The organism is Streptococcus sp. 9.1, from assembly GCF_016648815.1.
Classification (GTDB): domain Bacteria; phylum Bacillota; class Bacilli; order Lactobacillales; family Streptococcaceae; genus Streptococcus; species Streptococcus salivarius_E.
In genome coordinates this window covers 269,581-327,251 of record NZ_JACLQS010000001.1, presented here as the reverse complement: position 1 = coordinate 327,251, position 57,671 = coordinate 269,581, and the positions used below count along the sequence as shown (strand labels likewise).

58 protein-coding genes and 1 pseudogene (1 of these 59 running past the window's edge) are annotated in these 57,671 nt (G+C 41.4%); 50 read left to right on the top strand and 9 right to left on the bottom strand.

Features of this window, described 5'->3' with window-relative positions; all coding sequences use genetic code 11:
• The first annotated feature begins 22 nt into the window (after positions 1–22).
• The 23 genes from H7T93_RS01530 to H7T93_RS01420 all read left to right on the top strand — a co-directional run bounded on the left by H7T93_RS01530 (position 23) and on the right by H7T93_RS01420 (position 21,157).
• On the top strand, positions 23–703 hold the full coding sequence (locus H7T93_RS01530; protein WP_002890385.1) for an amino acid ABC transporter permease: 681 nt from the start codon (positions 23–25) through the stop codon (positions 701–703).
• Entirely contained in the window at positions 703–1,437 is a 735-nt protein-coding gene (locus H7T93_RS01525) for an amino acid ABC transporter ATP-binding protein (protein WP_037602114.1), read from the top strand. Before H7T93_RS01530 ends, H7T93_RS01525 begins: the two co-directional genes overlap by 1 nt.
• A gap of 171 nt (positions 1,438–1,608) precedes the next feature.
• Positions 1,609–2,085, top strand: coding sequence for a ferrous iron transport protein A (locus H7T93_RS01520; RefSeq protein ID WP_064523218.1), 477 nt, complete (start codon positions 1,609–1,611; stop codon positions 2,083–2,085).
• Positions 2,082–4,220 (top strand): ferrous iron transport protein B, encoded by a 2,139-nt coding sequence (gene feoB, locus H7T93_RS01515; RefSeq protein ID WP_175057471.1) that lies wholly within the window; start codon positions 2,082–2,084, stop codon positions 4,218–4,220. The genes H7T93_RS01520 and feoB overlap by 4 nt, the downstream gene beginning before the upstream one ends.
• A gap of 17 nt (positions 4,221–4,237) precedes the next feature.
• Positions 4,238–4,378, top strand: coding sequence for a FeoB-associated Cys-rich membrane protein (locus tag H7T93_RS01510; RefSeq protein WP_175057472.1), 141 nt, complete (start codon positions 4,238–4,240; stop codon positions 4,376–4,378).
• A gap of 149 nt (positions 4,379–4,527) precedes the next feature.
• Positions 4,528–5,304, top strand: coding sequence for an alpha/beta fold hydrolase (locus H7T93_RS01505; protein ID WP_175057473.1), 777 nt, complete (start codon positions 4,528–4,530; stop codon positions 5,302–5,304).
• Between the two features lie 147 nt (positions 5,305–5,451).
• Positions 5,452–6,306 carry a bifunctional methylenetetrahydrofolate dehydrogenase/methenyltetrahydrofolate cyclohydrolase gene (locus H7T93_RS01500; protein ID WP_175057474.1) on the top strand — a complete coding sequence of 285 codons (855 nt, stop codon included), beginning with the start codon at positions 5,452–5,454 and terminating at the stop codon, positions 6,304–6,306.
• 3 nt (positions 6,307–6,309) lie between these two features.
• Positions 6,310–7,146, top strand: a complete 837-nt coding sequence (locus H7T93_RS01495) for an NAD(P)H-hydrate dehydratase (RefSeq protein WP_175057475.1) — start codon at positions 6,310–6,312, stop codon at positions 7,144–7,146.
• A gap of 121 nt (positions 7,147–7,267) precedes the next feature.
• A complete protein-coding gene (pbp2b, locus tag H7T93_RS01490; protein WP_037604008.1) occupies positions 7,268–9,382 on the top strand; it encodes a penicillin-binding protein PBP2B in 2,115 nt (704 codons plus the stop codon).
• A 140-nt stretch (positions 9,383–9,522) separates the two neighbouring features.
• The gene (recR, locus tag H7T93_RS01485; protein WP_002889030.1) at positions 9,523–10,119 is read left to right on the top strand and encodes a recombination mediator RecR; all 597 of its coding nucleotides are present in this window, start codon (positions 9,523–9,525) and stop codon (positions 10,117–10,119) included.
• Positions 10,120–10,222: 103 nt separating this feature from the next.
• The gene (gene licT, locus H7T93_RS01480) at positions 10,223–11,062 is read left to right on the top strand and encodes a BglG family transcription antiterminator LicT (protein ID WP_175057884.1); all 840 of its coding nucleotides are present in this window, start codon (positions 10,223–10,225) and stop codon (positions 11,060–11,062) included.
• A 217-nt stretch (positions 11,063–11,279) separates the two neighbouring features.
• On the top strand, positions 11,280–11,777 hold the full coding sequence (ybeY, locus tag H7T93_RS01475) for an rRNA maturation RNase YbeY (RefSeq protein WP_002886021.1): 498 nt from the start codon (positions 11,280–11,282) through the stop codon (positions 11,775–11,777).
• The gene (locus H7T93_RS01470) at positions 11,758–12,162 is read left to right on the top strand and encodes a diacylglycerol kinase family protein (RefSeq protein ID WP_002890438.1); all 405 of its coding nucleotides are present in this window, start codon (positions 11,758–11,760) and stop codon (positions 12,160–12,162) included. Before ybeY ends, H7T93_RS01470 begins: the two co-directional genes overlap by 20 nt.
• Positions 12,163–12,184: 22 nt before the next feature.
• Entirely contained in the window at positions 12,185–13,084 is a 900-nt protein-coding gene (gene era, locus H7T93_RS01465; protein ID WP_175057476.1) for a GTPase Era, read from the top strand.
• A gap of 44 nt (positions 13,085–13,128) precedes the next feature.
• Complete coding sequence (gene mutM, locus H7T93_RS01460; protein WP_175057477.1) at positions 13,129–13,950, top strand: DNA-formamidopyrimidine glycosylase; 822 nt, start codon at positions 13,129–13,131, stop codon at positions 13,948–13,950.
• Entirely contained in the window at positions 13,947–14,540 is a 594-nt protein-coding gene (coaE, locus tag H7T93_RS01455) for a dephospho-CoA kinase (protein ID WP_175057478.1), read from the top strand. The genes mutM and coaE overlap by 4 nt, the downstream gene beginning before the upstream one ends.
• 50 nt (positions 14,541–14,590) lie before the next feature.
• Positions 14,591–15,814: a multidrug efflux MFS transporter gene (locus H7T93_RS01450; protein WP_175057479.1), complete on the top strand. Its 1,224-nt coding sequence runs from the start codon at positions 14,591–14,593 to the stop codon at positions 15,812–15,814.
• Complete coding sequence (gene rpmG / locus H7T93_RS01445; protein WP_002890443.1) at positions 15,804–15,950, top strand: 50S ribosomal protein L33; 147 nt, start codon at positions 15,804–15,806, stop codon at positions 15,948–15,950. Before H7T93_RS01450 ends, rpmG begins: the two co-directional genes overlap by 11 nt.
• A 45-nt stretch (positions 15,951–15,995) precedes the next feature.
• A complete protein-coding gene (gene secG / locus H7T93_RS01440; protein WP_002886135.1) occupies positions 15,996–16,232 on the top strand; it encodes a preprotein translocase subunit SecG in 237 nt (78 codons plus the stop codon).
• 62 nt (positions 16,233–16,294) lie between these two features.
• Positions 16,295–18,748, top strand: coding sequence for a ribonuclease R (gene rnr, locus H7T93_RS01435; RefSeq protein ID WP_022496009.1), 2,454 nt, complete (start codon positions 16,295–16,297; stop codon positions 18,746–18,748).
• Between the two features lie 21 nt (positions 18,749–18,769).
• The gene (gene smpB, locus H7T93_RS01430; RefSeq protein ID WP_002885905.1) at positions 18,770–19,234 is read left to right on the top strand and encodes an SsrA-binding protein SmpB; all 465 of its coding nucleotides are present in this window, start codon (positions 18,770–18,772) and stop codon (positions 19,232–19,234) included.
• A 146-nt stretch (positions 19,235–19,380) separates the two neighbouring features.
• Complete coding sequence (locus H7T93_RS01425; RefSeq protein ID WP_004182928.1) at positions 19,381–20,787, top strand: Cof-type HAD-IIB family hydrolase; 1,407 nt, start codon at positions 19,381–19,383, stop codon at positions 20,785–20,787.
• 1 nt (position 20,788) lies between these two features.
• Positions 20,789–21,157: a S1 RNA-binding domain-containing protein gene (locus H7T93_RS01420; RefSeq protein ID WP_002886108.1), complete on the top strand. Its 369-nt coding sequence runs from the start codon at positions 20,789–20,791 to the stop codon at positions 21,155–21,157.
• Between the two features lie 99 nt (positions 21,158–21,256).
• Here the strand turns inward: H7T93_RS01420 and H7T93_RS01415 are convergent, their stop codons facing one another.
• Positions 21,257–22,339, bottom strand: coding sequence for a M24 family metallopeptidase (locus H7T93_RS01415; protein WP_201041594.1), 1,083 nt, complete (start codon positions 22,337–22,339; stop codon positions 21,257–21,259).
• Between the two features lie 313 nt (positions 22,340–22,652).
• Between H7T93_RS01415 and ccpA the strand changes: the two genes are divergently transcribed.
• Genes ccpA through H7T93_RS01400 form a run of 3 tightly spaced genes read left to right on the top strand, consistent with a single transcriptional unit; the run spans position 22,653 to position 25,909 of the window.
• On the top strand, positions 22,653–23,654 hold the full coding sequence (ccpA, locus tag H7T93_RS01410; protein ID WP_002886078.1) for a catabolite control protein A: 1,002 nt from the start codon (positions 22,653–22,655) through the stop codon (positions 23,652–23,654).
• 59 nt (positions 23,655–23,713) lie between these two features.
• Positions 23,714–24,781, top strand: coding sequence for an MmcQ/YjbR family DNA-binding protein (locus H7T93_RS01405; RefSeq protein ID WP_002886051.1), 1,068 nt, complete (start codon positions 23,714–23,716; stop codon positions 24,779–24,781).
• 12 nt (positions 24,782–24,793) lie between these two features.
• Entirely contained in the window at positions 24,794–25,909 is a 1,116-nt protein-coding gene (locus tag H7T93_RS01400) for a glycerate kinase (RefSeq protein WP_175057481.1), read from the top strand.
• Positions 25,910–25,939: 30 nt separating this feature from the next.
• On the opposite strand, the gene H7T93_RS01395 is transcribed toward H7T93_RS01400, so the two are convergent.
• Positions 25,940–26,395, bottom strand: coding sequence for a YueI family protein (locus tag H7T93_RS01395; RefSeq protein WP_175057482.1), 456 nt, complete (start codon positions 26,393–26,395; stop codon positions 25,940–25,942).
• 205 nt (positions 26,396–26,600) lie between these two features.
• On the opposite strand from H7T93_RS01395, the gene eno reads away from it, so the two are divergent.
• Positions 26,601–27,905: a surface-displayed alpha-enolase gene (eno, locus tag H7T93_RS01390; RefSeq protein WP_002886048.1), complete on the top strand. Its 1,305-nt coding sequence runs from the start codon at positions 26,601–26,603 to the stop codon at positions 27,903–27,905.
• A 149-nt stretch (positions 27,906–28,054) separates the two neighbouring features.
• Here the strand turns inward: eno and H7T93_RS01385 are convergent, their stop codons facing one another.
• Entirely contained in the window at positions 28,055–28,240 is a 186-nt protein-coding gene (locus H7T93_RS01385) for a hypothetical protein (RefSeq protein WP_002890454.1), read from the bottom strand.
• Positions 28,241–28,410: 170 nt separating this feature from the next.
• On the bottom strand, positions 28,411–30,591 hold the full coding sequence (locus H7T93_RS01380; protein WP_070476485.1) for an LTA synthase family protein: 2,181 nt from the start codon (positions 30,589–30,591) through the stop codon (positions 28,411–28,413).
• A gap of 161 nt (positions 30,592–30,752) precedes the next feature.
• Between H7T93_RS01380 and H7T93_RS01375 the strand changes: the two genes are divergently transcribed.
• From H7T93_RS01375 to H7T93_RS01320, 12 genes are all read left to right on the top strand, one after another.
• Complete coding sequence (locus H7T93_RS01375; protein WP_175057483.1) at positions 30,753–31,916, top strand: class I SAM-dependent rRNA methyltransferase; 1,164 nt, start codon at positions 30,753–30,755, stop codon at positions 31,914–31,916.
• Complete coding sequence (gene aroD / locus H7T93_RS01370) at positions 31,913–32,590, top strand: type I 3-dehydroquinate dehydratase (RefSeq protein WP_049528987.1); 678 nt, start codon at positions 31,913–31,915, stop codon at positions 32,588–32,590. The genes H7T93_RS01375 and aroD overlap by 4 nt, the downstream gene beginning before the upstream one ends.
• Complete coding sequence (locus H7T93_RS01365) at positions 32,580–33,437, top strand: shikimate dehydrogenase (protein WP_014634144.1); 858 nt, start codon at positions 32,580–32,582, stop codon at positions 33,435–33,437. The genes aroD and H7T93_RS01365 overlap by 11 nt, the downstream gene beginning before the upstream one ends.
• A 12-nt stretch (positions 33,438–33,449) precedes the next feature.
• Entirely contained in the window at positions 33,450–34,517 is a 1,068-nt protein-coding gene (gene aroB / locus H7T93_RS01360) for a 3-dehydroquinate synthase (protein ID WP_003094132.1), read from the top strand.
• The gene (gene aroC / locus H7T93_RS01355) at positions 34,518–35,684 is read left to right on the top strand and encodes a chorismate synthase (RefSeq protein WP_179968698.1); all 1,167 of its coding nucleotides are present in this window, start codon (positions 34,518–34,520) and stop codon (positions 35,682–35,684) included.
• Positions 35,685–35,713: 29 nt separating this feature from the next.
• Positions 35,714–36,820: a prephenate dehydrogenase gene (locus tag H7T93_RS01350; RefSeq protein ID WP_048790542.1), complete on the top strand. Its 1,107-nt coding sequence runs from the start codon at positions 35,714–35,716 to the stop codon at positions 36,818–36,820.
• A gap of 9 nt (positions 36,821–36,829) precedes the next feature.
• On the top strand, positions 36,830–37,168 hold the full coding sequence (locus tag H7T93_RS01345) for a YlbF/YmcA family competence regulator (RefSeq protein WP_002890462.1): 339 nt from the start codon (positions 36,830–36,832) through the stop codon (positions 37,166–37,168).
• A gap of 89 nt (positions 37,169–37,257) precedes the next feature.
• Positions 37,258–38,208, top strand: coding sequence for an L-lactate dehydrogenase (locus tag H7T93_RS01340; RefSeq protein ID WP_037597594.1), 951 nt, complete (start codon positions 37,258–37,260; stop codon positions 38,206–38,208).
• Positions 38,209–38,288: 80 nt separating this feature from the next.
• Complete coding sequence (gene aroA, locus H7T93_RS01335) at positions 38,289–39,572, top strand: 3-phosphoshikimate 1-carboxyvinyltransferase (RefSeq protein WP_195950500.1); 1,284 nt, start codon at positions 38,289–38,291, stop codon at positions 39,570–39,572.
• Positions 39,565–40,056 (top strand): shikimate kinase, encoded by a 492-nt coding sequence (locus H7T93_RS01330; RefSeq protein ID WP_049546194.1) that lies wholly within the window; start codon positions 39,565–39,567, stop codon positions 40,054–40,056. The genes aroA and H7T93_RS01330 overlap by 8 nt, the downstream gene beginning before the upstream one ends.
• Positions 40,047–40,871: a prephenate dehydratase gene (gene pheA, locus H7T93_RS01325; RefSeq protein ID WP_195950498.1), complete on the top strand. Its 825-nt coding sequence runs from the start codon at positions 40,047–40,049 to the stop codon at positions 40,869–40,871. The genes H7T93_RS01330 and pheA overlap by 10 nt, the downstream gene beginning before the upstream one ends.
• 11 nt (positions 40,872–40,882) lie before the next feature.
• Complete coding sequence (locus tag H7T93_RS01320) at positions 40,883–42,304, top strand: LCP family protein (RefSeq protein ID WP_155123858.1); 1,422 nt, start codon at positions 40,883–40,885, stop codon at positions 42,302–42,304.
• A gap of 14 nt (positions 42,305–42,318) precedes the next feature.
• On the opposite strand, the gene H7T93_RS01315 is transcribed toward H7T93_RS01320, so the two are convergent.
• The 3 genes from H7T93_RS01315 to H7T93_RS01305 are packed head-to-tail and all read right to left on the bottom strand — an operon-like array spanning position 42,319 to position 44,926.
• Positions 42,319–43,257 (bottom strand): ethanolamine utilization protein EutJ, encoded by a 939-nt coding sequence (locus H7T93_RS01315; RefSeq protein WP_060934173.1) that lies wholly within the window; start codon positions 43,255–43,257, stop codon positions 42,319–42,321.
• A 16-nt stretch (positions 43,258–43,273) separates the two neighbouring features.
• Positions 43,274–44,338, bottom strand: coding sequence for an acyl-CoA dehydrogenase family protein (locus H7T93_RS01310; protein ID WP_195950496.1), 1,065 nt, complete (start codon positions 44,336–44,338; stop codon positions 43,274–43,276).
• A gap of 39 nt (positions 44,339–44,377) precedes the next feature.
• Positions 44,378–44,926, bottom strand: a complete 549-nt coding sequence (locus tag H7T93_RS01305) for a carboxymuconolactone decarboxylase family protein (RefSeq protein WP_002888987.1) — start codon at positions 44,924–44,926, stop codon at positions 44,378–44,380.
• A gap of 214 nt (positions 44,927–45,140) precedes the next feature.
• Between H7T93_RS01305 and rlmD the strand changes: the two genes are divergently transcribed.
• The 6 genes and pseudogenes from rlmD to H7T93_RS01270 all read left to right on the top strand — a co-directional run bounded on the left by rlmD (position 45,141) and on the right by H7T93_RS01270 (position 52,140).
• A complete protein-coding gene (rlmD, locus tag H7T93_RS01300) occupies positions 45,141–46,496 on the top strand; it encodes a 23S rRNA (uracil(1939)-C(5))-methyltransferase RlmD (protein ID WP_201041593.1) in 1,356 nt (451 codons plus the stop codon).
• Between the two features lie 601 nt (positions 46,497–47,097).
• Positions 47,098–47,931: pseudogene (locus H7T93_RS09930) on the top strand (ZIP family metal transporter).
• A gap of 14 nt (positions 47,932–47,945) precedes the next feature.
• Positions 47,946–48,308, top strand: coding sequence for an ArsR/SmtB family transcription factor (locus tag H7T93_RS01285; RefSeq protein ID WP_002890511.1), 363 nt, complete (start codon positions 47,946–47,948; stop codon positions 48,306–48,308).
• The gene (locus H7T93_RS01280; protein ID WP_002890512.1) at positions 48,292–50,379 is read left to right on the top strand and encodes a heavy metal translocating P-type ATPase; all 2,088 of its coding nucleotides are present in this window, start codon (positions 48,292–48,294) and stop codon (positions 50,377–50,379) included. Before H7T93_RS01285 ends, H7T93_RS01280 begins: the two co-directional genes overlap by 17 nt.
• Positions 50,380–50,593: 214 nt before the next feature.
• Entirely contained in the window at positions 50,594–51,370 is a 777-nt protein-coding gene (locus tag H7T93_RS01275) for an alpha/beta hydrolase (RefSeq protein WP_175057485.1), read from the top strand.
• A 32-nt stretch (positions 51,371–51,402) separates the two neighbouring features.
• Positions 51,403–52,140, top strand: a complete 738-nt coding sequence (locus H7T93_RS01270) for a DUF4336 domain-containing protein (protein WP_175057486.1) — start codon at positions 51,403–51,405, stop codon at positions 52,138–52,140.
• Positions 52,141–52,283: 143 nt separating this feature from the next.
• Here H7T93_RS01270 and H7T93_RS01265 read toward each other — a convergent pair whose 3' ends face one another.
• Together H7T93_RS01265 and H7T93_RS01260 are read right to left on the bottom strand one after the other, a co-directional pair.
• A complete protein-coding gene (locus H7T93_RS01265) occupies positions 52,284–53,456 on the bottom strand; it encodes an MFS transporter (RefSeq protein ID WP_175057487.1) in 1,173 nt (390 codons plus the stop codon).
• Positions 53,457–53,685: 229 nt separating this feature from the next.
• On the bottom strand, positions 53,686–54,528 hold the full coding sequence (locus tag H7T93_RS01260) for a DegV family protein (RefSeq protein ID WP_003093981.1): 843 nt from the start codon (positions 54,526–54,528) through the stop codon (positions 53,686–53,688).
• Between the two features lie 126 nt (positions 54,529–54,654).
• On the opposite strand from H7T93_RS01260, the gene H7T93_RS01255 reads away from it, so the two are divergent.
• From H7T93_RS01255 to H7T93_RS01235, 5 genes are all read left to right on the top strand, one after another.
• Positions 54,655–55,224 carry a TetR/AcrR family transcriptional regulator gene (locus H7T93_RS01255; protein ID WP_195917833.1) on the top strand — a complete coding sequence of 190 codons (570 nt, stop codon included), beginning with the start codon at positions 54,655–54,657 and terminating at the stop codon, positions 55,222–55,224.
• Between the two features lie 34 nt (positions 55,225–55,258).
• Positions 55,259–55,894 (top strand): copper homeostasis protein CutC, encoded by a 636-nt coding sequence (locus tag H7T93_RS01250; RefSeq protein WP_201041592.1) that lies wholly within the window; start codon positions 55,259–55,261, stop codon positions 55,892–55,894.
• Positions 55,895–56,017: 123 nt separating this feature from the next.
• Positions 56,018–56,290, top strand: a complete 273-nt coding sequence (locus H7T93_RS01245) for a hypothetical protein (RefSeq protein ID WP_195917831.1) — start codon at positions 56,018–56,020, stop codon at positions 56,288–56,290.
• Positions 56,291–56,456: 166 nt separating this feature from the next.
• Positions 56,457–57,296 (top strand): DUF4300 family protein, encoded by an 840-nt coding sequence (locus H7T93_RS01240; protein ID WP_195917830.1) that lies wholly within the window; start codon positions 56,457–56,459, stop codon positions 57,294–57,296.
• Between the two features lie 48 nt (positions 57,297–57,344).
• On the top strand, positions 57,345–57,671 hold the 5' end (the start) of the coding sequence (locus H7T93_RS01235) for a CPBP family intramembrane glutamic endopeptidase (protein ID WP_175057489.1). Its footprint extends 423 nt past the window's final position; the window shows 327 of its 750 coding nt (coding positions 1–327); the start codon lies at positions 57,345–57,347; the stop codon falls past the right edge of the window.

Below are 57,671 nucleotides of genomic sequence, written 5' to 3'. Positions count from 1 at the left end.
AATATTAGTAAGGAGTATCTAGATGAATTTTTCATTTCTACCGCAGTTTTGGTCTTACTTTAACTATGGTGTCTTAGTAACAATTATGATTTCGGTCTGCGTGGTCTTCTTCGGAACCATCCTCGGGGTTTTGGTATCCTTGGCCAAGCGTTCTGGAATCAAACCTTTGGAATGGCTAGTAAGCCTTTATGTTTGGGTTTTCCGTGGGACTCCTATGGTTGTGCAGATTATGATTGCTTTTAACCTCATCCACATGAACCTTCCAACTGTGCAGTTTGGGATTTTAAACCTTGATTTGTCACGTATCGTTCCGGGTATTATCGTCCTTTCTTTGAACAGTGGTGCTTATATTTCTGAGAGCGTACGTGCAGGTATCGAGTCTATTCCTAAAGGTCAGATTGAAGCAGCCTACTCACTTGGTATCCGTCCATGGAATACCATGCGTTATGTGGTCTTGCCTCAAGCTATTAAAAATATCTTGCCTGCCTTAGGTAACGAGTTTGTCACTATTATCAAGGATAGTTCGCTCTTACAAACTATCGGGGTTATGGAATTGTGGAATGGTGCACAAACTGTTGCAACAACGACCTACTTGACTTTGACGCCGCTCTTGTTCGCAGCCTTCTATTATTTGATTGTAACAACAGCTATGACGGCACTCTTGAAACAAATGGAACAACGACTTGGGGAGGGACGTAAATAATGGCAGAAACAATTATTGAGATTAAAAATCTTCACAAGTATTTTGGTAAGAATGAAGTTCTCAAAGGGATTGATCTAGATATTAAAAAGGGTGAAGTAGTGGTTATCATTGGTCCTTCAGGATCAGGAAAATCAACCTTCCTACGCTCAATGAACTTGCTTGAGAAACCTACAAAAGGCGTTATTTCTTTTGAAGGTGTGGATATTACAGATAAGAATAACGATATTTTCAAAATGCGTGAAAAAATGGGAATGGTTTTCCAACAGTTTAACCTCTTCCCTAACATGACAGTTAAGGAAAATATCACCTTGTCACCGATTAAAACCAAGGGTGTTTCAAAAGCTGATGCAGACGCGAAAGCTATGGAACTTTTAGAAAAGGTTGGCTTGAAAGATAAGGCAGATGCCTACCCAACAAGTCTATCTGGTGGTCAGCAACAACGTATTGCAATCGCACGTGGTTTGGCTATGGATCCAGACGTTCTCTTGTTTGACGAACCAACATCAGCCCTTGATCCAGAAATGGTTGGTGAAGTTCTTGCAGTTATGCAGGACCTTGCTAAATCAGGGATGACAATGGCAATTGTTACCCACGAAATGGGCTTTGCTTATGAGGTGGCTGATCGTGTTATCTTTATGGATGGCGGTGTTATTGTCGAAGAAGGTACACCACAAGAGATTTTCGACAATACTAAGGAAGATCGTACTAAGGATTTCTTGAGTAAGGTTTTGTAAGATATTCATTAAGTATGTATACATTGTTTGTGAAGGCTGGAACTTTTCTGGCCTTTTCTTTTTGTGTTCTGCTTTTCTAGAATCATTCTTGTTTAGGATAATATTGCGGAAAAAATGGATAAATATGCTATAATGATGCCATATCAAAAATAATAAAGTAGGTCAAGAAATATGCTCATATATGATGCGGCCTTAAAAACGCCTTACCGGATTCTTGGCATTAACCTCCCTAAGGATAGTCTTTTGCACTTATCTAACCTAGGGCTGGCTGCCGGTGAAATGATTGAGGTGGTAACTAAGACCAAGAACAGTGCTATTATTATCGTAAAGGGGAGTCGCTTAGCCTTTGATGCTTCGATTCTAGATAAGATTGATTTGGCACCTGCGGAGGAAGATCAGGAAAAGATACCTCTTTCTGAATTACCAGTTGGACGTTCGGCTATCGTTACTGATATTTTTTCAGCAAATGAGACCAAACGGCGTCTTATGGATATGGGAATTACAAAGCGTACTCGGGTCTTATTGCGTAAGGTAGCTCCTTTGGGAGATCCTCTAGAAATTAGCTTGAGAGGGTATGAATTAACCCTACGCAAGTCGGAAGCGCAAATGATTAGTGTGGTCATGCTGGACGAGGGAGAGGAAAAATGACAGAAATTGCATTAATAGGTAATCCTAATAGTGGTAAAACCAGTTTATTCAACCTGATAACAGGGACCAATCAGCGTGTTGGTAACTGGCCGGGTGTTACTGTAGAACGAAAAAGTGGTCTGGTCAAAAAGAATAAGGATTTAGAAATCCAGGATTTACCAGGGATTTACTCAATGTCACCCTATAGCCCTGAAGAAAAGGTAGCTCGTGACTATTTGTTGAGCCAAAGGGCCGAAAGTATTCTAAATGTGGTTGATGCGACTAATTTGGAGCGTAACCTTTATCTGACAACGCAGTTGATTGAGACAGGTATTCCAGTCACTTTAGCACTTAACATGAGTGATGTTTTGGAGGCTCAGGGAAAACAGATAAATATTGATAAATTATCTTATCATCTAGGCGTCCCAGTAGTAGCTACTAGTGCTCTCAAACAAACTGGTGTCGATCAGGCAGTGAAGAAGGCAGCTCATACGACAACCTCTACAGTTGCTGACATTGCCTTTCCAATTTATGACGATAAGTTAGAAGCTGCCATCTCACAAATTTTGGAAGTCTTGGGAAATTCGGTGCCACAAAGGTCTGCGCGTTTTTATGCCATTAAACTCTTTGAACATGATGCTTTAGTTGAGGCTGAGCTAGACTTGTCCCCATTCCAACGAAAAGAAATCAAAGATATCATTCGTATCACTGAGGAAATTTTCACAGAAGATGCGGAGTCAATTGTCATTAATGAGCGTTATGCCTTTATTGAACGTGTTTGTCAGATGGCTCAAAGTCATACGGAAGATTTTGCCCTGACCTTGTCAGATAAGATTGATAGGATTGTTACCAACCGTATTTTGGCTTTACCAATTTTCGCAGCAGTTATGTATTTGGTTTATTTCTTATCTATCCAAACTGTTGGAACCATGTGGACAGACTGGGCTAACGATGTGCTTTTTGGTAAGTATGTTCCAGATTTGGTAACTTCTGGTCTTGACTTTCTTCAAGTTCAGGACTGGCTTAAGTCTTTGATTATTGATGGTATCGTCGCTGGGATTGGGACAGTACTAGGATTCCTTCCTCAAATTTTTGTGCTCTTTATCTGTTTGGGTGTGCTTGAGGACATTGGATATATGAGTCGTATTGCCTTTGTTATGGACCGTATTTTCCGACGTTTTGGGCTTTCTGGAAAATCCTTTATTCCCATGCTGATTTCGACAGGTTGCGGGGTTCCAGCGGTTATGTCTAGTCGAACTATTGAAAATGAAAGGGACCGTCGCATTACCATTATGACGGCAACCTTCATGCCTTGTTCGGCCAAGTTGGAAATAATTGCCTTGATTGCTGGAGCTTTCTTCCCTAGTAACTCATTAGTAGCACCAAGTACTTATTTTATTGGGATGGCTACCATTATCTTATCAGGTATTGCCCTCAAAAAGACGAGTTTTTTGGGTGGCCTAACCAGTCCGTTTATAATGGAATTGCCTGCTTACCATTGGCCTAAAGCCATGTCAGTTTTGCGCTATGCCTTTGGTAAGGCTATGAGTTTTGTCAAACGTGCGGGAACCATCATTTTCAGTTTAACGGTTCTTATCTGGTTTATGTCTAACTACAACTTTACGCTACATACGGTAGATACGGAAGCCAGCATTTTGGCGACTCTCGGTAGGAGTTTGTCTTGGATTTTTGATCCGCTTGGATTTGGAAATTGGAAGGCAACAGTTGCGGCTCTTACAGGCTTAGCTGCCAAGGAGACTGTTGTTGCCACCTTTGGTATTCTCTATCATAATAGCAGTGAAGCTGGTTTAGCTGAGGCTTTACGAGGAGATTATTCTTCCCTAGCAGCTTATTCCTTCTTAGTCTTTAATTTACTTTGTGCCCCATGTTTTGCAGCTATTGGAGCTATTAAGCGTGAAATGGCCAATCTTAAATGGACGGTTGGTGCTATCGGTTTTCAAACAGGCCTAGCTTATTGTGTGAGTTTAATTCTTTATCAGTTTGGCCAAGTTATCCTATACGGCAAGTCAATGACAATTTGGACTTTTGTTGCTTTCTTGCTGTTAGTGACCATGATTTATTTTGTGGTTCGTAAACCACGTCAGATTAAGGATCAAATCATTAGTTTGGATAATCTTCAAGAAGCCCATATTTAGGTTTAGGAGGAATTGTTATGTCAACGTTTATCATTGCCTTCATTATTTTTGCTTTGGCTGGCCTTGGCATCCGTCACTATATCAAAGGAAAAGGTTCTTGTGGCGATTGTGAGTGTTCTTGTCCGGTTAAGGAAGAAATGTATAAGGCTAATCGCTAATAATATATAGAAAAATGGTCTCTTAAATGAATAAGAGACCATTTTCTTACGATTGTAAGAAATGTATAAAGGTATGTAGGTTGGAAGTATGATACTATAAGATAGATAAATAATCTAAATTTTTAACAAAAAAGGGAGATGTATAAGGAATGGTTTTGAACAGAGAGATTGTCCTAATTCATGGGACCTGGTGTGATGGCAATGTTTGGGGAGAATTTGCGACAGGTCTACGTCAAATGGGATACAAGGTGCATACACCTAGCTTTCGTTACCATGACCTACCTTATCAAGAGTGCCTAGCTAAAGTTGGGACTGTTACCTTGCAGGACTATCGAGATGATTTAGTGGCTTTGATTGAAAGTCTAGACCAACCACCACTCATTTTGGGGCACTCTTTAGGCTGTCTGGTGGCTCAAATGGTTGCTGAAAAGACAGAAGTTGCTGGTATGATTCTCATGGGACCTGCTCCGACAGCAGATATTTATGCCTTTTATCCAACCATGTTAGCTTGTTTTGGCAAACACTTTTTACGCTGGGGTTTTTGGAAAAAAGCCATGCCCCCTTATAAAAAGGAGTTTTTCAAGTATTGCATGAATGAACAAGAGGAAGCTTTGAAAGAGGAAGTTTTTGCTAATCTGGTTCCTGAATCAGGAAAAGTTTATACTCAGATGGCTCTTCATTGCTTTGATAAGACAAAGGCAGCTTATGTGGACTTTAGTAACATTTTATGTCCTGTTCTCGTCATTTCAGGAACCAAGGATAAGATGACTCATCCTAATATTGCTAGAAGAACAGCTAAGAACTACCGTGATTCTGTTCTCGTTTCCTTAACAGGTGCAGATCACATGTATGAAAGTGGCAAATACCAGCAGAAGACCTTGAAGGTTATTAAGGGTTGGAGTCAGCAAAATGGTTTTGTGGATTAGTCACGAAAGATAATCAGAAGAAGTTGGAAGGCAATTCCAGCTTTTTTAGCTTTCATTTGAAACGTCTTTTTGAAAATTTAGAAAATTTAGTCACAAAGAGTCCTCACTATGGTATAATTGAAAAAAAGTATGTATTGGAGAACACCCATGGCGATAATAATGGATGGTAAGGCCCTAGCTGTTAAAATGCAGGATCAATTGCAAGAAAAGGTAGCACGTCTAAAAGAAAAGGAATGGATTGTGCCAGGACTAGTGGTAATTATGGTTGGAGACAACCCAGCTAGTCAAGTTTATGTGCGTAATAAGGAACGTGCTGCTAAAAAGGCTGGCTTCCATAGTCAGACGGTCAATCTTTCTGAGAGTATTAGTGAGGAAGAGTTGATTGAAGTTATTGAGCGCTATAATCAGGATCCGCTTTTCCATGGTATCTTGGTTCAGTTGCCACTGCCGAATCATATTAATGAAATGCGTATTCTTTTGGCTATTGATCCTAAAAAAGATGTCGATGGTTTCCATCCTATGAATACTGGTAATCTTTGGAATGGTCGCCGTCAAATGGTTCCTTGTACACCGGCTGGGATTATGGAAATCCTTCGTGAGTACAATGTTGAATTGGAAGGTAAGACAGCAGTTATTATCGGACGTAGTAATATTGTTGGTAAACCTATGGCTCAGCTTCTTCTAGAAAAGAATGCAACAGTTACCTTGACCCACTCACGAACACCGAATTTGGCTAAGGTTTGTAGCAAGGCAGATGTCTTGATTGTAGCTATTGGACGTGCAAAATTTGTAACAGAAGACTATGTCAAAGAAGGTGCTGTTGTCATTGATGTGGGAATCAACCGTGATGAAGAAGGCAAACTTTGTGGTGACGTTGATTTTGATCAAGTGAAAGATAAGGTTGGCATGATCACGCCTGTTCCAGGTGGTGTAGGCCCTATGACTATTACTATGCTGATGGAACAGACCTATCAAGCTGCTCTTCGTAGTGCGAAAGGATAGTTTATGAAAGTTGATGACGATTTAGCTAGGCAAGTGATAACACCTCGCTTGAGAGAGTCTCACAAGGGTTCTTACGGTCGAGTGCTTTTAGTTGGTGGGCTTTATCCTTATGGTGGTGCCATCATTATGGCTGCCATAGTTTGTGTCAATAGTGGGGCAGGCTTGGTCACAGTGGCTACGGATCGTGAAAATATCACAGCCCTCCATGCTCATCTCCCTGAAGCCATGGCTTTTGACCTTAGAGAGACTGAAAGATTTCTTGAGAATCTTAGGGCAGCTGATGTGGTATTAATCGGTTCTGGCCTAGGTGAAGATGGTGTAGCTAGTCAGGCTATGGACTTGGTGCTGGCAAATATTAGGGCAGATCAAAATTTGGTTGTTGATGGTTCAGCTCTCAATCTTTTGGCTAAGAAGAATAAGAAGAGCTTACCAGATTGTCACCTTACTCTCACCCCACATCAAAAAGAATGGGAACGCTTGTCTGGTTTAAGGATTCCAGAGCAGACCGTTTCCAACACTCAAAAAGCCTTGGGAGAGTTCCGAGCTGGGACAATCCTGGTTGCCAAGAGTCATAAGACGGCTGTCTATCAGGGTGAAAAAGTAGCTTATTTAGAAGTTGGTGGGCCTTATCAAGCCACAGGAGGAATGGGAGATACCTTGGCTGGTATGATTACTGGTTTTCTGGCCCAGTTTTCTTCAATTGATCGCTATAAGGCTGTCACAGTAGCTACCTGGCTTCACTCAGCTATCGCTGATGATCTGGCTAAAAATGCCTATGTGGTTTTGCCGACACATATCAGTAAAGCCATTCCTAGCTGGATGAAAAAGTTGTCAATATAATCTAAAAAACGTGTCTTATATTGAGGCGAGTTTTTTTAGATTTCGACATTTTTTTAAGATTGCTGAAGCTTATTTGTGATAAAATAAAAGAGAATTTTTATGAGAACATAGAGGAAAAAAAGTGACATCATTTTCGAAAAAACTCAGTCAAAAATGGGAAAAACGGCGCCAAAAACAAAAAGAAAAACGAGCGAACAAACCTAGAAAGCCAGTAAACATTTCACGTCGTGTTTACTTGCTTTTTGGTGTAGTCTTTGTCCTTTTTTTGTTACTTTTTGCACGTTTGACCTATATGCAGGTTTATAACAAATCGTTTTATACTAAGAAATTAGAGGATAATTCTAAGTATACGGTTAGGATTGCAAGTGAACGTGGGCAAATCTTTGATGCTAAGGGGGTCGCTCTTACGACCAACCAGAGTAAGGACGTTATCACCTTTACACGTAGCAATTTGGTGTCATCAGATACTATGAAGAAGGTCGCTGAAAAGTTAGCGACCATGGTAACACTAACGGAGACGAAGGTAACAGCACGCCAGAAACGCGATTTCTATCTAGCGGATTCTGCCACCTACAAACGTGTGGTTAATGATCTTCCAAAGGACAAGAAAACAGATAAGTTTGGTAATAAATTAGCTGAAGCTACTATTTACAACAATGCTGTTGATGCCGTTCCTGATGAAGCAGTGGATTACACTGAGGATGAGCTTAAGATTGTCTACATTTACTCACAGATGAATGCTGTTTCTAATTTCTCAACAGTCACATTGAAAACAGGAGACTTGACGCCTGAACAAATTGCGATTGTAGCAGCTAAACAGAAGGAACTTAATGGTATTACGGTTGCTAAGGATTGGGAGCGTCATACGGTTGATTCAGCCTTGTCTCCTCTCATCGGGAAAGTCTCAAGTTCAGAAGCAGGTTTGCCACAAGAAGATGCTAAGGAATACCTCAAAAAAGGTTATGCCCTTAATGACCGTGTAGGAACTTCTTATCTAGAAAAAGAATATGAGGAGAAGCTACAAGGGAAACATACTGTTCGTGAGATTACAGTAGACAAGGAAGGCGAAGTTGCTAGTGATAAAATCACTCAAAAGGGAAGTAAGGGTAACAATCTGCAGTTGACCATCGACCTTGATTTCCAAAAGGGAGTTGAAGATATCCTAGGTCAACAGCTTTCTTCAGAGATTTCAGAGAACAAAGCTACCTATTCTGAAGGAATGTATGCCGTTGTTATGAATGCTGAAACTGGTGCTGTACTTGCCATGGCGGGGCAAAAACATGAACAAGGAGCACAAGATTTTAAAGCAAATGCCTTAGGAACAATCACTGATGTCTTTATTCCAGGATCTGTTGTTAAGGGAGCAACCCTAACTGCTGGTTGGCGTTCAGGTGCCATCTATGGGAATCAGGTCTTGACTGACCAACCAATCAACATTGCTGGTTCAGCCTCGATTACGTCTTGGTTTACAGATCAAGGTAGCCGTCCTATTACCGCGACACAGGCTCTAGAATATTCATCAAATACCTATATGGTGCAGATTGCAATCAAACTACTTGGCCAACAGTATGTTCCAGGCATGGCCTTGTCGACTGACAATATGGATAAGGCCATGACGACACTTCGTGATACCTACGCTGATTTTGGTATGGGGGTATCTACAGGACTTGATTTGCCTGGAGAATCAGAAGGGTACATTTCTAAGAATTACAATGTAGCCAACGTTTTGACAGAGGCCTTTGGTCAGTACGATTCTTATACAACCATTCAGCTGGCTCAGTATGTTGCTTCAATTGCAAATGGTGGTAAACGTGTAGCACCTCATATTGTGGGAGGTATTTATGATGCTGGTACTAATGGTAGCTTAGGAGCTCTAGCTTCAACGGTAGATACACGTGTATTAAATACCTTACCTCTTGATTCTGAGCAGATGGGGATTATCCAACAAGGCTTTAATGATGTCGTTAATTCTGGTTCTAGCCTTGCGACTGGTAAAGCTATGGCAAGTTCTATCATTCCAATTAGTGGTAAAACAGGGACAGCCGAAACCTATACGACAGACAGCTCAGGTAACACAGTAAAAACATATAATCTTAATGCCGTAGCCTATGCGACCGCCAAAGATGGTACGAAGTTGGCTGTTGGAATCATGTACCCACATGTTCTTGATTGGAAGAGTAAAAGCCCCCAAGTTGCAGTCAAAGCTATCATGGAACTTTATCAAAATACTCACTAAATATGAAAATCTCTCGTGCCTTGCACGAGGGATTTTTCTGTGATATAGTGTTTGAGTATTTGTTCTTGGGTAAAGACATATCCATGACAGTGACAAAAGATAAGTGATGGATAAAAAAATATAAAGAACAGGAGGCCTTCATGCTTTATCCTACTCCAATTGCGAAGCTGATTGATAGTTTTTCAAAACTCCCTGGAATTGGGGCTAAAACAGCGACACGCCTAGCTTTTTATACCATTAGTATGTCTGATGAAGATGTCAACGATTTCGCAAAAAACCTCTTGGCAGCAAAACGTGAATTGACTTATTGTTCGGTCTGTGGTCGTTTGACAGATGATGATCCATGTAACATTTGTACCGATGAAACTAGAGACCGTACTAAGATTTTGGTTGTTGAAGACTCCAAAGATGTTTCAGCTATGGAAAAGATTCAGGAATACCGTGGTCTCTACCATGTGCTTCAAGGGCTTATTTCCCCTATGAATGGTGTTGGGCCAGACGATATTAACCTGAAAAGTTTGATTACCCGTCTTATGGATAGCGAGGTTGACGAGGTTATCATTGCTACTAATGCAACAGCAGATGGTGAGGCAACATCTATGTATATTTCACGTGTCCTTAAACCTGCAGGAATCAAGGTGACTCGTTTAGCGCGTGGTTTGGCAGTCGGTTCTGACATTGAGTATGCTGATGAAGTGACCTTGCTAAGAGCTATCGAAAATCGAACAGAACTATAAGTAAGAAGTGTTGGTCAGGCCAGCACTTTTAGTTTGTAGTAAGTAGGTTTCTCATTAAAAATTTGGTAAAACAAAGTAAGCGCTTTTATAACGAGGAATCATGATGAAGATTGAAAAGGTTTTAAACAACAATGTTATCCAAGCTTTGGATAATAATGTGGAATACATTGTCATGGGTAAGGGACTAGGTTTTCAAAAGAAGGTCGGAGACCTTGTTGATAAGGAAAAGATTGAAAAGACTTTTGTTTTGGAAAATACAGAGGTAGTAGAGGAATGGTCTCGTGTTTATGTCAATTTACCTGATGGTGAAATGCAGGTCTTTTTGAATATCCTTACTTTTGCTGAGGCTGTCTTGCAAACCAAGTTTAATCCCTCTTTTTTCATCGCCCTTGCCGATCACCTACATTATGCTATTGAAAGAAGTAGAGAGGGTGTTTCTTTGCAGAATCCTTTGGCTTGGGAGGTTCGAAAATTTTATCCTCGGGAGTATGAAATTGGGAAACAAGCCCTTCGTTTGATTGCCAAGGATTTAGAAGTTCAGTTAGAAGATGATGAGGCTGCCTCTGTCGCCTTACATTTTGTTAATGCACAAAAAGATGCGGGTCTCCATGAAAAAGACCGACAGATGACTCAAATTGTGGTTGGGGTTAGTGACATTGTCCGTCTTCATTTTGGTTATGATTTGGATGAGGATAGTTTCTCGTATAACCGTTTTATGACACATCTCCAATACCTAGCACAACGTATTGTGAGCGGAGTTAGTGGTGGCAAGAATGATGCTTTCCTTTACGAACAAGTTAAGATAAATTATCCGGAGTCCTTTATCTGTACCCAAAAGATTGCTACCTATATCAAGACAAGTTATGCCTTTGATCTAAGTTTAGACGAACAAGTCTTTTTAACCATTCACATTCAACGTCTTAAGGATAATTTAGATAAGTAAGCGATTCCCAGAGAGGTCCTACAAAAAGCAGACAATTAGCCTTAAGTCTGCTTTTTCTGTGTCCTTATGGTATAATGAAGTGATTAATATTAGACCAAAAATACTCTGGGCTAGTATTCTAGGTATTTGAGTATTTGTATAAAAAAGCTAATGAGTTAGTGAAAGGAAGCGAGCGGTTCTATGCTTGAAGTGAGCATAGCCGTTCCTAAAGTATCTTATGTATATTGAAATGATTGATGAGACTGGACAAGTCTCTGAGAAATTAAAAGAACAAACCTTGGAGTTGCTAGATTTTGCAGCACAAAGACTTGGCAAGGAAGACAAGGAAATGGCGGTCACATTTGTAACCAACGAACGTAGCCACGAGCTAAACCTGGAATATCGTGATACGGACCGTCCAACGGATGTTATTAGTTTGGAGTATAAGCCTGAATTAGACATTAGCTTTGATGAGGAAGAGTTGGCTGAAAATCCTGAATTAGCTGAAATGATGGGAGAGTTTGATAGTTATATCGGTGAACTCTTTATTTCTGTTGATAAGGCTCATGAGCAAGCTGAGGATTATGGTCATAGTTTCGAGCGTGAGATGGGCTTCTTGGCTGTTCACGGTTTTCTTCACATCAATGGCTACGACCATTACACCCCAGAAGAAGAAGCGGAAATGTTTGGATTACAGGAAGAAATTTTGACTGCTTATGGACTTACGCGACAATAACCCACAAAAAAAGTGGAAAAATAGAGAATTTACAGCTAGTTTTGAGTTTGCTCTGACAGGAATAATAACGGCTTTTAAAGAAGAACGCAATATGCGTAAGCACTTGGTTTCAGCTATCTTGGTGGTATTGGCTGGCTTGATTTTCCGTGTGTCTGCGACAGAATGGCTCTTTCTTTTGATGGCAGTTTTTCTCGTAATTGCCCTAGAGATTGTTAATTCTGCCATTGAAAATGTTGTCGATTTAGCTAGTAATTATCACTTTTCGATGCTAGCCAAAAATGCCAAGGATATGGCCGCTGGAGCTGTTTTAGTGGTTTCTTGTTATGCAGTCATTACGGGGATGATTGTTTTCATACCTAAAATTTGGCACTTAATTTTCAATTAAAACGAAGTAGGAAAGAAGTTATATGACATTTAAATCAGGATTTGTGGCTATTCTCGGCCGTCCTAATGTAGGAAAATCAACGTTTTTGAACCATGTTATGGGGCAAAAGATTGCTATCATGAGTGATAAGGCTCAAACAACCCGCAATAAAATTATGGGCATTTACACAACCGATAAGGAACAGATTGTCTTTATCGATACCCCAGGGATTCACAAGCCTAAGACGGCTCTTGGGGATTTTATGGTGGAATCTGCTTATTCAACCCTTCGTGAGGTTGATACAGTCCTCTTTATGGTACCAGCGGATGAGCCTCGTGGTAAGGGTGATAATATGATTATCGAACGCCTCAAACAAGCTAAAGTTCCAGTTATCTTGGTAATCAATAAGATTGACAAGGTCCATCCAGATCAGCTCCTAGAGCAGATTGAGGATTTCCGTACACAAATGGATTTCAAGGAGATTATTCCGATATCTGCCCTCCAAGGAAACAACGTTTCTCATCTTGTGGATGTCTTGAGTGATAACCTTGAGGAAGGGTTCCAATATTTCCCAGCGGACCAAATCACCGACCACCCAGAGCGTTTCTTGGTATCGGAGATGATTCGTGAAAAAGTCCTTCAGTTGACACGTGAAGAAATTCCACACTCTGTTGCGGTTGTCATTGATGAGATGAAGCGTGATGAAGAGACGGATAAGATTCACATTCGTGCGACAATCATGGTTGAGCGTGACAGCCAAAAAGGCATTGTCATTGGTAAACAAGGTTCCATGCTCAAGAAGATTGGTACCCTTGCCCGTAAAGATATTGAAGTCATGCTTGGGGACAAGGTCTTCCTTGAAACCTGGGTTAAGGTTAAGAAAAATTGGCGTGATAAAAAACTTGATTTGGCCGATTTTGGTTACAATGAAAAAGAATATTAAAAAGCTGGGCACTTGCTCGGCTTTCTTGCTAGAAGGAGGAGCAGATGCCTGAGTTACCTGAGGTAGAAACTGTTAGACGAGGGTTAGAAAGATTGGTAGTAGGTCGGACTATTTTGTCGCTTGAGGTTAAGGTCCCGAAAATGATAAAGACCTCCTACGATAGTTTTCTGAATGACTTACCTGGTCAAACTATTCAAGCCATGCGACGTAGAGGCAAGTACTTGATTTTTGACCTTGGACAATTGATTCTGATTTCCCACTTGCGCATGGAAGGAAAATACCTCTTGTTTACAGATCAGGTTCCTGTTAATAAGCATTTCCATCTTTTCTTTACCTTAAATGATGGCTCGACTCTTGTTTATCAGGATGTCCGCAAGTTTGGGACCTTTGATTTATTGGCTAAAAATCAAGAGGACGCTTATTTTACAAAGAAAAAGCTTGGTCCTGAGCCTACTAAGAAGGCTTTTAAATATGCTCCGTTTGAGAGAGCCTTGATGACCTCTGCCAAGCCTATTAAAAGTCTCCTTTTGGAGCAGAAATTAGTGGCTGGTCTAGGCAACATCTATGTTGATGAGGTGCTTTGGGCAGCCAAGGTTCATCCTGAGACGCCAGCAAAGAAACTCAGCAAGGCAGCCATGAAACGGGTCCATGATCAAACGATTGCTATTTTACAGCTAGGAATTGAAAAAGGTGGCTCAACTATAAGGACTTATCGTAATGCCCTTGGTGAAGATGGGACCATGCAGAACTATTTACAGGTTTACGGAAAGACGGGACAGCCTTGTCCACGCTGCGCAAGCACAATTGAGAAAATCAAGTTAGGAGGGAGAGGAACACATTTGTGTCCTCATTGTCAGAAACAATGATTATTGGGTTAACAGGTGGTATTGCTTCAGGAAAATCTACTGTTGTTGAAATGATTAAAGAGGCAGGTTACAAGGTCATTGACGCTGATCAGCTTGTACACGACATGCAGGCCCAAGGGGGCCGTTTGTACCGTGCCTTACTTGATTGGTTGGGAGAGGGGATTCTCCTTTCTAATGGAGAATTGAATCGTCCTAAACTAGGGCAACTGATTTTTTCCAATGAGGAGATGAGACAGCGGTCTGCTGATATTCAAGGGACAATTATTCGAGAGGAACTAGCAGCTCAGAGGGATCGTTTGGCCAAGGAAGAAGATGTTTTTTTCATGGATATTCCCTTGCTTATTGAGAATGGGTATCAGGACTGGTTTGATCAGATTTGGTTGGTGGCAGTGTCACCGGAGATCCAGTGCCAACGCTTGATGAAACGTAATCACTTAAGTGTTGAGGAAGCTAAGCTGCGTATTGATAGCCAGATGTCTTTAGCTGAGAAAATGCCCTATGCCAGCTTGGTTCTTGATAATAACGGTAGTCTCGATGATTTGAAGAAAAAGGTTAAGAGTGCAATAAATGATTTAACGAGCTCCTCATAGCTAGCCATTGTGATATAATGGATAGTGAATTTTAGAAAGAAGATGATTATTTGCGCCAAAAAGAGCTTAAAAGTACTGATTGGCAACGTAACCTTAAAATTGCATGGATAGGAACCTTTTTTACTGGAGCTAGTTTCTCCATTGTTATGCCTTTCATGGCCCTCTACATTGAGGAACTTGGTGTTAAAGGAGATATGGTCGAATGGTATGCTGGCTTGTCTGTTGCCATCTCTGCCTTAGCCTCTGCCTTGGTTTCTCCTGTTTGGGGACGCCTGGCTGACCGTTATGGTCGAAAGCCCATGATGATCAGGGCAAGTATGGTGATGACTTTTACAATGGGAGGTCTTGCCTTAGTCCCAAATGTTTTCTGGCTACTTTTCTTGAGAACGCTGAATGGTTTGTTTGCGGGCTATGTCCCAAATGCCACAGCATTAATTGCTAGTCAGGTTCCTCAGAACCGTTCTGGCTATGCCTTGGGGACCTTGTCTACGGGTCTAACGGCAGGTGTTCTGATTGGCCCTTTGTTAGGTGGTACCTTGTCTGAGGCGTTTGGTATGAGAGGGACCTTTTTATTGGTGGGCCTTATTCTATTTATCTGCTGCCTCTTAACTATTTTTGGCTTGCGAGAGGATTTCCAGCCTGTCGAAAAGGGAGAGATGATGACCCTTTCTCAGGTTTTTGCAAGAATTCCCAGCAAATCTATGTTGATTGGCCTTTTTGTGACCAGTATGATTATTCAGATTTCTGCCCAATCGATTGCACCTATGTTGGCCCTTTACATTCGTTATTTAGGTCAGAGGGAAAATATCCTTTTTTACTCAGGGTTAATTGTTTCTGCTATGGGCTTTTCTAGTCTCTTAAGTACCCCTTATCTGGGAAAATTGGGAGACCGTATTGGGAATCATCGCTTGCTTTTAATGGGGCTATTTTATAGCTTTCTCTTGTATTTCCTCTGTGGTTTTGCCGGTTCAGCCTTGCAACTGGGTATCTTACGCTTTGCCTATGGCTTCGGTGTAGGTGCTCTTATGCCTAGTGTCAATTCTTTATTGACCAAGATGACACCCAAGGAAGGAATCTCAAGAATATTTAGCTTTAATCAAAGCTTTTCATATATTGGACAGGTTTTAGGTCCCTTTGTTGGGTCAGCAGTTGCGACAGGTCTAGGTTATCGCTGGGTCTTCTTTGTGACTGCAATGATTGTCTTTGGAAATTTTGTCTGGTCCTTAATCATCTTTAGAAAATTGCTAGGAGTCAAGAATATAGGTGAGAGTTAAAATCAATTTAAAGTGTAGTGAATGTGGGAGCATCAACTATCTCACAAGTAAAAATAAACAGAATCATCCTGAGAAAATTCAGGTACCCAAATTCTGCCCTAAGGATAGAAAAGTAACCTTACATGTTGAATCTTAAAGGGTTCTATGGTAGAATAAAAAGGACTTTTTCGGAGGAATAACTATGTACGACTTATTATTAACGCTGCTCTTGGTGATGTCAGCTATTATTGTGATTGCGGTATTTATGCAGCCACAAAAAAATCCAAGTAGCAATGTCTTTGATGGTGGTGGGTCAGAAGCACTATTTGAACGTAGTAAACCACGTGGTTTTGAAGCCTTTATGCAACGCTTTACAGGAATCATGGTTTTTCTATGGATTGTAGATGCAATCGTCCTTTCCATTCTCTCAAGTAAGTAATGAGCTGACTGAGGTTGGCTCATTTTTTGCGTTATAGTCAATAAATAAAAGAAAAGGAAATCATGAAAGAATCTATTATAAATTATTTGAAGGAGCATGGGAAATCCAGTGTAAACGACATTGCCCAGGCTCTTAATCATGCTGGGGGAGAAAAGTTCCCTCAGCTCATCAAGGCCATGTCAGCCATGGAAAGTAAGGGACAGTTGCGTTTTAACCGAGATGGCTCTGTATCCTTGCGTCCTAAGAAAGAAAATCCTAATCAGGTGACTGTTGAAGGTATCTTCCGTGCCAATAAGAACGGTTTTGGTTTCTTGCATGTTGATGACAGTGAAGATGACATGTTCATCGGTCGTAATGATGTTGGCCATGCCATTGACGGTGATACTGTTGCCGTTGTTATCAAGAAGCCAGCAGATCGTTTGCGTGGGACAGCAGCAGAAGCGCGTGTTGTTGAAATTGTAGAACGTTCGCTTAAGACTGTTGTAGGGAAATTTATCCTTAGCGACGAGAAAGAACCTTATGCGGGTTACATTAAGTCTAAAAACCAAAAAATTCAGCAGCCAATTTATATCAAGAAAGAACCAGTTGCCCTAGATGGTACTGAAATTATCAAGGTTGATATTGAAAAATACCCTAACCGTCACTATGATTATTTCGTAGGAAGTGTTCGTGACATTATTGGTCATCAGGGGGATGCCGGTATTGATGTCTTGGAAGTCTTGGAATCAATGGATATTGTTTCAGAGTTTCCAGAGGATGTCATGGCGGAAGCAGAAGCTGTACCAGATGCACCGAGTCAGGAAGACCTCGTTGGTCGTGTTGACCTCCGTCAAGAGGTAACTTTTACCATTGACGGAGCTGATGCTAAGGACTTGGATGATGCGGTTCATATCAAACGTTTGCCAAATGGTAACTTTGAGCTTGGTGTTCATATTGCTGATGTGTCTTACTATGTTACTGAAGGATCTGCACTTAACCGTGAGGCCGTAGCACGTGGGACTTCTGTTTATGTGACAGACCGCGTGGTACCAATGTTGCCTGAGCGTCTTTCGAATGGTATTTGTTCACTTAATCCCAATGTTGATCGTTTGACGCAATCAGCCATTATGGAGATTACTCCTAAAGGTAAGGTGGTTAATCATAAGATTTGTCAATCTGTGATTAATACAACCTTCCGTATGACCTACAGTGATGTCAATGAGATGTTGGCTGGAAATCCAGAAAAGATTGAGCAGTTTAAGCCAATCATGGATTCTGTATCAGCTATGGCAGAATTGCATAAGATTTTAGAAGACATGCGTGAGCGTCGTGGTGCCCTTAACTTTGATACATCTGAAGCTCGTATCTTGGTTAATGAGAAGGGAATGCCAGTGGATATCGTGGTGCGTGAACGTGGAACAGCCGAGCGAATGATTGAATCCTTCATGTTGGCTGCCAATGAATGTGTGGCAGAGCACTTTGCTAAGGCTAAGTTGCCATTTATTTACCGTATCCACGAAGAGCCAAAGGCTGAGAAATTGCAACGCTTCATGGATTATGCCTCTATCTTTGGTGTTCAAATCAAAGGAACTGCCAATAAGATGGATCAGCTAGACTTGCAAGAGTTTATGGCCAAAGTTCAGGGAAAACCTGGAGCAGAGGTCATGAACATGATGCTGCTTCGTTCAATGCAACAAGCCCGCTATTCAGAACACAACCACGGACACTATGGACTTGCGGCTCAGTATTATACCCACTTTACTAGTCCAATCCGTCGTTACCCAGACCTCTTGGTTCACCGAATGATTCGTGAGTACACTAACAATATGTCTCAAGAAACACGTGAACATTTTGAAGAGGTTATTCCTGAGTTAGCGACATCATCTTCAACTCTTGAACGTCGTGCCATTGATGCCGAACGTGTCGTTGAAGCTATGAAAAAAGCGGAATACATGGAAGAGTTTGTTGGCCAAGAATTCGATGGTATTGTCGGAAGTGTGGTTAAATTTGGTATGTTTGTGGAATTGCCAAACACTATCGAAGGTTTGGTTCACATCACGACCCTTCCAGAATTTTACAATTACAATGAACGTACCATGACACTTCAGGGTGAGAAAACTGGTAAGACTTTCCGAGTTGGTCAGCCTATCCGTGTCAAATTAACACGTGCGGATAAGGAAACAGGAGACATTGACTTCCAATACCTTCCAAGCGAGTATGATGTTACTGAGAAAGTAGACCACAAGGCTCGTCAGGAACGTGAAGAGAAGGCGAAAGCCTTCCGAAATAGAGGTCCACGTCGTGACCGTCAAAATGGAGACTTCGAACGTCGTGGTAAACGTGGGGATAACCGTAACCATCAAGATGCTAATGGTCGTAAAGGCTCTTATGACGAAAAACGTAAGTCATCTAAGAAACCCGACAAGCGTAAGAATCAAAACCGTCCTCATAATGATAACAAGGGACGTGAGAGTGGCCGTCGTAAGAAGAAAGGGAACAAACCTTTCTACAAGGACGTTGCTAAAAAACGAAAATAGGATGAGAATGGAGGGACTGCTATGCCAAAGGGTGAAGGCAATGTTGTTGCTCAGAATAAAAAGGCTAGACATGACTATAGTATCGTTGATACTATTGAAGCAGGTATCGTGCTAACAGGGACGGAGATTAAATCCGTTCGTGCGGCACGCATCCAACTAAAAGATGGCTATGCCCAAATCAAGAACGGTGAGGCTTGGTTAATCAATGTTCATATTGCTCCTTTTGAGCAAGGTAATATTTGGAATCAAGATCCAGACCGTACGAGAAAATTATTGCTTAAGAAGAAGCAAATCACCAAACTTCAAAATGACCTTAAGGGAACAGGAATGACCTTGGTTCCTCTTAAGGTCTACCTAAAAAACGGTTTTGCCAAGGTATTGCTTGGTATTGCCAAAGGGAAACACGATTACGATAAACGTGAGTCTATCAAACGTCGTGAACAAGAACGTGATATTAAACGTATTATCAAGAGTGTTAACCGTTAAAACGCCTATCATCTAAGACTGCTATAGTCCTAGATGATTTTTTGTTTTTGGCTTTAAGACATGATATAATGGGAGTACCATACGGTCTTTAGTTAGGATAGCAGATATACCTAACTCTGGACGTGATACTGTAAAGGAGATTAGCGATGCCAGTAGATGCTAAAACAAAATACAAGGCCAAGAAGACAAAGATTGTTTTCTTCGACATTGACGACACCCTTCGTGTCAAAAAGACAGGCTACATTCCTGAGTCTATTAAGGCTGTTTTCAAAGGGCTTAAAGAAAAAGGAATTTTGACGGGGATTGCCACAGGACGTGGCTACTATGGTGTCGTTGAGGACATTCGAGACTTAGAGCCCGATTATTTTGTAACCATCAATGGAACTTATGTGATTAATCGAAAAGGCGAAGAAATTTATAACCAGCCCCTAGCTCGTGAGGTTACAGAAGCCTTTGTTGCTTGGTGCAAGGAGATTGGGATTGCTTGGGGCTTTGCTGGTAAGGATAAGCCAGTTGTTTCTGAGCGTTCAGATTTGATTGATGATGCTATGAAACCAGTCTATGGTCTTTGTGATGTGGAGCCAGACTTCCACTTGTCGAACGATGTTTACCATATGTGGACTTTTGCGGAAAATGATGGTGAGCTTGAGTTACCAGAAGAACTTGCGACACATGTCCGCTTGGTGCCTTGGCACGAACACTCCTCTGACGTCGTAGCAAATGGTATCTCAAAAGCATCTGGTGTCGAGCATGTCTTGGAGCACGAAAACCTTAAACCGGTCAATGCTATGATGTTTGGTGATGGTCCAAACGATATGGAAATCTTTGACTATGTTGGACTTAAGATTGCCATGGGTAACGCTACACCAGAATTGAAAGAAAAAGCAGATTACGTTACAGGAACAGTAGAAGAAGATGGCATTTTCAATGCCTTGGAGGAACTCGGATTGGTAGAAAAAGAACTTCATTTCCCACAACTTGACTTGGATGCAGTAGAAGGTCCAGTCGTAACAATTAAAACAAACCATGGTGATTTGGTCATCAAACTTTTCCCTGATCATGCACCATTAACAGTTACTAACTTTGTCAATTTGGCCAAGAGTGGCTACTATGACGGTGTGATTTTCCACCGTATTATCAAGGACTTTATGATTCAAGGTGGTGACCCAACTGGTACTGGTATGGGTGGTGAGTCAAGTTTCGGTGGTAGCTTCCAGGATGAATTTTCTGAAGAACTCTATAACCTCCGTGGTGCGCTTTCTATGGCCAATGCTGGACCAGATACTAATGGTAGCCAGTTCTTCATCGTTCAAACGCCTGAAATTCCTTATGCTAAAAAGGAACTCGAACGTGGTGGTTGGCCAGCACCAATCGCGGAAGCTTATGCTGAAAATGGTGGAACACCTCACCTAGACCGTCGTCACACAGTCTTTGGTCAATTGGTGGATGAAGACTCTTACAAGGTGCTTGATGAGATTGCCAATGTTGAGGTTGGAGCTCAAGATAAGCCACTTGAGGATGTTGTGATTGAAACAGTTGAGGTAGCAGACTAAGATGAAAATTGGAGACAAGCTTAGGGGTGTTATCACAGGCATCAAGCCTTACGGTGCCTTTGTTTCATTGGAAAATGGTACCACAGGCTTGATTCACATCTCGGAGATTAAGACAGGTTATATCGACAACATCTACAATACCCTCAAGGTAGACCAGGAGGTCTTGGTTCAAGTTGTTGATTTTGATGAATTTACACAAAAGGCCAGTCTTTCTTTGAGAACCCTTGAGGAAGAAAAAAATAAAATCCCTCATCGTCATCGTTTCTCAGATAGTCGTTTGAACTATGGCTTTAAACCTTTGGCAGAAGCAATGCCAGGATGGATTGAAGAAGGACTTGACTATCTTAGACAAGAGCATGAGGAAAAATAGCAAAAAAAGCTGACTCTCAATGAGTCGGCTTTTTTGGTGTTTTCGATTTGGCTACAAACAAAAAGATCTTCAATTTAATTGAAGACCCATGTTTATTAATTAGACATCAAAATAGATCAATTCTTTTGGTGTGTGTGTGAAGACTTCAAAGCCATCTTTTGTCACATAACCACAGTCCTCGATACGAACACCAACTTTTTCAGGAATGTAAATACCTGGTTCAACAGAGAAGCACATTCCTTCTTCGATTACCAAGTCATTTCCTTCCATGATAGAAGGGAATTCATGCACATCCATTCCGATACCGTGTCCGAGGCGGTGGTTGAAGTATTCGCCGTAACCAGCTTTTTCAATAACATTACGTGCTGCAGCATCGACTTCGCTGGCAGTTACACCTGGTTTAATCATATCTAGGGCAGCCTGTTGAGCTTCTAAAGTCAAGTGGTAGATTTCTTTTTTGAAATCATCGGGTTTTCCAACAGCGACTGTTCGCGTCATATCTGAAGCATAGCCATTCACCATACAGCCCAAGTCGAAGAGAAGAAGAGCATCTTTTTCAATTTTGTTGCTTCCAGGAATGCCGTGTGGGTTGGCTGCATTGTTACCAGTCAAGACCATAGTTTCAAAGCTCATTTCATAGCCCAAGCGTTTGATGCCAAATTCGATTTGAGCAATGATGTCTGTTTCAGTAACGTCAAGAGAGATATTGTCGAAACCGATATTAACAGCTTTATCAGCATAATCACCGGCAACAATCATTTTTTGAATTTCATCAGCTGACTTGATAACGCGCATTTTTTGAATGAATGGTGTCAAGTTTTCAAAGCGACCTTCAAAGACTGTTTGCAATCCTTGGAACTTAGTCACATTGAGATTGTCAAACTCTGCATAAATAATAGAGCTGTCTGTACTTGCTAGACCAGCTTTGATTTTTTGCCATGGATTTTCAGAATCCACATAACCAAAGACTGGGAAGTCGAGTACAGCAGAGGCACGTGCAACCTCAAGAGCAGGAACAAAGAGGGCAGGTTCACGATTTTCGTAGACGAAGAGGAACATTTGGCGTTCATGTGGGTCACAATCAAAACCAGTAAGATAATTGACAGTTACAGGATCTGAAACAATAGCTAGCCCTGCTTTATTTTCATTCAAAAAATGACGAATGCGATCAAGTTTAGACATAGAAAAAACTCCTTTGTATTTCTTACACTCATTCTGTCACTTTTATAAGGAAAATGCAAGCTGTTTTTTTGGCTTTTCATTAAATCATTTACTTTCATTGAGACTTTTTTAGGCTAGTTTTGTAAGCGATGGATAGTCTTGGAAACACGAAATGAGAGGCCTTTTTCTGAAATGGCTTTCTTCCTCGTAACCATAAAGAAGGAATCCCTTTCATTTTTTTGTAAAAAATCAGTCAAAATAATTGAAAGTGTTTTCAGAATCTGATACAATTAGCATGAATAAGTGAGCGTAAAATGAGAAAGGAAGTGTTTTTATGAATACTGATGAAACAATTACTATATACGACGTTGCGCGTGAAGCAGGTGTTTCGATGGCGACTGTGTCTCGTGTGGTAAATGGAAATAAAAATGTAAAAGAAAACACCCGAAAAAAAGTGCTTGAGGTCATTGATCGTTTGGATTACCGTCCAAATGCGGTTGCGCGTGGCTTGGCGAGTAAGAAAACCACTACTGTAGGAGTTGTCATCCCAAATATTGCTAATAGTTATTTTGCTACTTTAGCAAGGGGGATTGATGATATTGCTACGATGTACAAGTACAATATTGTTCTTGCATCTAGTGATGAAAATGACGATCACGAAGTTACCGTGATTAACTCTCTATTTGCCAAACAAGTAGACGGTATCATCTTCATGGGTTACCACTTGACGGAAAAAATTCGTGCAGAATTTTCCCGTACTCGTACGCCGATTGTCCTAGCAGGAACAGTGGACCTCGAACACCAATTACCGAGTGTTAACATCGACTATAAAGCTGCCGTTGAGGATTCTATAACACAGCTTGCCAAGAATAATGAAAAGGTTGCCTTTGTATCAGGGCCACTAATTGATGATATTAATGGCAAGCTCCGTCTAGCTGGTTATAAGGCTGGACTTGAAAAGAATAATTTGCGCTACAATGAAGGACTAGTCTTTGAAGCTAAATATAGCTATAAAGATGGCTTTGATCTAGCACAACGTGTCTTGAACTCTGGTGCCACTGCTGCCTATGTTGGAGAAGATGAATTGGCTGCAGGTCTCTTGAATGGCCTCTTTGCTGCAGGTAAATCAGTTCCAGAAGACTTCGAAATCATCACAAGCAATGACTCACCAATTACAAGCTATACACGTCCAAACCTTTCTAGTATTAATCATCCTCTCTATGATTTAGGGGCAGTTAGCATGCGTATGTTGACTAAAATCATGAATAAGGAAGAACTTGAAGAAAAAGATGTTATTCTTAATCACGGTATTACCTTACGTCAGTCAACAAAATAAAAAAGGAGTTGGGACATAAGTTTGTCTCAACTTCTCTTTTTTAGAAAAAGGGAGAACCAATGACTTTTGAGGATGCTTATTTTAAAAAGAAAGTCCTAAAACCTGATAGCCTAGAACCTTTTGGTTTTACAGCTACTGAGCAAGGCTATGAGTTCAGAAAAACACTGATAGCTGAAGAACTTGAAGCTCGATTGTTTATTGATTTAGAAGGTAAGTTGACGGGACAGGTTGTCGATAGTGATCTTGATGAGCCTTATGATATCTTCAGGAGTCCTCAGGCTACTGGAACTTACGTTGGTCAAGTCAGAGAGGCTTATGGAGAACTTCTGTCACAGGTAGCTGATTCTTGTTATGAAGATCAATTATTCTCATCTCCACAAGCTAATCGCCTGGCTAAATTTTTAGCTCAAGAATTTTCAGACCAAGCAGACCATCCTTTCGAGAAAGAACCAAGCTATCTATCTTTTAGAGTTGATGGTAAATGGTATGCCTTGTTTTTTCCTCTTAAGGGAGAAAAACTAGGGCTTGATGGAGAAAAGGCAGAATTAACATATGATGTGGTTAACCTCAAGGTTAATCCGACGCAAATGGATAAGCTCTTGAAAATGGATGGCGTTTTTCCTAGCTACCATATGTCCAAGAAGACCTGGGTTAGTCTTGTTTTAGATGAGACCTTGCCAGACCAGACTGTTTTTGAGCTTCTTAGTGAAAGTCGTTCCCTAGTGGCTCCCAAACATCTTAGAAAGGCTTCGGAGCCTCATTATTGGATTATCCCGGTAAATTTGAAATACTACGATATTGGGGATGAGTTTTCCGCAAATGAGGAGATTCTTTGGACACAGAAAGCTAGTATGCAAAAGGGAGATTTTGTGGCTATCTATATTACGGCACCTACCAAGGCCATCCGTTACGTCTGTCAGGTTTTAGAGGCAAATATCCCTAATCAAGGTTATCGTGAAGAGGAGAGTATTAAAGAGTTGATGCGGATTAAGCCCTTATACACTTTTAATGACACTGACTTTGATAGTGATAGACTAAAGAGTTTAGGTATTAAAACTGTTCGAGGTCCTCGACATATGACGGAAGAGTTAGTTCAGGCTTTATCCCCTTACCTAAAAGAAAAATAGAAGGAGGACATCATGCGAATTTTGATTGCACCTGATTCATTTAAGGAAAGTTTATCTGCAAAAGAGGTCGCCTTAGCTCTTAAATCAGGTTTTGAAAATGCCTTACCCGACGCTGATTTTGACCTCATGCCAATAGGTGATGGTGGCGAGGGCACCTTAGATGCTCTTGCTGAAAATCTAAATCTTGAGAAGAAAAGTATCAAGATTCCTCATGCCTATACAAGTGACGGAAGTGTTTCTTTTGCCAGCAATGGCCAGACTGCCATTTTTGAAATGGCTGCGATTTGTGGCTTGGAGCATATTCCTAAGGAGAAACGAAATCCTCTAGCTCTAACGACACAAGGCGTAGGTGAACTAATTGTTCATTTGGTTCAATCTGGCATCCGAGAGTTTATTATAGGCGTAGGTGGATCTGCTACCAATGATGGTGGTATTGGTATGGCATATGGATTGGGGTATCGTTTTTATGATTCTGAGGGACAGGAGCTTGAGCCAATAGGTGCTAATCTTGGTCTCATTAAGAAGGTATCCTCTAAAAATAAGCTTGATTTGTCTGGTGTCACCATTCGTCTGATTACTGATGTAGACAACCCCTTGTGTGGTCAACATGGAGCAACCTATATTTTTGGTGGACAAAAAGGTCTAGCTCCTTCACAATTTAAAAAGGTTGACCAAGACATGACACAATTCTACGAAAACTTTGCTCCTGAGGTTTTAAAACTGGCTGGTTCAGGAGCCGGAGGAGGCATGGCAGCGGGTTTAGTAGCTTTTGCAGGCGCAGAAATTAAATCCGGGATTGACTTTGTACTTGATTGCGTTGATTTTGATCAACGTGTGAAGGAAGTTGATTTGGTCATAGTTGGTGAAGGACGTATGGATAGCCAGTCCTTGTCTGGTAAAGCACCGGTCGGGGTGGCTAGGCGGACACCATCAACTATTCCCGTCATTGCTATCTGTGGTAGTTTGAAGGATGACTTGCCTGATTTTCCAGTTGCAGGTATCTCAGCTGCTTTCCCTATCATTGGACAAGTATTAGAGTTAGACCAAGTTTTAGCTACCGCTAAGGAGAATCTCTATCGCACAGGACTCAATATTGGGAATGTCATCAAGCTCAGTAAAACATTGTGATATAAGAAAAAGCTGACTTTGCATCAGCTTTTATTTTCCAAATAGTTTAGCAAAAAATCCCTTTTTTTCAAGGATAGGTTCAGTTTCACTAGGAGCAAGGATATCAGGATAGAGTTCTGAAAATAACACTTTATCAAGATTCTCTGCTTGATTACTATGTACGATAAGACCGTATGGTGAATGGGCCTTGGCCTCGTCAACGATAGTTGCAGAAATATTTAGTGCTTGAGCAGTCTTGATATAGTTAAATTGTGTCTGGTCAGCTAATTTTGGAGAAAGTTTGAGACTAAGATTAGGGTGAACGGCTAATAAGTCTTTTAATATTTGCGGAAAATTGTCAATTACAGTTTTCTTTTCGGCATTTTCCAATAGAACAGCTAGGACTACACGTTCCGCATAGGTTCCAAAATATTGACGAAGTTCATCGGGATTTAGGCGTTTTTCGCCACTAGCGCATTGGAGCACTTTGTTTTCAAGTGAAGTCATAGGAATCTCCTCTTAGTTTTCTACTTGTATTATACAATATTTTGAATTCCTTTTCATTTGAGTTGCTTTCTGAGATTTTCAAAAACAATTGAAAATATTAAAAAATAGAAAATCGCTAGAAAATTCTGGTTTTAATTTGCTTAAGCCTTGATATTATGGTAATATATAGGTGTAAAAAATTTTAACTCATAAGGAGAGTATTGTAATGTCAATTATTACTGATGTTTACGCACGCGAAGTCCTTGACTCACGCGGTAACCCAACACTTGAAGTAGAAGTTTACACTGAATCTGGTGCATTCGGTCGCGGTATGGTTCCTTCAGGAGCTTCAACTGGTGAACACGAAGCAGTAGAACTTCGTGATGGTGACAAAGCTCGTTACGGTGGTCTTGGTACTCAAAAAGCAGTTGATAATGTAAACAACGTTATTGCTGAACACATCATCGGATTCGACGTACGTGATCAACAAGGTATTGACCGCGCAATGATCGCTCTTGACGGTACTCCAAACAAAGGTAAACTTGGTGCCAACGCTATTCTTGGTGTGTCTATCGCTGTAGCACGCGCAGCTGCTGACTACCTTGAAGTTCCACTTTACAGCTACCTTGGCGGATTCAACACTAAAGTTCTTCCAACTCCAATGATGAACATCATCAACGGTGGTTCTCACTCAGATGCTCCAATCGCTTTCCAAGAATTCATGATTGTACCTGCTGGTGCACCAACATTCAAAGAAGCTCTTCGTTGGGGTGCTGAAATCTTCCACGCACTTAAGAAAATCCTTAAAGAACGTGGACTTGAAACAGCCGTAGGTGACGAAGGTGGTTTCGCACCTCGTTTCGACGGAACTGAAGATGGTGTTGAAACTATCATCAAAGCTATCGAAGCTGCTGGATATGTACCAGGTAAAGACGTATTTATCGGATTTGACTGTGCATCATCTGAATTCTACGATGCAGAACGTAAAGTTTACGACTACACTAAATTTGAAGGTGAAGGCGCTGCTGTTCGTACTGCTGCAGAACAAATCGACTACCTTGAAGAATTGGTTAACAAATACCCAATCATCACTATCGAAGATGGTATGGACGAAAACGACTGGGACGGTTGGAAAGCTCTTACTGAACGTCTTGGTGGTAAAGTTCAATTGGTTGGTGACGACTTCTTCGTAACTAACACAGCTTACCTTGAAAAAGGTATTGCAGAACACGCTGCTAACTCAATCCTTATCAAAGTTAACCAAATCGGTACTTTGACTGAAACTTTCGACGCTATCGAAATGGCGAAAGAAGCTGGATACACAGCAGTAGTATCACACCGTTCAGGTGAAACTGAAGATTCAACAATCGCTGATATCGCAGTTGCAACTAACGCTGGTCAAATCAAGACAGGTTCATTGTCACGTACTGACCGTATCGCTAAATACAACCAATTGCTTCGTATCGAAGACCAACTTGGTGAAGTTGCAGAATACCGTGGTTTGAAATCATTCTACAACTTGAAAAAATAATTCTATAGTCATATAGAATAAAAAGAGGTTCCTTAGGAATCTCTTTTTTGTGTTTCTAAAGAATCTTAGATTGTGTTATGCATTGTCTCTAAATAGAAACTCTAAACATAAAAAGTCCCCTCAATCCTATTGATTGAGAGGACTTCGTCTTAGAATAGACCTTTAATCTTGTCTAAAGCTCCACTAACCATTTCGTTACCTGAAACAAGTGACTTAGCTTGGTCAAAGTATTCGCCCAAATCATCTTTATTGTCATCGACAAACTTTTTAGCAGCTTCGAAATCTTTCTTTTCAATCATTTCTTTTACTTGGTTAAATAGGTCCATTGGATTCATATCTGTTCTCCTTTATAAGTTTTCTTACAAACTCTATTTAATCACGCTTATAGTAAACTAGCAAGAAATATGTTTGAGGCGAGTGCTATGAGGATTATGATTTTCCAGTTAAGTACGATTGATAATTGTTTAATCTAAAAAGGCAGTCCAAACAGGACTGCTTTTAAGGTTTATTGCTGTTCCGTTGAAGAGCTACTTGGCTCTGATTCACTTGAACTTGAGCTTGATTCAGATTCTGCAGGATGTAGTTCCTTGTAAGATGGGGTCTTGAATAGATTAGCTGTTGATTTATTGCCTTTTTGTTTGTAGAGGCTGGTTGATTTATCTTTCAGCTTTTTATTGATTTCTTTTAGTTGATCCATCTGTTTAGTGTAGGAAATCTTGCTAGAATCAACATGCTTCAAACCGTTTGGCGTATAGAAACGAAGAAGGTCACCTGTTTGAACAGCGTCACTCATCGAAAGCTGAGTTGCTACTGCCTTACGAATAGCTTCGTTATCTTTTTTAGTTGTCTCATCAGGGTTGGTAATTTCTTCCCCTGTTTGAGTGTTATAAAGTCGACCAGAGTAGCTGGTGTATTGAGGAGTAACATATTGACCTGAGGTTCTAAATGCGACGGTTTGCTTATTATCAGGAGATAGGAGGTCTTGTCCCATCTGGATATAAGAGCTAGTATCAACGCCAAGAACGTGAAGGAGTGTTGGAAGGGCATCAACCTCACCACCAAAGGTGTTAGAGATACCACCACCAGTATAGCCTGGAATATGAATCATGTAAGGAACACGTTGAAGCATGGCTTTATCATAGTTTGACCAAGTTTCAGGGTTCTTACCGAGAAGTTCAGCAAGATTGCTGCTTCGTGTATCAGAGATACCATAGTGGTCACCGTACATGACAATAATCGAGTTATCGTAAAGACCGGTTTCCTTGAGGTAATCAAAGAAGTCTTTGATTGCTGAGTCAAGATAGTTAGCTGTTGCAAAATATCCGTTGACTGTTTCGTCTTTTGTTTCGGCAAGTGGGAAACCTTGTTCCTTTTCATCGCCTGAGAGTGAAGTGTATGGGTAGTGGTTAGATACTGTAAGGTATTTAACGTAGAAAGGTTGTTGCATTTGTTCCAGATATTTGATGGAATCTGGGAACATGTACTTGTCATTTAGACCATACTGGAAGGAGTTTTCATCAGTTTTTTCAGTGAAGGCTGATGAGTCAAAGAAGTAATTATAACCCCATTGTTTATAGGTATTATTACGATTCCAGAAGGATCCAGTGTTTCCGTGGAAAACAGCTGACGTATAGTCGCCTGTTTGAGCTAGGATAGATGGCGCCGCATAGGCTGTATTGGTACCCCCATAGTTTACCATGTATGACCCTGTACTTAGTCCAAAGAGAGATGTTTCCATCAAGGTTTCAGCATCAGAAGTTTTCCCTGATTTAACTTGGTGGAAGAAGTTTGAAAAGGCTAGAGTTTCATTTGAGTGATAAATGGAATTGATGAATGGTGTAACCTCATAGTCTTGACCGTCTACTTTGAGCTTGTAATCAATGAGGAACTGTTGGAAGCTTTCCAGGTGAATAACGATGACGTTTCTTCCTTTAGCAATTCCGTAGTACTTAGGATCAGGTGCCGCATAGTGCTCTTTAACGTAAGCCTCAACCTTTTTCATATCCTCAGCTGTTGCAGATGACCGAGCCTGTGAAGCTTGATAAGTTAAGTTACCAGAATAGGCTGTGAAGAAGGGAAGCCCCATAGCACGAACAATATAGTTATTTGAGAAACCACGTGTCAACAACTCGCCACGGTTAACTTCTGCTAAGAAGAGGTTAACTGAGAGAAGGAGTGTCGACAGTGCAGTGACGGCAAAACTAGCTCGTTTGTTAAATGGCTTGCTGTCCATTTTAAGCTTTTTCCTGAAACCAGCATAGATGAAGAAAGGTACATCAATCAGGTAGAAGAGATAGCTTGGCTCAAGAAGGTTCTTGGCGGAGTCTCCTAGTCCTGCTGCCGAACTAGAACTTGCTAGGATGGTATTTACAGTGATGAAGTCTGTAAACTCCCCAAAGTAAATCACATTAGCGATAAGTAAGAGGTTAAGGATGACATAGATAGCAATGGTAATGCTATAAAAGAAACGTCGTTTCTTGAAGTATAGTCCTAAACCTAGAAGCATTAATCCTAGTGGAATAGGGTTAATCAGCGAAAGCATAACCTGATATCTGCTTTCCAACTCAAGATTAATGTTGACGTAATAAGCGAATATGGTTTTTAGCCAGTAAAAGAAGAGTAACAAGAGGATAAATCCAAGTCTTGATGAAACTCCTTTCCAAAAGGCTTCAGTAATTTTTTTCAAAGTAATACTTCCTTTGATTCTATATTATCTTAATCATTATACCAAATAAGATAATGACTCTCAAAAATTTACTGCCATTGAGTGTGATATTCCTTGACATATAATTGATAAAATCTAGTTACGAAACAGAAATAATAGCATTTTTTTGGTATAATAGTAACATGAGTATATTGACGGTAAGTCCCTTTGCGGAGAAAAAAATCAAACAAGGAAAACAGCTTCTTTTAGCCGAAGATTTTCCAAATATAACTGAAAATAATCAGTTGGTTTACCTTTATAGCCAGTCCAAAGATTTTTTAGGAACGGGCTATTTGTCAAGTCAAAATAAGGGGATAGGATGGTTTCTGTCCCCTAAAAAACAACAATTGACAGTGACTTATTTTCAAGGACTTTTTGAAAGGGCTAAGGCCAAACGTCAATCCTATTATGATAATGAATTGACGACAGCTTTTCGTCTTTTCAACCAAGATGGTGACGATTTTGGTGGTCTCACAATTGATTTATATGGGGATTATGCCCTCTTTTCATGGTACAATGCCTTTGTTTATTCCTTGAAGGATGTTATTGTAGAGGCTTTCCAAACGGTCTTTCCTGAGGTCTTGGGAGGCTATGAGAAAATCCGCTTCAAGGGTCTTGATTTCGAATCAGACCATCTTTTTGGGCAAGAGGCGGCTGATACCTTCACCATTTTAGAAAATGGGGTCACTTATGAAGTTTTCCTCAATGATGGGCTAATGACGGGAATTTTCCTTGATCAGCATGAAGTGCGTGATGGTTTAGTTAATGGCCTAGCTTTGGGTAAATCAGTTTTGAATATGTTCTCCTATACGGCAGCTTTTTCAGTTGCTGCGGCTATGGGTGGAGCGATTGAAACGACATCAGTTGATTTGGCTAAGCGTTCACGTGAATTATCGACGGCTCATTTTGAAGCTAATGGTTTCAGTATGGACAATCATCGCTTGGTCGTGATGGATGTCTTTGATTATTTCAAATATGCAAAGAAAAAAGGCTTATCTTATGACCTTATCGTCATCGATCCGCCAAGCTTTGCCAGAAATAAGAAACGCACTTTCTCAGCAAATAAGGATTACCACAAGTTAATTGCACAGAGTCTTGATATTTTATCAGAGCATGGGACAATCATTGCAAGTACCAATGCTGCTAATATGACCGTGCAACAGTTTAAAAAACAACTGCGTAAGGGTTTGGGAGATGTTACAGCGGACTTCGTTAACCTGCAACAATTACCAGCGGATTTTACCGTCAATCCTAATGATCCAACATCAAATTATTTGAAAGTATACACAATAAGGGTAAATAAATGAAAATTGTAGTTCCGATTATGCCAACTAGTTTAGAGGAGGCACAAGAGCTTGAACTGTCTCGTTTTGAGGGGGCAGACATTATAGAATGGCGTGCAGATTTTTTAGATAAGGATAGTATCTTAACGGTTGCTCCAGCTATTTTCGAGAAATTCGCAGGCTTTGAGATTGTCTTTACCATCCGTACGACGCGTGAGGGTGGCAAGCTTGAGTTAACGGATGCGGAATACATCGCACTAATTAAGGATGTAGCTGCTATCTATTCGCCAGATTATATTGATTTTGAGTATTTCACACGTAAGGCTGTCTTTGACCAAATGCTCGAATTTTCAAACTTGGTTTTGTCCTATCATAACTTTGAGGAGACCCCTGAAAACCTTATGGAGCTTTTGTCTGAGATGACAAACTTAACGCCGAGAGTGGTTAAGGTGGCGGTTATGCCTAAGCATGAGCAGGATGTTCTTGACCTTATGAACTTCACACGTGGTTTCAAGGCCTATAATCCTGAACAAGAGTTTGTAACTATGTCAATGGGTAAACTAGGTCGTTTGTCACGTTTTGCGGGAGATTTGGTGGGGTCATCATGGACCTTTGCTAGTCTTGATAATGCTAGTGCTCCGGGACAAGTTGGTCTTGCAGATATGCGTAGAATCAGGGAGGTTTTGGATGCAGATTGATGGACACACACGCCTAGCGGCTGTTGTTGCCAATCCTATCAAGCATTCTATTTCACCATTCATTCATAATTCGGCCTTCGAAAAGACACAAGTTAATGGTGTTTATGTGGCCTGGGAGATTCCAGAGTCAGACCTAGCCGAGACAGTTGAAAATATTAGACGTTACAACATGTTCGGTATCAACTTGTCGATGCCATATAAGGAAGCAGTCATTCCTTTTTTGGATGAGATTAGTCCTGCAGCTCAACTGATTGGTGCCGTCAATACAGTTGTTAATCGTGATGGTCATTTGATTGGTCATAATACGGACGGTTTTGGCTTCTTTGCTAGTCTAAAGGACTTTAGCCCTAGAGACGCTCATCTGATGATTTTGGGTGCTGGTGGTGCTGCTAAAGCTATTGTGACGCAGGCAGTTCTTGATGGTGCAAAAAAAGTCAGTGTCTATGTTCGCCCTCAGTCATTAGATAAGGCAAAAGAGAGCTTTAAGTCCTTACTTGAACAGGCAACTTGCCACTTGGAGTTTCATGCTTTAAATGATCTTGAGTATTTTCAAGAGGAACTAGGCCAGGCTGATTTATTGGTGAATGCGACGAGTGTTGGGATGGATGGCGAATCCTTGCCTATTCCCACAGATACAAAATTTCCTGAGGGACTCTTGGTTGCTGATATCATTTATCAGCCTTTTGAAACACCTTTCTTGGCCTTGGCTAGGAAACAGGGAATAGAGGCTGTGAACGGCCTTGGCATGTTGCTTCATCAAGCAGCAGGTGCCTTTAAATTGTGGACAGGCAAGGACATGCCAACAGACGCCATCTGGCAGGAATTAGAAAATATTTACAATAGCTAGGAGGGGACGACTATGAAACTAGAGGTAAATTTAACACATAACCCTTATGACATTATTATTGAAAAAGGAGCCCTTAAGACTGTCGGTCAATGGGTGAAGTCACTTTGGGAACCACAAAAGATTGCCCTTATTACAGACAACCATGTGGGTGGCTTATACGCTGAAAGAGTTAAGCTTAGCTTGGAGCACGAAGGTTTTGAGGTTGTCGTTTTTGATTTTCTAGAAGGTGAAGCGAGTAAAAATCTAAAAACTGTTAACAAGGCTTATGAGTTTTTGATTAAGAATGGCATGACTCGTAGTGATGGTATTCTTGCTCTTGGTGGCGGTGTTGTTGGTGACTTGGCAGGCTTTGTTGCTTCAACTTATATGCGTGGCATTCACTTCGTTCAGGTTCCAACTAGTCTCACTGCCCAAGTGGATTCATCTATTGGTGGTAAGACGGGTGTGAACACACCATTTGCTAAAAATATCGTGGGAACTTTTGCTCAGCCTGATGGGGTTTTGATTGACCCTAATGTCCTTGAGTCACTTGGTAAACGTGAATTGATCGAAGGTATGGGTGAGGTTGTCAAATACGGTTTGATTGACGATCCTGAACTTTGGCACCTCCTTGAAAGCATTGATGGTTCGGTTCACAGTATCCTAGAAAACTCAGAAACCATTATTTACCGTTCATGTAATGTGAAGCGTAAAATTGTGGTTGAAGATGAGTTTGAAGGTGGTGTCCGTATGTACCTAAACTTTGGTCATACGATTGGGCATGCCGTTGAACAAACAGCTGGTTACGGTAAAGTCATGCACGGTGAAGCGGTGGCTATCGGAATGGTTCAGATTTCACGTGTTGCTGAGGAAAAAGGTCTGATGCCTAAGGGAATCACACGTCAAATTGCTGAGATGTGTGTTAAGTTTGGCTTGCCAGTAGACTATGAGCCATGGCGTGTTGAGGAGCTTTATACAGCTCTCACACATGACAAAAAAGCCCGTGGTAATAGCATTAAGACAGTTATCGTTCCAGAGATTGGTAAGGCAGCTATCAATCAAATTCCTTTAGTTGAAATGAAAGAGTACTTGGAGAAATAAATGAGATATTTAACAGCAGGTGAGTCTCACGGCCCACGTTTAACAGCAATTATCGAAGGTGTTCCAGCAGGTCTTCCCTTGACGGCTGAAGATATCAATGGCGATTTGAAACGTCGTCAAGGTGGCTATGGTCGTGGTGGCCGTATGAAAATTGAGTCTGATAAGGTTGAAATCACTTCTGGTGTTCGTCATGGGAAAACAACAGGAGCTCCAATCACCCTTCATGTTATCAATAAGGACCATCAAAAATGGTTGGACATCATGGCTGTGGAAGATATTGAGGACCGTTTGAAAACCAAACGTAAAATCACTCACCCACGTCCAGGCCATGCTGACTTAGTTGGTGGAATGAAATACCGTTTCGATGATTTGCGTAACTCTTTGGAACGTTCTAGTGCGCGTGAGACAACTATGCGTGTGGCAGTAGGTGCTGTCGCTAAACGTATCTTGGCTGAGCTTGGTATTGAAATTGCTAACCATGTTGTTGTCTTTGGTGGTAAGGAAATTGATGTGCCTGAGAATTTGACAGTAGCTCAAATCAAGGAATTGGCTCAACAATCAGAGATTTCAGTTGTTAACCAAGAACGTGAACAAGAAATTAAAGATTACATTGACCAAATTAAAAAAGAGGGAGACACAATCGGTGGTGTCGTTGAAACTGTTGTTGGCGGCGTCCCTGTTGGCCTTGGTTCTTATGTCCAATGGGATACCAAACTTGATGCTAAGATTGCTCAAGCAGTTGTATCCATCAATGCCTTCAAGGGTGTAGAATTTGGACTTGGTTTCAAGGATGGCTACCTCAAGGGCTCTCAAGTAATGGACGAGATTCTCTGGAATGAAGAGGATGGCTATACGCGTCGCACTAACAACCTTGGTGGTTTTGAAGGTGGTATGACCAACGGGCAACCGATTGTGGTCCGTGGGGTTATGAAACCTATTCCAACCCTATACAAGCCATTGATGTCAGTAGATATCGAAACACATGAACCATACAAGGCGACAGTCGAGCGTTCAGATCCAACGGCCTTGCCTGCAGCGGGTGTCGTTATGGAATCCGTAGTCGCTACAGTCGTAGCCAATGAAATCTTGGACAAATTCTCTTCTGACAACATGGAAGAATTGAAAGAAGCGGTAGCACGTCACCGTGCCTATGTGAAAAACTTTTAAGCAGCATCAGACAATAGATGGGAGTAGTAATGAGTAAGAAAACTATTTATATCGCAGGATTGGGCTTGATTGGTGGCTCCTTGGCCTTAGGGATTAAAAGGGACCACCCTGATTATGAGATTCTTGGATATAATCGCTCTGACTATTCTCGAAATATTGCACTTGGGCGTGGCATCGTTGACCGTGCAACAAGTGATTTCAAAGAATTTGCTCCCCTCGCGGATGTTATTATCCTTGCAGTGCCGATTAAGCAAACTGTGGCCTACTTGAAGGAGTTGGCTGACTTGGAGCTCAAAGATAATGTCATCATCACAGACGCAGGGTCTACTAAGTTGGATATCGTTGAGGCAGCTGAACGTTACCTAACAGGTAAAAATGTTCAGTTTGTAGGTTCTCACCCTATGGCTGGTTCCCATAAATCAGGGGCTATTGCGGCTGACGTGACACTTTTTGAAAATGCCTATTATATTTTCACACCGACGAGTCTAACAAGAGAGACAACTATCCCTGAACTTAAGGACATCTTGTCAGGGCTTAAGTCACGATTTGTGGAGATTGATGCGGCTGAACATGACCGTGTAACCAGTCAAATCAGTCATTTTCCACATCTTTTGGCTTCTGGTCTTATGGAGCAGGCTGCTGATTATGCTCAGACTCACGAGATGACTAATCACTTTGCGGCTGGGGGCTTCCGAGATATGACCCGTATTGCAGAAAGTGAACCTGGCATGTGGGCCTCCATTCTCATGACCAATGGGCCAGCTGTTTTGGATCGTATTGAAGATTTCAAAAAACGTTTAGACCATGTGGCCGATTTGATTAAGGCTGAAGATGAGAATGCCATTTGGGAGTTCTTTGACAACGGTCGTAAGAAACGTAAAGAGATGGAAATTCACAAAAAGGGTGGCGTGGAAAGTGCCTTCGATATTTTCGTGGATGTGCCTGACCGAGAAGACGTTATCCTTAGCATTATGGAATTGCTGCGAGGAACGTCTTTGGTTAACCTTCGTATTAATGAGGAAAATCGTGAGGATATTCACGGTATCCTCCAAATTACTTTTAAAAATGAAAAAGATCGCACACATGCTAAGACTGTTATTGAAGCCAATACGGATTATCATGTGGTGATTGCCTAGGAGAATAAAATGACAAATATTTATGATTTAGCAAATGAGTTGGAACGTGGCATTCGTGCCCTTCCTGAGTACAAAACTTTGGTAGAGAAAAAAGAAGCGATTGCAGCTGATGCTGAAGCTAGCGCTCTTTTCAAAGAGTTTACTGATTTCCAAGAGGATTTCTATGCTAAAATGCAAGCTGGTACAATGCCAACTGCAGAAGAACAAGCAGCTGTTCAAGAATTGGGTCAAAAGGTAGAAGCTAATGCCCTTTTGAAAGAATACTTGGCTGCACAACAAGGTTTGTCTGTTTATTTGAATGATATTGAACGTATCATCTTCAAACCTTTGCAAGAATTGAATAGTTAATCAGAGAGGGTGTGTCAATTGACAGGCCCTTTTCTGCATTCAAAAGAGATTGTCCAAGGAAGAATCTAGAGATATTAAGGAGGAAAACGATGAGTCGTAAGATTGGAATTATTGGTATGGGAAATGTTGGAGCTGCGGTTGCTCATGGAGCAATTGCTCAAGGCTTGGCCGATAGCTATGTCTTTATAGATATCAATGAGAAGAAGGCCGAGGCAGATGCCCAGGATTTTAAGGATGCCATGGCAAATCTACCTAGCTATGCAAACATTGTTGTCAATGATTATGCGGCACTTGAAGATGCTGATGTGATTATTTCATCTCTTGGCAATATTCAGTTACAGCACAATGCTGGTGAGGACCGCTTTGCTGAATTTCCATTTACTCGAGAAGCCGTTTATCAGGTTTCTCAGGAACTTAAAAAATTGGATTTTAAAGGTATACTCTTGGTTATCTCGAATCCTGTAGATGCTGTATCAGCCCTCTATCAGGAATTCACAGGCTGGCCAAGAGAACGTGTGATTGGGACAGGGACTCTACTCGATACGGCGAGAATGAAGGCTGCGGTAGGAGATGATTTGTCAGTCAATCCCAAATCAGTATCTGGCTACAATCTTGGCGAACATGGGAATTCCCAATTTACTGCCTGGAGTCAAGTCAAGGTTAAAGGGCAAGACATTACAGAATTGACCAGCGAAGAAGAACGTCAAAATCTCTTTATGGCTTCCATGAAGGGTGGTCATAAGGTTTTTTATGGTAAGGGCTATACTTCATACGGTATTGCCAGTGCTGCTCTTCGTTTGGTGACAATTATCCTTTCTGACGCTCAAGAAGAGGTGGCAGTATCTAGCTATCAAGAAGCCTATCAAACCTATCTTGGCTATCCAGTCATCCTAGGGCGTCATGGGGTGGCTGCTCCAGTTCGCTTGTCTTTGTCGGCTGAGGAAAAAAATCTTTTGCAGGAGTCTGCTAACTTGATTCGGAACCGTGTTCAAGAGGCGGTTGCCTTCTTGAAAGAAAAGTATGGCAATACAAGCGAGTGAATATTTTGACAATTCAGTCTATGGTTAGGCTTTCAAATATGGTATAATGGGAATAACTATAAAATTTTTAGGAGTAACCTATGAAACTAGAAACCAAGGCTCAAGGTCTTCATGGCAGCTTGCGCATCCCTGGTGACAAGTCAATCAGTCACCGTTCTATCATGTTCGGAAGTCTTGCCAAAGGTGTGACAACTGTTCGTGATATTTTACGAGGTGAGGATGTCCTCTCAACTATGCAGGTCTTCCGTGATTTGGGTGTGACTATCGAGGATGATGGTGATGTGGTACGCATTCACGGTGTTGGTTTTGATGGTCTCAAGGCTCCTCAAAACAAGTTGGACATGGGGAACTCTGGAACATCGATTCGTTTGATTTCAGGTGTGCTTGCAGGTCAAGATTTTGATGTAGAGATGTTTGGAGATGATTCCCTTTCAAAACGTCCTATGGACCGTGTGACCATTCCTTTGCGTCAGATGGGTGTAGAGGTTTCTGGTCAAACAGACCGTGATTTGCCACCATTGAAAATGCACGGTAGCAAGTCCCTTAAACCTATTCATTACCAATTGCCTGTGGCCTCTGCTCAGGTAAAATCTGCCCTTATTTTTGCAGCTCTTCAAGCTGATGGCGAATCTGTCATCATTGAAAAGGAAAAAACACGTAATCATACAGAAGATATGATTCAGCAGTTTGGTGGTCAGCTTCAAGTAGATGGCAAGGGAATTCGTATTTCTGGTGGCCAAACCTTTACTGCTCAAGAAGTAGTGGTTCCAGGTGACATTTCTTCGGCGGCCTTTTGGTTGGTAGCGGGACTTGTGGTGCCTAACTCTAAGATTGTCTTGGAAAATGTCGGCATCAATGAGACGCGTACGGGTATCATTGATGTGATCAAAGATATGGGTGGTAAAATTACCCTTTCAGATATTGACCAAGTTGCCAAATCTGCGACCATTACGGTTGAAACTTCAGAACTTAAAGGAACTGAAATTGGTGGAGATATCATTCCACGTTTGATTGATGAACTTCCGATTATCACACTCTTGGCGACACAAGCCCAAGGTAAGACAGTGATTCGTGATGCTGAAGAACTCAAGGTCAAAGAGACCGATCGTATTCAGGTGGTGGCAGATGCCTTGAATGCTATGGGGGCTGATATTGTACCAACTGAGGATGGTATGATTATCACTGGTAAGACGGCTCTTCATGGGGCAGAGGTCAATACCTTTGGTGACCACCGTATTGGTATGATGACAGCTATTGCTGCTCTCTTGGTTCAAGATGGTGAGGTTGACTTGCAACGTGCGGAAGCTATCAATACAAGTTACCCAAGCTTCTTTAGTGACTTGGAAGGATTGCTCAATGGCTAAAGTTTTATTGGGCTTTATGGGAGTTGGTAAGAGTTCCGTCGCTCCATACCTGGATGGTCGTTTCGTGGATATGGATCAGGTCATCGAGGAGAAAATCGGCATGTCCATTGCTGATTATTTTGCAAAAGAAGGTGAAGTAGCCTTTCGTCAGATTGAGTCTGAGACTTTGGAAGAACTTCTCCAAGAGGGAGATGATGTCATCATCTCTACTGGAGGTGGTGTTGTTGTAACGGAGCGTAATCGTCAGCTCTTGGCTAAGAATCGTAAGCATAACGTTTGGCTCCACGCTTCTTTCGATGTGGTCTATGATCGCATTAAGAAGGATACCGAGAATCAACGCCCACTCTTTCTCAATCATTCAAAAGAGGATTTTAAGGCTATTTATGACGGTCGAATGGCACTCTATCAAGATTTAGCAGATTTGGTTGTCACAGTTGATAACCGAACGCCAGAAGAAGTAGCAAGGTTTATCAAATGTATGTAGGTTATTTGGGCCCAAGTGGGTCGTTTACACATAATGCAGCCTTAAAGGCTTTTCCTGAGGCAGAATTGGTTTCATTAGGTACCATTACCGAGGTTATCAAGTCTTATGAAGAGGGACGTGTGGATTATGCAGTCATTCCGGTGGAAAATTCCATTGAGGGCTCTGTCCATGAGAGTTTAGACTATCTCTTCCATCAGGCCGATATTCGTGCTGTGGCAGAGATTGTTCAGCCCATCAAGCAGCAGTTGATGGCGACTAAACATCATGAGAAGATTGAGAAAATCTTCTCACACCCACAGGCCATTGCTCAAGGGAAAAAGTATATTAAACAGCATTTTCCACATGCCAAGATTGAGACAACAGCAAGTACAGCCTTTGCGGCTCGTTTTGTCGCTGATAATCCAGATCAGCCTTATGCGGCAATCGCTCCGCATGCAGCGGCTAAGGAATACAGTCTTCAAATATTGGCTAAGGATATCCAAGAGATTGAAAAGAATTATACCCGCTTTTGGGTGCTAGGAAACACTGTTCCTGAGATTCCGCTCAATCAGATTGATTGTAAATTAACGCTGGCCTTGACCCTGCCTGATAATATGCCAGGGGCACTTTACAAGGCCCTATCGACCTTTGCCTGGCGAGGCATTGACTTGACCAAGATTGAAAGCCGTCCGTTGAAGACGGTGCTTGGCGAGTATTTCTTCATTATTGATTGTGATTATACAAAGGAAAAGTTGGCTCAGTTCGCTCTTGAAGAGCTAACTGCAGTTGGAATTGGATATAAAATCTTGGGTGCTTACCAAGTCTATGAAATTTAAAGGGAAATCTTATGACCAAATCTAACAATGGGCCGTTTACGCATCATGAACGGTTACGTTACAGCTATCTTTTAAAAAATCTTGCTCACCTGAATGGACAGCAGGCTTCAGAATTCAATTATCTACAAGGAAAGTTAGATGCCTATGAAGCTGAGCGGAGGTATCAAGCGCAAAGAGAGGACTATCAAGCAGCATGGCGCCAGCCTTATGACAATCGTTATGACTACTATCAAGAGCGTGATTATGAGGCTGCCAATCAGCTGACAGAGGAAGGGCTTCCCATCTATCGAGAGGAAGTTGCTCAAAGTAAACCTAAACGAAAAAAGGTTCAAAGACAAGCAGCCCCTTCAACAACGTCGGCTCCAAAGTCCAAGTCGCAAGTAGCCCAGAAGAAGCGGCCAAAGAAAAAGAGAAGGCTCAAGAAGGTTGTCAAGCTAGTACTTAGTTGCTTAAGCCTTGGAGTTGTGTTCCTGGTGCTAGCCATGGCCTATCAATTTTACAAGGGAACAGACCTTTCTGCTGCAGGTAATAATGGTAAATCCTACCAGCCTGCCATAGTTGAGACCTTTAATGGTAAGGATACCAAGGATGGGGTCAATATCCTTATTCTAGGTTCTGACCAACGCGTTAGCCAAGAATCTACCGATGCCAGAACAGACTCCATTATGGTGGTCAATGTGGGCAATAAAGAAGGTAAGATTAAGATGGTTAGCTTTATGCGAGACACCTTGGTCAATATCAAGGGGGCCTCAGAAACCGACTATTCTCAGGACTTGAAACTCAATACGGCCTTCAATATTGGTGAGCAAAATAATCATCAAGGAGCAGAGCTCATGCGTGAGACGCTCAAACGAAATTTTGATATTGATATCAAGTACTATGCCATGGTTGACTTTGAAACCTTTGCGACAGGGGTTGATACCCTCTTCCCAAATGGTGTAGAAATCAATGCGAAGTTTGCGACCATCGATGGTAAAAAAGTATCTTCGGTTCAAGTTCCAGATGATTTGAAGATGGACAAGAACGGTCACGTGCCAAATCAAACCATTAAAGTTGGTAAGCAAGATATGGATGGCCGCACCCTTCTGAATTATGCCCGTTTCCGTAAGGATGACGAGGGAGATTATGGCCGTACCAAGCGCCAGCAACAAGTGATGCAGGCTGTCATGAAGCAGCTTAAGAATCCACTTAGCCTCTTCAAAGGGCCTGAGGCTCTGGGGAAGGTTTACTCACTCACCTCAACCAATATGAGTATGACGGATATGTTGGACTTGGGACTTTCAAATGCCGGTAGTTTCAAAAAAGGTATCAATTCGCAAACCATCCCTTCAGATGGCGATTGGATTGACAGCTATGATTTGTATGGTGGTCAAGGGATTGAGATTGATTTTGATTCTTATCAAGCAAAATTAAAAGAACTAGGATTTAGATAAGAAAACAAGCAGGTTCACACTGAACCTACTTCTTTTTTGGTATTAAGAGCTTGTATAAGCGCCATGTATAAGAGTTTTAGAAAATGATAGAGCAAATAGGTCATGATAAGAAGAATAATGACGAACTCTACCTTATAAATCAATTGGGTAGCTGGATTGACTAAACCCAGACTGGTGGTAGCTGCCTTAAAAGCATTGACACTATTGACCAAGGGAAAGCTAAAAGCTGCAAAAAGTGGCATAAAGCCTTTTCTAACCAGTTTTACAAAGAGATTAAGAGCATAGAAAAAGAATGCTTGTGAGAATAAAAGTAGGGCAAGTAAAATGATAGTTGCAGGTCTTTGATTACTCTTGATTGAGCTGGTAATGAGAAGGGCCAGAGGTGCTGCTAAAATGGCAAGTATAGGCTGATATAGGTGAGGGATGGCTATCTGTCTCATTCTCCATAAAACAAGTGGAAAGAGGGCCAAAGTCGCTAATCCCGTTACTCCTAGAATAAGTCCCTTGATGCTAGTTGGAACACTAGCCGGTACTGTCACAAGACTGATAGCAGGGCCAACATAGACCACGAACCAGCTTGGAAAGACTTGGTTCAAAGATAGTGGGCGCATAAAACGCAGACTGAAAAATATAATATAGGCAATATAAAGTCCAAGGAGTCCAACCCAAGTCACACTTAAGCCTGTTTGAGCTAGTGGGAGGCGGCTGGCAAAGAGAAAGGCAGCCATAAAGAAGCTAGCAAAGGCCGAAGCAACGACTGGGTTTCGCAAATCTTCTCTTATTTGTTCAAATCCAAGAATCAAGCGTCCCAGTATAAGTATAAAACCTATACTGGCTAAACACCAAATACCCTGAGCAATCAGGGTATAGTGGCTTATTTGATTGGATAAACTAAAGAGGGCAAGAACTAGACTAGATAGGGCCAAGGGAATTTTCTTAAAAAATACCTTCATTGGTCCACCGGCCTTTCTAGCTAGCTGCAAGAATGTGACGAAGCTGCACCGCACTCGGAGATACAATTGGAAGGAAGACGCCTTCATTCCAACGACGGATAAAGCTTGATTCTGATTCTTTCAAATAGCCACGACCACCACTAGCCTGAAGTTCGAGGAGCAGGCTGTTGGCTACGACGTCGACAATATCGATACGCAATTGGAAAAGTTCACGTGGTTTGTCAATGAAATAATCGGCATCATTAAGACCCGCAAAGAGTTGGTCTTGGATAGCAAGAAGGTTATTGCGTGTGGTTTCAAATTCTTCACGAAGAACGCTACGGTTACTGTTTAGACTAGCTTCAACCTCATCAAGAGAACGTTTGGCCAAACCAAAGGCAAGACCAAATTGGAAACCAAGGAAGTTCGGACGTGTTTTGGCAATATAGTCCGTACCTTCTTTTGAAAGGACCCAATTAGGATCTAACTTAACGTGATCGAAAGTAAGAGAGGCAGTATTAGCACCTTGAAGGGAAACAAATTCCAAATCTTCAGAACGGCTGAGACCCTCAGCTTCAGATGGAATAGTAATAATCCAAGGTTGGCTACCGTCTTTAAAGTCAGCAGCAAAGAGAGCAGCGAATTTATCAGAACGAAGGTTAGTTACCCAAGGCAAACGACCATCAAGATAGTAGTCATCACCTTCTTGACTAATGGTAACATTCAATTCTTCAATATCTGACAAGAATTTGACCGCATTTGACAAGCCAGTTCCACCAGCACGCTCACCGGTATACAATTCTTTCAGCCATGTTTCACGAGGGTAAGCATTGTCGCTAGCTAGGATATACTCGATGAAAGTTCGGTGTCCCCAAGAAATAAAGGAAGCTGTCAAAGAGTGTTGTGCCAATTCATCAAGCACATCAACGACTTGAGTAGGACCACCACCTAGGCCATCAAACTCAGCAGGTACGCCGATTTTAAAGACGTCGTTTTCAGCAATTTTTTCAAGAAGTTGGTCCGCAATGGGTCCAGACTCTTGGTCAATATGGTCAGCGTTGGTATCCAACCAAGTAAGGAATTCTTTTGAAAAATGAGACATAGGCTTAGGTCCTCCTCTAGTTTATCCTTTGGTTTTGAATTAAGCGAATTCTTGAAGTTCAGGGTTAATCGGTGTTTGTGCGAGATTGTTAGCGTAGTTACACAAGCTAGCAAGGCTGACACCCAAGATAACGTCAAGGGCATTTTGAGCAGTGTAGCCAGCTTCCAAGAAGTCATTGTAGGCTTCGTCACCAACAGCACCTTTGGTATTAATCACGGCAATAGTGAATTTCGCAAGGGTATCAAGTTTTGGATCGTCTTCGATTGGTGTACGGTTACGAAGGGCTTCCAAAAGTTGAGGTGTCATTTGGATTTGCTTGATTGAAAAAGCTGTGTGACCTGCCACACAGAAAGCACATCCGTTAGTAACAGCAGCTGTAATTTGAACAACCTCACGTTCAGTTGGTGTCAATGAATTGCGACGGTTGATTTCACCGACAGTACGGTAAGTTTCAAGCGCAGTTGGCGCATTAGCAAGGAGACCAATCAAATTTGGAATGAATCCCCCATTGGCATCTTTGACTGTTTGAAGGACGTCTTTGACTTCTTCTGGTGCAGTTTCGATTGTATGAATGGTAATATCTGGCATGATTATTCTCCTTTAGATAGAAACGACATCTAGCCAAGTTGCTGAGTCGTTTAATTTTTTGTCATGGACCTATGATAGCACTGTATGACTTTTCTGAAAAATCTATATTATTTATGGCCAGCCATAAATTTAATTTATATGTGCTATAATGGAGGGTAGTAAAAGGCTTTAGAAGATATGTTTAAGCCCTATAAAGAGTAAAGAAAGTTGAATTATGTTAAATAAAAACGATATTGTAGAAGTTGAAATTGTCGATTTGACACATGAAGGAGCAGGCGTTGCCAAGGTGGATGGCTTTGTCTTTTTCGTGGATAATGCCCTCCCAGGTGAAGTCATCAAGATGCGCGTGCTTAAGCTCAAGAAAAATATCGGCTTTGGAAAGGTTGAGGAGTATGTGACCCTTTCACCAAACCGCAATCAGGACATTGATGCAACCTATCTCCGTTCAGGGATTGCTGATTTTGGACATATGACCTACGAGGAGCAGCTCAAGTTCAAGCGTAAACAAGTTGTGGACAACCTCTATAAGACAGCAGGCATCTCAGACGTAGAGGTCACTGAAACATTGGGGATGGAGACGCCTTACGCCTACCGTAACAAGGCTCAGGTACCTGTTCGCCGTGTTAAAGGTCAGCTTGAAACAGGTTTCTACCGCAAGAATTCGCACGACTTGATTCCAATTGAAGATTTCCTTATCCAAGACAAGGAAATTGATAAACTCATTGTCTTTGTCCGTGACCTTCTCCGTCGCTATGACCTCAAACCATACGACGAGAAGGAGCAGACAGGTTTGATTCGTCACTTGGTGGTTCGTCGTGGCCATTATTCAGGTCAGATGATGTTGGTCTTTGTAACGACCAGACCAAAAGTCTTCCGTATTGACCAAGTCATTGCTAAAATTACAGAAGCTTTCCCAAGTGTCGTTTCTATCATCCAAAACATCAACGATAAGAACACTAACGCCATCTTTGGTAAGGAGTTCCGAACTCTTTATGGTCAAGACACCATCACAGACAGTATGTTGGGTAATGACTATGAGATTTCTGCCCAGTCTTTCTATCAGGTTAACACCGAGATGGCTGAAAAACTCTACCAAACAGCCATTGACTTCTCAGACCTAAACAGCGATAGCATTGTTATTGATGCCTACTCAGGAATCGGGACAATCGGTTTGTCATTTGCAAAACAGGTCAAGGAAGTCTACGGCGTTGAAGTCATCGAAACAGCCGTCGAAGATGCCAAGAAAAATGCAGAACGCAACCGCATTACTAACGCCCACTATGTGGCTGACTCAGCTGAAAATGCCATGGCCAAGTGGAGTAAGAATGGCATCAAACCAGACGTCATCATTGTGGATCCACCACGTAAGGGCTTGACTGAAAGCTTCATCAAAGCCAGCGTCGCCATGCAACCTGAGAAGATTACTTATGTCTCATGTAACCCAGCAACCATGGCGCGTGATATCAAACTCTACCAAGAATTGGGATATGAATTGAAGAAAGTACAACCGGTTGATTTATTTCCGCAAACGCACCACGTGGAGTGTGTAGCTTTGCTCGTAAAAGCCTAGAACCTTTGAACGAAAGGGATAATGAAAAGCCTTGATTGCAAGGCTTTTTGCTTTATGGTGGGGAAGTATTAGAGTAAGTAATTTTTGGAGTGAGTGGAAGTGATAGTTAGGAATTCTCAAATTCTATTTCCATTTACACTGTGGGTACGTTTTTATTTCCATTGACAAGGAGTTTGAGGGAATAGAAACGTACCCACCTATATGAAAAAATCACGAAAGGTTTGATCTATGGAAATCAGTAGAAATTAGGTGATACAATAACACGTTATAAAAACCTTGAAATCAGTATGTTTCAAGGTTTTAAGTACTCTTACGGATAGCATTGGGAACATCTAACTTTCTTGAGGAGTAAAGTTTGTTTCTCAATATAGTAATCGTTAAATTGTGTCGAAGCGTTATATGATATGATAATTCCAAATAGTCCTTTGGGCTTTTTATGGCATTGTGATATTCTCTAAGAACACGAGATTGCTTCAATAATTTACAAAGTTATGGGGATTTCTCATAGCTTTTTTACTTTCTTCCTTGACAATTGAGCGAGTGTTCAACTATAATGATAATAGTTGAGTGGTTGTTCAACTGAATCATCGATTATTGAGGTATGAGATGTAATTTTTCTTCTCTATCACCAGTAATGCAAGCTTTATTAGCTGGCTTATTCAACTGGTTTTGTACCCTTATCGGTGCTAGTTTGGTCTTTTTTGTCAAAACCATTCATCAAAAATTCATGGATATGATGATGGGCTTGGCAGCGGGCATTATGACGGCAGCGGCAGTCTGGCCTTTGCTTGTCCCTTCTTTGGACTATAGCCAGTCAATAGCTACGAACAGATTTTACTGGTTGACGACGGCTGTTGGTTCTATTGTCGGGGGCTTATTTATCCGCTTTATTAATTATTTGGTTCCCGACCTACATTTGAATCATCAGATGAGTGATAAGGAAGGGATTTTGAATCCCAAAAGACCCTTATCAAAGACCATGCTGCTTTATCTGGCGGTAGTGTTTCATAATATACCAGAGGGCTTAGCAGTTGGTGTGGCATTTGCTAGTGTGGCAAATCTCGCAACTAGACTTTCCTTTACGTGAATGAGTGCCCTTGGATTGGCCTTGGGAATTGGCATCCAAAATATTCGAGAAGGCTCTGCCTTGTCCTTGCCACTACGGGTAGAAGGGCGAAGTAGGAAATCAGCTTTCTACTATGGCGCCATGTCAGCGATTGTTGAGTCGATTGCAGCTGTTTTAGGGGCCTATGCTGTTATGTCTATGACCCAGCTACTACCTTATGCTCTCTTATTTGCGGCGGGAGCCATGATTTATGTTGCAGTGGAAGAACTTGTGCCAGGTGCTCAAGAGCACAAGAATACCGATATTGCGACAAGTGGGGTTATGGCCGGATTTCTAATCATGATGTTACTTGATACAACTTTAGTATAGGAGGAATAGAAAATATGTCACAGTGTTTAACAGCTTGTAATCCAGATTTAATTCAAGGGGTCCATGAGACGGAGTTTGATACCGTTACATTGCTAAATATGTCCAATTTTTTTAAGGCGATTTCTGACCCAACTCGTTTGCGGATTTTACAAGCAGTACGGCAAAATCCAATTTGTGTCGGAGACTTAGCGATTGCGTTACAGATGACCAAGTCTGCTATTTCTCACCAACTACGCTATCTGCGGGACTGCCAATTGGTCAAGGGGGAGAAAAAAGGAAGGATGACCTATTATGAACTTGCGGACGATCATGTCGCAGCAGTCTTGTCTTTGACACTGAAACATTTGAAAGAGGAAAAACATGAAGAAAGAGTATGAACTTCGAGGAATTGACTGTGGCAATTGTGCTGCTAAGATTGAACGTGCTGTCAATCAATTGGAGCAGGTAGAATCTGCCACTGTCAATCTGATAGCTCAAAAGCTGATTTTGGAAACAAAAAGCGAAGATGGGATAGATAAGGAAATTATTGACTTGGTGGATGCTATTGAACCTGGAATCGAAGTTATCAGTGAGAAAAAGGAAGAGGCACTTCCAGAAAAACGAGATTGGGCGAAAGAGCTGCTACTTGCTGTTATGATTCTATTTGCCTTCGGCTTTTTCCTGCCAGAGGAGTATTTCTGGATTCGTCTGGTCTATTATCTGACCCTATATATCATTATCGGCCATAAGGTTCTTATCAAGATGGTTCAAAATATTCAACGTGGTAATCTTTTTGATGAAAACTTTTTGATGAGTATCGCGACCTTAGGAGCCTTTCTCTTGGGAGAATTTCCAGAGGCAGTAGCCGTCATGCTTTTTTATCAGATTGGGGAGTATTTCCAAGATAAGGCCACCTCTCAATCTCGTCAGTCCATTGCACGATTGATGGATATTCGGTCGGATAAGGCTTGGAGACTAGAGGGGGGAGAAACCGTTCAAGTAGACCCTGAAACAGTAAGGGTTGCGGACCATATTTTAGTTAAGCCTGGGGAGAAGGTGCCCCTAGATGGTCTGGTCAGAGAAGGTCGTTCTATTCTGGATACGTCAGCCTTGACAGGAGAATCACTGCCTAGGGAAATTGGCGTTGGTGAGGACATTACAAGTGGTGTGATCAATTTGACTAGTCCATTGGTAATTGAAGTGAGTAAGACTTTTTCGCAATCAACGGTCAACAAAATTTTGGAATTAGTTGAAAATGCAAGCAATAAAAAAGCGGAGACGGAACGGATGATCACACGTTTTTCGCGTGTGTATACACCAGTGGTTGTCGGAATCGCTTTTCTGCTTGCAAGCCTGCCTCCCTTGCTTGGTTTAGGGGAGTGGTCGACTTGGCTTTATCGGGCACTTACCTTTTTAGTCATTTCTTGCCCTTGTGCTCTTGCGGTTTCGGTACCAATGAGTTTCTTTGGCGGGCTAGGGGGAGCATCTAAATTAGGTGTCTTAGTGAAAGGTGGGAATTATTTAGAGGCTCTTGCCAAGTTGGATACGGTCGTATTTGATAAGACGGGGACAATTACAAAAGGTATCTTTGCGGTGGATACCGTTGTCAACGCAGAAGGTGTCGAGGATGATATTCTGTACCTCGCTGCCCATCTGGAAAGCTATTCCAATCATCCAATCGCAAACTCTATTCGAACAGCCTATGGACAGGAAGTGGACGAGAATAGGGTGAGTCAGATTACCGAGCTACCAGGGCAGGGCATGTCCGGTAGGGTAGATGGCAGACAGCTCTATCTTGGGAATGCTAGATTAATGGAAGTTCAAGGGATTGCTTATCCAGCTATTGACAGCACAGGAACAGTTCTCTATTTGGCAGAGGACAGTCATTTTCTAGGCTATTTCCTTATCACAGACCAAGTGAAGGAGACGAGCATCGAGGCCTTGAAGGATTTACAGGCAGTCGGAATTAAAAAGACGGTTCTCCTTTCAGGCGATCGTCAGGCAGTGGTTGATGAATTTGCACAGCAATTTGCCTTTAATGATGCATTTGGAGATTGCTTGCCTCAGGATAAGGTGAGTACATTTGAGGAAATTCTGACTCAGTCTCAGCAGGCTGTTGCCTTTGTTGGAGATGGGGTGAATGATGCACCGGTTCTTGCTAGGGCAGATGTTGGTATTGCTATGGGAGGGCTAGGTTCGGACGCAGCCATTGAATCAGCAGATGTTGTACTGATGGATGATGACCTTGGAAAACTTCCTCAAGTCATTCGACTGGCAAAAAAGACAGTCAGAATAGCCCAACAAAACATGACCTTGGCTATTGTAGTTAAACTAATTTTCTTGGTTCTAAGTGGATTGGGAATTTCTAATATGTGGGAGGCCATCTTTGCAGATGTTGGTGTAACGCTACTAGCAGTATGGAATGCATTGAGGGTCTTGAGGATAGATACCTCCACTTTGTCAAAGTAAGTGAACTGATGTTAGTATGATTTTATGGACACGTTTTGGTAGAATAGTATCTAACCAAAGGAGATGTCCAAATGAGCCAAAAATATACCAAAGAGTTCAAGGAAACTAGTGTTCAATTACATGAAGCAGGACACGTGGAGTGTGTAGCTTTGCTTCTACGAGCTGATTAAACAAGGATTTAGCAAGTGAAAGTCCTAAAGTAAGGAGTCTAAACATGAAATTCCATGAATTTGGGGATAAGAATTTGCCTTCTATCTTACTGATACATGGTGGTGGCAGTTCTTGGTGGAATTATCTTCGTCAAGCACGAATCTTGTCAGAAGAATACCGTGTTATTCTACCCACTTTGAATGGCCACGGCGAGGAATATCAACTTGATTATGTTTCTACTGAAGATTCTGCTTTGGAGATTCTAGACTATATCAAAGCAAACTGCGGTGGGAAATTATTTGCTGTGGGTGGTGTTTCACTTGGTGGTCAAATTGCTATGGAACTTTTGTCCTTAGACAGCGATATAGCTGAGAAGGCCATCATAGATGGAAGTCTCTGTATTCCTCAACCAAGGTTAGCTAAAATCAGCATCTTTCTAGTATCACTATTTGGTAAACTGATGTTTAGTAAATCCTCTTGTAAACTTCAGTTAAGCTTCATGAATAAATTCTATCCCCAATTAGCTTACCCAGACGAGATAAAGAATTATTATATGGAGGATATGCCAAGGACACCTATCAAAACATTAGTGACCATCTATAAAACTTATATGGGGAACTACAAATTGAATAGTAGGATTTCTAAAAGTGAGGCGCAGGTTCTTTATATTTATGGTGAAAAAGAATTGAACGGTGTTAAGGAATCAGCTAGATTATTTCAGCAGTTGCATCCCAACACTCTCCTGTATGAAGCAAAGGGTTATAATCACGGCTATTTATCAGCCTACCTACCTCAGGAGTGGATTGATTTGGTTGTTCCATTTTTGAAGAATAATAATTGATTAAACTTTATTAATTTAGAAAGCAGAGTCTCATGGAAGTCAAAAAATATAGTCCGCTTAATTCCTTAAAAAAGATAGCAGATAACCTATGGATTGTAGATGGGGAAGAAGTACTGATGAATTTCAAACTCTTCAAAGTGCCTTTTTCAACTAGAATGACAGTTATCCGTCTGCAGAATGGTGGTCTTTGGGTGCATTCACCGATTAAGCCTAGTGATAATTTACTTTTTGAAATCAAGCAATTAGGTGAGGTAAAACACCTTATCGCACCCAATGTCTTACATTATAGTTATATAAATGAGTGGCATGAACTATTTCCGGAAGCAGAAGTATGGCTAGCTCGTGGTGTTCAAAAGCGTGCCAGAAAATCGGGAATGAATTTAGATTATGGTCATGAACTAGAGAAAGCCAATTGGAACGAAGAAATTCTTTTTATGACATTTGAGGGAAGTTTTTATGTGAAAGAGGTTGTTTTTTTCCATACTGAAAGTTCAACTTTGATTTTAACGGATCTTATTGAAAATATAGAAGCTGAGAATTTATCGCTTTTTGAAAAGCTACTTTTTAAAATAGGTGATAATCACTATCCAAATGGTAAAACACCAAGAGATTTAAGACTAAGTTTCTTATTTGGTAAAAAACAAGCTTTGAGGAGCTATCACAAAATAAAGAAATGGGAACCTAAGAATATTATTATTTCTCATGGACCGTGTATCATTGGACAAGCAAAAGAGATGTTAAAGCAATCGTTCTTCTGGCTAGAAAAATAGGGTTATGTGGTTAAGGGAACTTGTCGAAAGACAAATACGAATACTTCGACCTCTGTATTTAAAAGTTTCATTCATTCGCCGCACGCAAAATAACACCCCACAAGCTACAACTTGTGGGGCATTTTCTTTTATTGGTTCTTCACCTACAAAATAACATCTGTTTTTTCAACTTTGTAGAGGGCTATTCCCATGATTAGGGTCAAGACAAGAAGAATTAAAATAGCAGGGGTCCAAGAGTTAAAGAGTTGTTTGCTTGAACCAAACAAAACTGGTCCAAGGGCCGCAAAGATATAGCCTCCGGTTTGGGCTAAACCTGATAGTTGGGCTGTTTTTTCATGGGTGCTAGCCTTCATTGAAAAGGCAACCATCATGTAAGGGAATAGGACACTAGCAGAACTTCCGATTAAGAGGTTAAGGACCAACCAATACACAAAGCTGTCTGTATTGACTAGGAGCATGGCAACTCCGACGAATCCTGCTAGGACGGTAATCACTAGCATCAAATGGCGGTTACGATCAGCAAGTTTAGTGATTAGGCTAGGAACGATCATAGAGAATGGAATACTTGTCAGTGTGAAAACGGAAGCTAGAATTCCGGCATTGGCTTCGCCGGCACCAGCTTGAGTGGCCATGGTTGGAAGCCAAGTGATAGTGGTATAGAAGAAGAGTGACTGTAATCCACCGAAAATCATGATGGCCCAGACTTTGCCACTCTTATACCAACTGCCTGAATTTTCGTTAGTAGAAGTATCTTGTTCTAAATAATGATTGTGACGGACATTAGGAAGCCAAACCACAAGAGCCAAGGCACAGACTGCTGTCAATACCCAGACCAAGCCTTGCCATGAGGTTGCTTTAGTGATTGGAACGGCTACCGATGAAGCCACGGCTGTGGACAAGCCCATGGCTGTAATATAGAGTGTAGTTAAGAATCCTAACTGATTTGGTTCATTAGCCTGAATTAGGCTTGGGAGAAGGACGTTGATAAAGGCAATCCCAGCTCCGACTAAAAGCGTTCCCACATAAAGAAGAGGGAGATTGACGGTACGCAGAGCCGAACCAATAGTCATCACAATTAAAACACCGAGGAAGAGTCTTTCGATACCAAAGCGTTTGGCCCAGCTGGCCGCAAAAGGCGAGAATATTGCAAAGGTCAAGAGAGGCAGACTTGTCAAGAGACCGAGGGAACTGACCTCAATACCTAGACCAGAAGCAATGTCTGATAAGACAGTGGATAAGGTTGTGAACGGAGCCCGCAAAACGATTCCTAGAAGAAGGATTCCAGGGATTAGAAAATGTGAATGTTTCTGTTTCATAAAGCATCTCCATGTTTAATAAGGGTATTTAAATTGATAAGAATATGACACTAATGCGTCACTTTCATCTTACCATAAATGATGGGGGTAATGAAAGCGATTACACTACATTGTCGCAAAGAAAAAGAGAGAATCTTTAGTTATAAAATTTTATTCTACTGATTATCTAATAACATCATTTTATTTTAAAAAGGCTGAACATCTAGTCCAACCTCTTTTCGATATTTTTTTAAATTTCATACCCCATGAGGAGTCCACCTTCTTCGGCATAAAAACTACAAAGTCCAGAAGTAGGAAGGACTTCGATGCTTGCTTGGGCAAATTTTTCACGAACCAATGCAGAGAATTGCTCGATAAATTTGTCATTGTTGCGGTGGGCAATCGTAATATGTCCACCTGTATAACCAGCCTTGATCAGTTCATCAAAGGCAGCTTTGATAGCTTTCTTTTGGCCACGAGCTTTTTGAAGCAACTCTAGGGTACCAGTCTTACTAGCTTCACCGACCATACGGATATTGAGGAGTCCAACAACGGTGCCAACCAGTTTACTTAGACGACCATTCTTCACCAAATTATCAACTTTGGCTAAAACAAAGAGCAACTTAGTTTTGGCTTGGTAAGCTGTGATGGCATCAAGGACTTGGTCGAACTCAAGGCCTTCAGCAACTAAGTGATTGAGTTTACGAACGAGAAGGTCGACCTCGCCACCAGCTGATAGACTATCAATCACGTGAATCTTGGTATCAGGATGCTCTTCCAGATAAATTTTCTTAGCAATTTCAGCACTATTGTAGCTACCAGAAAGGGTTCCAGTGATTGTCACGACAACTATATTGTCCGCTCCTTCAAAGGACTTCATATAGTCATCAGGACTTGGACAAGCAGATTTGGAAGCAGTTGTAGTCGCATACATCTCCTCCATCATTTGATCAATATTGAGTTGGGCATCATCCCTGTAAATGGTTTCGCCCACTTGGATAGTCAAAGGAACACTGACAAACTCCGTATCTGGTGCCAGATTGTCTAAAGAACGGTAGTCACAGCCTGAATCCGCAATAATTTTCCATTTCATAGGTTTATACCTCATATCTGCATAATGTACATTGACAAGTGTTTTGTCTTCTTTTACAATTTTATCATGAAGTGCATTGCTATCATAGTAGATCTCATCAGGTGTGACAGATAGAAAGTGAATGTTATGGCAGAAAGAAAAATCTCAGAGAAATCCTTGGAAAATCTCAAACGATTTAACCAAGAAAATAAAGCAATTACACGAGAATCCATCGAAATTTCTCTCCTGCAATTGTTGGAGAAAAAAGACTTTAAAAAGATTACCATATCGGAACTGGTTGAGCGTGCGGGTGTATCTCGTGCTGCCTTTTATCGCAATTATGGTTCTAAGGAAGAGATTTTAAAATCTATTTTTGAGTCTTGCATTACAAAGATTACTAAGTCCTTGGACAGCTATAATCTCAAGACGGATCTTTACCAAGTCTGGGTTTATCTCCTTAAGGAAGTCAAAGAAGAAGCCAAAATCATCAGTCTTGCCATTGATTATAATTTTGAGCAGGTATTGACCAAGGCAGTTTATGATTTTTTGGAAAAACGAAATGGTAGCTCATCAAATGGTGCCGGTAGCTACCTCAATTCCTTTTGGAGCTCAGCTATTGTCTCAGTGATTTCCAAATGGGTCAAGGATGGCATGAAGACCCCAGCTGAAAAGATTGCCAAACTTGGTCTCCCGCTTTTTCCACAAAAGAAGAAATAATCCCCTTGCTACTACAACTAATTGGAGGTTCAGTATGCCAATATATGAATTTTGTGCAGAGAATGTGACTTACTTAGAAAAAGCTTTTCAAGCCGGTGCTCAACGCGTGGAGTTGTGTGATAATCTGGCTGTTGGAGGCACGACACCTTCTTATGGTGTTATAAAGGCGGCTGTTGAGTTGGCCAAGGATTATCAGGCTAAGGTGATTGTGATGATTCGTCCACGAGGGGGCGACTTTGTCTATAGCCAGCAGGAATTAGCTATCATGCTAGAAGATATCAAGTGTGCGTGTGAATTGGGTGTTGACGGCTTTGCACTAGGTGCTTTGACTTCAGAAAACCAACTCGATACAGAAGCTCTAAAGACCTTGTTAGATGCTAGTCGAGACCTAGAGGTCACCATGCATATGGCCTTTGACCAAATCCCTAAAGTAGCTCAGCCTAGTGCTATTCAGTGGCTTAAGGACCACGGTGTGACGCGTCTTCTCACCCGTGCTGGAAATCCTGAGACTGCTCTAGACTCACGCTTGCAAGCCTATACAGAATTGGTTCAGCTAGCAGACGGTCAGTTGGATATTTTAGCAGGAGGTGGTATCTCCGTGGCTAATCGTGACCAATTTCTTGCCATACCTGGTCTTGAGCAAGTTCATGGAACACGTGTCGTCTTTTAGATTTACAATGGAACCAGCTTCTTGGCCCGGTTCCTTTTGATTTTTGTGCAATGGGAGGCACTTTGCTTTTCTAGTCATTCTTTGATAAGCTATTACTATAGCATTAAAAAAATTGGGGGATGTATGTTAGATAATTTGTTAAAAAAGAACCCTGTCTTGGGTGTCATTCTTTATCCGTTATTAGGGTTAGGAGCTATTTGGCTTGGTCACTATTACTCACAGAGCCTTTCGCTATTGGAAAAAACGGGTGGTCAGATCAAGGTTAATACTTTTGTTTACATTGCCTATCAATTAGGTGGGACCAAACTCGTCATGGGGTTCTTTATTCTTTTAGCGCTTTTCTTTTTCTATCTGGGCTATACTTATCTTAAAAAACTTGGCAATACTCAGAAATAAGAACCAAGTTTATACACAAACTGCGGCTACTTGCTTGCAGTTTTTTTCGTTCCTAACGGCTACCCTGAGGCACTCATTGAGTTTCAATGACATTTTTACACTGCAAAAAGTATTCTGAGAATAAGTAGATGTCAAAATCTGGTATAATGAAGCCAAGGAGGGGCCTATGAAAACTTTGAAAAAACAGACGCTAATTCTTTTATCTATCTCTAGCCTGCTACTTGTCGGTTTAGCAGTTTTTGCACATCTCCACAAAAAAGAGGAGCAAGCAAATTACTCCAACCTTAATAGTAAGGCTAGTATTAGTGAGGTGCGAGCCATACTCTCGAAACATTTGAACAAGGAGAGTGTGGATAACTTTATCAATCTCGTTACTGATTACAATGACACCGTGGGTTCTGTAGGTCTTTCTGGGAGTTTTGCGCCATTTAGCAAAACAGACTATGATGTGGAAAAAATCAGTAGCCTGTGGACAGCCAAGCATGGTGACTTTATCGGCACCAACTGTCGTATCAACACCTATACGCTACTGAAAGGCAAAATTAAGATTCCACAAGTCAAGAGTGATAGTGAGCTCCTTTTCCAAGATAAGGATGCCATTGACAAGGGCAAGCTCTTTGATGCCAAGGATCAGGAAAATTTTGAGATTCTTTTTTCAAGGGTCAAGACTGAGGCCACCCAAGATGTCAAGGTTCACGCCAAGCATATGGAGGATTACTATAAGCAATTCACCTTTGATGACAAGGCACGTATGCTGTCGGTCGTTGTCCACGATAATCTGGATGGCGATTCCCTTTTTGTCGGTCACGTCGGCGTCTTAGTTCCTACGACAGATGGTTACTTATTTGTCGAAAAATTGACCTTCGAAGAGCCCTACCAAGCCATAAAATTTGCTAGTAAGAAAGATTGCTACAAGTATCTCACAACCAAGTACAAGGACTATACCGGACCAGGTCTAGCCAAACCCTTTATCATGGACAATGACAAATGGGTGGATATGGACTAGCTCAGCGTGAGAAGAAGGTTTTTTATAGGCAAGAAAAGGAAGCAAGATATGAAAAGAAAAGAAGCCTTGTCGTTTTATCTGGCGGGGACCTTTGGACAGATTTTACTGGTCAGTCTCCTTGTTTGGTTGCTAAGAGCAGGAGGAGTTAGGGTTGATTATGGAACTCCAATTGGCCTCTTTACCCTTATCTTAGGTGGATTGTCATCAGCTATTTGGGGAGGCTATGTTAGCATTCGCTATCATCACTCTAGTTTTAAACAACTTGTCAGAGACTTTTTCCAAGTCAAACAGCCTCTTAGTAATTATCTCTTAGTCCTCATTTTTCTAGGTTTGGATTTTTTACCAATGGTCTTGAGTGGAGGGGCGATTATTCAG

Coding starts and splice junctions, on each gene's coding strand:
- H7T93_RS01310 (WP_195950496.1), bottom strand. CDS start 44,338: ATGTCTCATTTTTCAAAAGAATTCCTTACTTGGTTGGATACCAACGCT.
- eno (WP_002886048.1), top strand. CDS start 26,601: ATGTCAATTATTACTGATGTTTACGCACGCGAAGTCCTTGACTCACGC.
- H7T93_RS01245 (WP_195917831.1), top strand. CDS start 56,018: ATGTTAGATAATTTGTTAAAAAAGAACCCTGTCTTGGGTGTCATTCTT.
- secG (WP_002886135.1), top strand. CDS start 15,996: ATGTACGACTTATTATTAACGCTGCTCTTGGTGATGTCAGCTATTATT.
- H7T93_RS01395 (WP_175057482.1), bottom strand. CDS start 26,395: ATGACTTCACTTGAAAACAAAGTGCTCCAATGCGCTAGTGGCGAAAAA.
- H7T93_RS01285 (WP_002890511.1), top strand. CDS start 47,946: ATGTCACAGTGTTTAACAGCTTGTAATCCAGATTTAATTCAAGGGGTC.
- H7T93_RS01420 (WP_002886108.1), top strand. CDS start 20,789: ATGAAAATTGGAGACAAGCTTAGGGGTGTTATCACAGGCATCAAGCCT.
- H7T93_RS01415 (WP_201041594.1), bottom strand. CDS start 22,339: ATGTCTAAACTTGATCGCATTCGTCATTTTTTGAATGAAAATAAAGCA.
- H7T93_RS01270 (WP_175057486.1), top strand. CDS start 51,403: ATGGAAGTCAAAAAATATAGTCCGCTTAATTCCTTAAAAAAGATAGCA.
- recR (WP_002889030.1), top strand. CDS start 9,523: ATGCTTTATCCTACTCCAATTGCGAAGCTGATTGATAGTTTTTCAAAA.
- H7T93_RS01255 (WP_195917833.1), top strand. CDS start 54,655: ATGGCAGAAAGAAAAATCTCAGAGAAATCCTTGGAAAATCTCAAACGA.
- era (WP_175057476.1), top strand. CDS start 12,185: ATGACATTTAAATCAGGATTTGTGGCTATTCTCGGCCGTCCTAATGTA.
- H7T93_RS01250 (WP_201041592.1), top strand. CDS start 55,259: ATGCCAATATATGAATTTTGTGCAGAGAATGTGACTTACTTAGAAAAA.
- H7T93_RS01375 (WP_175057483.1), top strand. CDS start 30,753: ATGAGTATATTGACGGTAAGTCCCTTTGCGGAGAAAAAAATCAAACAA.
- H7T93_RS01330 (WP_049546194.1), top strand. CDS start 39,565: ATGGCTAAAGTTTTATTGGGCTTTATGGGAGTTGGTAAGAGTTCCGTC.
- licT (WP_175057884.1), top strand. CDS start 10,223: ATGAAGATTGAAAAGGTTTTAAACAACAATGTTATCCAAGCTTTGGAT.
- H7T93_RS01305 (WP_002888987.1), bottom strand. CDS start 44,926: ATGCCAGATATTACCATTCATACAATCGAAACTGCACCAGAAGAAGTC.
- coaE (WP_175057478.1), top strand. CDS start 13,947: ATGATTATTGGGTTAACAGGTGGTATTGCTTCAGGAAAATCTACTGTT.
- H7T93_RS01280 (WP_002890512.1), top strand. CDS start 48,292: ATGAAGAAAGAGTATGAACTTCGAGGAATTGACTGTGGCAATTGTGCT.
- H7T93_RS01315 (WP_060934173.1), bottom strand. CDS start 43,257: ATGAAGGTATTTTTTAAGAAAATTCCCTTGGCCCTATCTAGTCTAGTT.
- H7T93_RS01350 (WP_048790542.1), top strand. CDS start 35,714: ATGAGTAAGAAAACTATTTATATCGCAGGATTGGGCTTGATTGGTGGC.
- H7T93_RS01385 (WP_002890454.1), bottom strand. CDS start 28,240: ATGAATCCAATGGACCTATTTAACCAAGTAAAAGAAATGATTGAAAAG.
- aroB (WP_003094132.1), top strand. CDS start 33,450: ATGAAACTAGAGGTAAATTTAACACATAACCCTTATGACATTATTATT.
- H7T93_RS01400 (WP_175057481.1), top strand. CDS start 24,794: ATGCGAATTTTGATTGCACCTGATTCATTTAAGGAAAGTTTATCTGCA.
- rlmD (WP_201041593.1), top strand. CDS start 45,141: ATGTTAAATAAAAACGATATTGTAGAAGTTGAAATTGTCGATTTGACA.
- H7T93_RS01345 (WP_002890462.1), top strand. CDS start 36,830: ATGACAAATATTTATGATTTAGCAAATGAGTTGGAACGTGGCATTCGT.
- H7T93_RS01320 (WP_155123858.1), top strand. CDS start 40,883: ATGACCAAATCTAACAATGGGCCGTTTACGCATCATGAACGGTTACGT.
- aroA (WP_195950500.1), top strand. CDS start 38,289: ATGAAACTAGAAACCAAGGCTCAAGGTCTTCATGGCAGCTTGCGCATC.
- H7T93_RS01470 (WP_002890438.1), top strand. CDS start 11,758: ATGGACTTACGCGACAATAACCCACAAAAAAAGTGGAAAAATAGAGAA.
- H7T93_RS01240 (WP_195917830.1), top strand. CDS start 56,457: ATGAAAACTTTGAAAAAACAGACGCTAATTCTTTTATCTATCTCTAGC.
- H7T93_RS01530 (WP_002890385.1), top strand. CDS start 23: ATGAATTTTTCATTTCTACCGCAGTTTTGGTCTTACTTTAACTATGGT.
- rnr (WP_022496009.1), top strand. CDS start 16,295: ATGAAAGAATCTATTATAAATTATTTGAAGGAGCATGGGAAATCCAGT.
- smpB (WP_002885905.1), top strand. CDS start 18,770: ATGCCAAAGGGTGAAGGCAATGTTGTTGCTCAGAATAAAAAGGCTAGA.
- H7T93_RS01340 (WP_037597594.1), top strand. CDS start 37,258: ATGAGTCGTAAGATTGGAATTATTGGTATGGGAAATGTTGGAGCTGCG.
- H7T93_RS01260 (WP_003093981.1), bottom strand. CDS start 54,528: ATGAAATGGAAAATTATTGCGGATTCAGGCTGTGACTACCGTTCTTTA.
- H7T93_RS01405 (WP_002886051.1), top strand. CDS start 23,714: ATGACTTTTGAGGATGCTTATTTTAAAAAGAAAGTCCTAAAACCTGAT.
- aroD (WP_049528987.1), top strand. CDS start 31,913: ATGAAAATTGTAGTTCCGATTATGCCAACTAGTTTAGAGGAGGCACAA.
- pheA (WP_195950498.1), top strand. CDS start 40,047: ATGTATGTAGGTTATTTGGGCCCAAGTGGGTCGTTTACACATAATGCA.
- aroC (WP_179968698.1), top strand. CDS start 34,518: ATGAGATATTTAACAGCAGGTGAGTCTCACGGCCCACGTTTAACAGCA.
- H7T93_RS01495 (WP_175057475.1), top strand. CDS start 6,310: ATGAAAGTTGATGACGATTTAGCTAGGCAAGTGATAACACCTCGCTTG.
- ybeY (WP_002886021.1), top strand. CDS start 11,280: ATGTATATTGAAATGATTGATGAGACTGGACAAGTCTCTGAGAAATTA.
- H7T93_RS01510 (WP_175057472.1), top strand. CDS start 4,238: ATGTCAACGTTTATCATTGCCTTCATTATTTTTGCTTTGGCTGGCCTT.
- H7T93_RS01520 (WP_064523218.1), top strand. CDS start 1,609: ATGCTCATATATGATGCGGCCTTAAAAACGCCTTACCGGATTCTTGGC.
- H7T93_RS01265 (WP_175057487.1), bottom strand. CDS start 53,456: ATGAAACAGAAACATTCACATTTTCTAATCCCTGGAATCCTTCTTCTA.
- H7T93_RS01425 (WP_004182928.1), top strand. CDS start 19,381: ATGCCAGTAGATGCTAAAACAAAATACAAGGCCAAGAAGACAAAGATT.
- mutM (WP_175057477.1), top strand. CDS start 13,129: ATGCCTGAGTTACCTGAGGTAGAAACTGTTAGACGAGGGTTAGAAAGA.
- H7T93_RS01275 (WP_175057485.1), top strand. CDS start 50,594: ATGAAATTCCATGAATTTGGGGATAAGAATTTGCCTTCTATCTTACTG.
- H7T93_RS01500 (WP_175057474.1), top strand. CDS start 5,452: ATGGCGATAATAATGGATGGTAAGGCCCTAGCTGTTAAAATGCAGGAT.
- H7T93_RS01525 (WP_037602114.1), top strand. CDS start 703: ATGGCAGAAACAATTATTGAGATTAAAAATCTTCACAAGTATTTTGGT.
- H7T93_RS01365 (WP_014634144.1), top strand. CDS start 32,580: ATGCAGATTGATGGACACACACGCCTAGCGGCTGTTGTTGCCAATCCT.
- ccpA (WP_002886078.1), top strand. CDS start 22,653: ATGAATACTGATGAAACAATTACTATATACGACGTTGCGCGTGAAGCA.
- H7T93_RS01505 (WP_175057473.1), top strand. CDS start 4,528: ATGGTTTTGAACAGAGAGATTGTCCTAATTCATGGGACCTGGTGTGAT.
- feoB (WP_175057471.1), top strand. CDS start 2,082: ATGACAGAAATTGCATTAATAGGTAATCCTAATAGTGGTAAAACCAGT.